Genomic DNA, 57,175 nt, shown 5'->3' with positions numbered 1-57,175 from the left:
TGGCATTCACATCCTCCTCACCTATCCCGAACACCCCCATGGTGCTGATGGTGGCGCAACCCATTTTCTGGGCGTACTTTATTATCTCTGCAGTCACAGGCAGTGTATCACCACCTGCAATCTCAACACAGACAACATCTCCCCCGAGGAGGTGGAGGTTGTCCTGGTCTATGTACTCGGGGATGCCCCTCACCGTCCTTGAGAAGCCAGGGGTTGCAAGTGATTCAATGAACTTCACCTTGTACTCGCCGGGCGTGGCACCCATGAGGCGGAATATGAGGTCATCGGCAGATACGCGCTGACCATCAATCACATTTATTCTCTCGGGGCCTCCCCTGTGTATCTGCATGAGGTTGAGGGCTGTTCGAAGCCCCAGCCTGCCGGCACCAACGAGGGTTACCTCCCCACGGGGGGCCTTTTTCCCTTCAAGTTCAGAGATCTCCAATAATATCACCGCCATTTTTTGCTCTTTCCCTTAAGTTCATGCGTTCCATGTACCTAAATGTAGGCGGCCCTGTACTCACTCCAGGGGGTGCCAGTATCCAGGAGTTCCGCCATGACCCCGAAATCCTCAATGACCTCACGGAGTCTGTGGAGACCGGGCATCTCGGTCGCATGGTGACCTGCATCTATGAGTGTCAGGTCCATGTTCCTCCCGAGGATGGCGGGTCCATGGGTGAGGTCACCTGAAAGGTACGCCGATACACCCTCACTCCAGGCCCTCATTATGAGTGATTTATCTGAGAGTCCAAAGCCAGAAACCACAGCGACCCTGTCCACGTATTCACGGGGATTAACAACCCGCAGGGTCTCAGGATTAAGAACCCCTGTTCTTTCGAGGAGCTCTTCAAGGGATAGATCAGCCCTACATATGCGGCCGACACCTGTATCAGGGTCAAGGAATGATTCAACATCCAGTCCCAGGGCATCTGCCAGGGCGTCACAGGCACCTCCATCGGCAACGTCCCAGTTGGAGTGGACTGTGAGGTAGGGGATGGGGGGTTCAACCTCAGGGGGGTGGTGGAGGACCAGGAGGTCGTAGCCATCCACAGCGACATCCTCAAGGTAATCCATGAGGACGAGGACAGCTTCAACCTCGATTTCAGGGCCATGGTATCCTATCCGGTCACCCGGGAGGGCAAGTTCAGGGGGGGCAACCCTATCCATCAATTCGATAAGGGAGTCTATTCTAATTGTTATCACCGTCCTCTTCTGTAACCTCCGACCTTATCATTCCAAGGTTCCCCTCAAGTATCTCATCGCAGCTGATATCCCCCAGGGACGATACAGTAAGGGCAGGTGATTCAAGGGCCCTGAGGAAGCCCTGAGGGTCCCTCTCTCTGAAGAGGATCCTCTCAAAGAACCTAAGGGTTGCGGTTGCATACAGTACTCCTCTACATTCAAGGGCATCGGCCATTGACCTTCGAAGAACCTCGACTGTGAGGGTCATTGTGCCCGAGGTCTTGGCACCGAGTCCAAGGGTGCGGAGTGACGCCTTCAGATCTGCTTCAACCGCCTCAAGCCGTTCAGCGGTACTGTTGTAGCCCATTATTGTTTCATCACTGCCATCAGAGGTCGGGTCCTCAACGATGAAGGCCCCTGCAGTGAAACCTGAGAGCTCCTCAGGGGTTACACCACCAATGCCGGTTGTATCAACTATGAGGTCCCAGTCACCATCCAGTCCATGAATACCCTCCCGGAAGTCCACATCTCCCCTAAGGAGGAAACGTGTCTGGGGGTTTATATCTGCAACTGTAACCCTGCAGTCAAGGGCGCCTGAGATTGCGGCGCCTGTGAAGTAGGATCCTATAATCAGGGCATTTTCAGGTTCAAATCTGGCATCATCGAGCCACCCAGTGACTGCAGAGGATTTGAGATGGGATATCCGTCTTACTATGTCACCAACTGTGAGGGATGAGAAGAAGGTCTTCACGGTTTCTGTTATGCCTGTTTCAGGGGGTTTCATTTTTGATCAGCTGTTTTTTAGTTCTTTGTGGTTCATACTGTTTATGGACCTGTTTTTCTCTGCTGTTCTTTGATGGGGCCTTTATCTTTTAAACCCTATCCTCTCAAGTGCATGGGTCATCTCTGACCTCACAGCCTCTCTCACTTCCATGCTGTGTATTACATGTGGGGGGGACATGGCTGCAGATAGCAGGCGCCCCCTGGAGTCCATTATAACGAGGAGGGACCCTGAACCAGGGACCCCGAGCCTCCCCCTGGCAATTACAAGGTCCGCACCTGAGATGTCCAGCGCCATGAGGGCCTTTGTGACTGCTGGCATCCTGGTGAGGTCTGCCCAGTTGGTGTTGAACTGAAGGTGTTTGGCTTCCCGCAGATTGAAACTTCTGAGGACATCGTTTATTGCATCAACCTTCTCAGCATTCCAGTTGGGGACCACGGTCCTGCGGGCACTCCTTATGTACTCCCTTATGGCCTCAACCTCTTCAGCTCTGTCACCGCGGCGTCTGTCCTCTGCAGATTCAAGGTAGGCTTTACCTATGAGGTCCTCAAGCATTTCAACACCCCCAATCAGAGCAGAGCCACTCCCTCGGCTGAGGGGGCAGGTTTTAACTGGGCCCTCAGTCCCATTTCCTTCACAACCTTCAGGACGTCCCTGAGGTTCCCGTAGCGGGGGGACCCCACACCCTTAACGTCATGGGGGTAGCCGTCCGGTATAACAGTTGCAAGGTTATCGGCCCCGGCCATCAGGGAAAACCTGACATTCTCGGGCCCTATTGTGGGTGTTGGAACCGTTATCCTTATGTCAGGGTAGAGGATCCTTGTAATGGCTATGGTCTTCATCTGCTCACTCAGGGGGCAGGGCGGATGTTCCTCCATTGGAGTGCCAGGGTAGGGGTTGAATCCCATTATGGGTATCTCACCAAGGGTTTCAAATTTAGATAGAAACTTAAGGTGCTCCAGGCGATCAGCGTAACTTTCACCAAGACCTATGAGGAGACCGCTTGAGAGCTCAATACCTGCCTCAGAAACCATTTCACAGACCCTGATCCTATCCTCGATTCTCTCACCGGGTTTAACCCTGCTGAAAAGTTCCCTGTTGGTGGTTTCAAGGTTGCAGCATACAGTGTCTGTCCCGTAGTCTGCAAGTTTCTCTGTGGCACTCCTGTTGAGGTCAGATCCAACGTTTATGAGGAGTTCAAGTGATGTGTTCTCCTTAACTATCCTGGCAGCCTTCACGGCATGCTCACCATTGAATCCGTGGGCACCTGAGCAGCTGACCCTGGGTATTCCTGATTCCTCTATTATGAGGGCGGCTTCAAGGATCTCATCATCAGTTTTGAAGAATGAGTTATAGTAACCATTTTTTGATGTGCCTGCAGCAAATCCACAGTAACCGCACCGTGGCCTGACCTGGCACATGTTTGTTATGTGCACCGTGGATGTCAGCTTCACAGACCCACGGTTCTCACGCATTATATTGAAGGCTGTTTTCATGAGACTGGCAAGATCCCTGGATTTTCTTATTCTGAATAACTGGATAACCTCTCCATCCTGGAGCTGGTACCCTTCTGCCGCCTTTTTCAGTATTTTATCTATCAATTTAACACCAGTTTCAGCTGCTTGGGATTGAAAAGTCAGTAAATTGAAGTGTAAAAATTACTTGGATAAAAAAATAAATAAATTTTTCTGGGATTTTCCCAGGTTTATTTTTTCCTCTTCTCGAGGATTTCGAAGACGGTTGGGAGTATGTCTGCTGATGCTCCGAAGTTCATGGAGTCAGCTGTACCCAGAAGTGCACCGGGGTCGAGGTTCTCTTCCATCTTGTCTATTCCAACCTTATCCATAAGGGCTGTTATCTGTTCAAGTGACTCCTTGGCCATCATCTGTGCGAAACCTGCGGGTGCGCCGAGTACCTGTGTAACTGAGTCCCTGTAGGACAGTATACCAGCGTAGGTTATTGCTGTGAGGGCTGAGCACATGTCACATACAGGTCCGAGGAGTTCGGCTGGTAGCCTGTATGCGTTGCCCCTTGCTTTCTGTCCGAGTTCGAAGAGGGTGTTTATGGCTTCCTCTGAGGCGTAACCCTCTGCAATGTAGACCTGGCCCTTCATTTCGGGTACGGCACCTGGGTGGTAGGATGTTACGTTGAGTGTTTCAGGTTTGGTTACAAGGTCGCCGTGTTTCTCTTCGAATATCTTGTAGAACTTGGTGGTTGGAATTGTGCAGGCGTGGGTGACGATGGCGCCTGGTTTTATATCGTCTATGAATTTGTTGATTATGTCTGGCTGCATGTCACCCTTTGGGAACCAGGTCATTATGAAGTCTGCGTCTGTCACAGCTTCCCTGTCATCTGTTGTTATTTCGAATCCAAGGTCTTCAGGGTGTGTAAAGTGTATTGCACCTTCTGGTGGTTTTGGAAGTTCCTTTGCGACTTCGTTGACCTTTTCCCTGATCTGTGGCATTATTTTTTCAGGGTCCTCCTTGTGGGCTTCTATGACGTCCTCATAGGCGAAGTCGTCTATAACGGTGAACTGGTTGTCGAATACAGGGTCTGCAACGACGACTTCATCAACACCTGCAAGTTCCTTTAGTTCTGCACCCATTGTTATTGTGGAATGGGTCATGGCTATTTCTGGCTTTCCAACCATTTCAGCGACCTCACAGGCCCTGGAAAAGTTTGTTATTCCACTGGCCGCGTGGGTCCTGTAACATCCTGCACCTAGTATTGCAAGTTTCATATCTATCACTCCATTTCTGTAATACTACTCATATTATTAGTAGTACAGATTAATCGGTTTCCACTATAAATATATTTTTTGATAATTTTCAAACCAAAAAACTTATAAAGAGAATTTATTCAGCTTTGGCAATTTCAGGGTAAGCCAATTTAAGCCATGTCTTCATTTCATCCTCCTTTGGGAAGCCGTTGCCATCCAGGACCCGCATAATAATTATATGAAAATAATCAAAATTATTAAGATATTAATATCAGGGACCTGTGGCTGGGTTGCTTCAATCCACTGATCCTAACTGGAAGGCTGCCCTTAACTCTGTAATGGCATGGTGCTGGTTGTTCTGAGAGATCAGAGTACAAACCAGGTTAAATATTAAAAACTAAGCATTTATTATGAATTATAATTTCCTGCCAGAATATTAACTGGGGATCTATTAGGGTCGCATGGCCATAATTTTAAATTATTATTGATTTAAAACGGTTAAATGATTAAAATTACGGTTTTTTGAGATTTTTATGTAATTATAATGGTTCAGATGTCTTTTAAATTTTAGGAACATTTATATATGTAATACTTGTTAGCAGATAATTATGACAAACACGATAAAACTGGAGGTTGTGGTGAAAGCATGGAGATTCAGATTCATAAAATTGGACTTTTTCGGCCTGGAAAAAATCCAAAATCGTGTACCCTGAGCCTTGACATGGACTGGAAAATTGACTACACAAATTTCGAGAAGAATTCGGTTGGATACACATTCTATGTGGAATCTCTCAATGGAATACCCTTAAATTTTAAAATAGAAGGAAAGGTTGTCCTTGAGAACTCCGAGAAACTCCCGGAAAACCTATCAGAAGTTCTCCTTGACTCTGGACTGAAGATCATGGTTGAACTCTTCAACGTAACACGTGACAGGACGATAAGTGTTCAGAATGAACTTGTCAGCATCGATGAGTTTCAGAGAAAAGTAAAGAATCTGGAGGTGTAGAAAATGATGGTGAAACACACAGTATGCCCCTCATGCAGCGCAGGATGTGGGGTGAACCTTATAGAGATTGATGGATCCCCGGTGGGGACCTACCCCTACAAGAGGCACATCATAAACGAGGGGAAGACATGCAGAAGTGGAAGGGAATGCTATGAGATTCCAGTAAAGGCTAGAATAACATCCCCTGCAGTTAAAAAATCAGGGAACCTCAAGGGTGCAGCCTGGGATGAGGTCCTTGATGGACTCACAGAGATGATCTCATCACCGGAGACAGCCATACTCACAACCGGCACCCTGACAGATGAGGAGGCAGCTAAACTCAAAAGAATCATAGAAAGAGTTGATGTAAAAAAATACGGTCTTATAACCGTGTTCCCAGAATTCGATTATCCAGAAATAGATGTGAGGAAAATAAGGAACTATGGTAATATTGCAGTAATTGGTGACGTCATGAACTGCGCACCCCTCCTCGCAAGGAGGATGTTCCAGGCGATGGATGGTGGTGCAGAGGTCCGATCGTACGATAGGAGGGAGATAACAAGGACGGCCATGAACTCCAGCTCCCACACCACCTTTTCAGATAATTCAGATCTTCTAGATAAACTCAGGGAGTTTCCAGCAGACCTCATAATGATTACAGCTGAAATCCCTGATGTAATAGGCGATGTACTTGAGACCTCAGCTGAAACAGGGGCTGCGGTTCTGCCCGTATTTGAGGACTTCAACACCAGGGGTGTGATGCAGCACATACCACCCATCCGTGACCATGAAGAAATTGAATCCCTGTGGCTCATTGACCCGGGTGCAGTTGCAGAACCCCTGGATGTTAAGGGATCATTCGCCCTCCAGTCAATAAAAACTTCAGGTGCAGTTCCTGACATCTTTCTTGCAACCGCTGCCTGGTGTGAAAAGGGGGGCTCATACACAGGTGCAACAGGACATACTGTAAAACTGGAACCTGCAATACCGGAACCTGAGGGGGTTCTCACAGACGGTGAAATATTTGACAGAATACTCGAGAGGCTGGGTGATTGAAATGAAATACATTCTTGCAAGGGCCACCGATGAGGAAATTCAGAAAAGGGGAGAGTGCGGCGGAGCAGTAACCGCCATATTCAAATACATGCTTGATGAGGAGATCGTGGACGGAGTCCTGACACTTGAAAGGGGAGATGATATCTACGATGGAATCCCGATCCTCCTGGAGGACTCAGATGAGATCGTATCAACCTGCGGTTCACTTCACTGTGCACCGACCATGTTCGGAGACCTCATATCACGGTACCTGAATGATATGAGGCTGGCAGTGGCTGTGAAACCCTGCGATGCAATGGCCATCAGGGAACTTGAAAAGAGACATCAGATTGACCCTGGTAGGGTATACAAGATAGGATTGAACTGTGGGGGCACCCTCAGCCCGGTATCCGCCAGGGAAATGATAGAGACCTTCTATGAAATAGACCCTGATGACGTTGTCAGAGAGGAGATAGATAAGGGAAAATTCATAGTCGAACTAAAGGATGGCAGTCATAAGGAAATATCAATCGATTACCTTGAGGAGGAGGGCTTCGGAAGAAGGGAAAACTGCCAGAGATGCGAGCTGATGGTGCCCAGGAATGCAGACATTGCCTGTGGAAACTGGGGTGCAGAGGAGGGATGGACCTTCATCGAGGTCAACACAGATCGGGGCGAGGAAATCATCGAGGGGGCCCGCAGGGGGGGCTACCTCGAAGTCAAAGAGCCACCGGCGAAGATGATAGAGATCAGGGAGAAAATTGAAAATACCATGATTAAGATGGCCAGGAAGTTCCAGGAGAGGCATCTGGAGGATGAGTACCCCTCCCTGGATGAATGGGAAGAATACTGGAAACGCTGCATCAACTGCTTCGCATGCAGGGATGTGTGCCCAATATGCTTCTGCAGGGAATGCGAACTTGAGAAGGATTACCTCCTGGAGTCAGATGAAAAGTCACCTGACCCCCTGACCTTCCAGGGTGTGAGACTATCCCATATGGGCTTCAGCTGCATCAACTGCGGACAGTGTGAGGATGTTTGCCCCATGGACATCCCCATCGCAAGGATCTACCACAGAATACAGAGGAAATACCGTGACAGAACAGGTTTCACAGCAGGTGTGAGTGAAGAGCTACCTCCAATGTACAGTGGAGAGAAGGATTAGAGTTTGATGGTGATTTTCGAGCCAGAGATAGTGGGATTCTGAGGTGATGGTATGAGTTTCGAGCCAAAGATAGTGGGATTCTGTTGTAACTGGTGCTCCTATGGTGGAGCCGACACTGCGGGAACAGCGAGGATGCAGTACCCTCCAAACGTCAGAATAATAAGGGTGATGTGCTCCGGTCGTGTCAATGCCTCCATGATACTGAAGGCCTTCCGTGACGGTGCAGACGGAGTCTTTGTTGGTGGATGTCACATAGGGGACTGTCACTATGATTCTGGGAACTACAAGTGGAAGAGGAGGGCCCAGTTCATTGAGGATATACTGCCGGAGTTTGGCATTGAGAAGGAGAGATTCAGGTGGGAGTGGATATCAGCATCAGAGGGCGAGAAGTTCCAGAAGACGATGAAGGAATTCTATGAAACGGTGAAGTCACTGGGGCCCCTCAGGAGGGCAGGGAAGTAAAGGGGTATTAAAATCTGAACCCATTCCCTGCATTTTTATTAACCCACCACTTTTATCAAAGCTTAAATTAGCATCCCTTCCATACTGAGTTACAGTGACTTTGAAGGTGAAACAATATGCATGAACTAATCAGGGAAGCTGTGGATAACCCGGGTACAGCCTGGGAGATCATTAAAATGGACAGGGATGTTACAGAGGTCGTGGATGCTGTTTCTGACCTATCCAGGGAGGATAAGATTAAACTTGGAGCAACCTTCAAGAGGTTTCCCCTGGGCTGTGATCTCACAGAGCTCATTGTGGGTACCTGTGCCTCTGACCTTGAAAAGATTGACCTCATGGGAAACTGTATGCTCTCTGACACCATAGGTGCAACCATACATGTATGCGCCTATGCATTTGCAGATATAGCCGAGAGCTATGGCATGAGACCCGTGGAACTCATGAGGGAGGTGAGGGAAACAACGGAGGTGCCCCTGGACCTTGACCACTTCGGAAGATACGGGCCAATGAGGTTCCCCAGATCCATAACCGGGTGCGGCGGCCAGTGCTACCTTGAAGGCCCGCCCTTCGAGGGCTGTCCAAGGGAGAGAATACATGCAAGGCTCCTTGACAGGGAAAAGGAGGGGCTACCTGACAGGGAAGAATGGGTTGAACTGTCATCCTCTGTTGCAGTTAACCTGACACCCGTACAGGGGGCTGAAACCCACGCAGCACCCCTCGAGGAGGCTGAGGAAGTTCTGGAACTTGCCAGAAAACATGGGAAGGGCGTTGAGGCCATAATGTTCGTTGGGGATGGATACGATGACCTCATATCAGGCTTCGAGGCAGGACTTGAGATGGGTGTCGATGTATTCGTCCTTGAGGGGGGCCCCTTTAACCTTGCAGGGGACCGTCTGGATGCCTTTGCAGGGGCAGTTGCAGCGGCAAGGATACTCACCCCCGGAAAGATAGTTGCAACAAACGGTGCATACGAGGATGAGTGCCGTATAGGCCTCAGGGCGGGCCTCAATGCAATCATAACAGGATTCCCGAAGAACCATCATGGTTACATGTGCGGATACACTCCAGGCACAGCCAGGAGGGGTAAATTCGGGCTTCCAAGGGTCATGAAAATAATGAGGGAGGAGGTTGAATCCGGCCTCACACCGGTACCCATACAGAAGGCCCAGCTGGAGGCTCTGGCAGCGGCTGTGAAGGTTTCAGGAACAGAAAACGTTTATCCACGGACCCTGGGTTACACCTACGTTGGCGACGCCCACTGGGCATGCCTTCCATCAACACCTCTCTATGAGAGGGTGGAGGTGAAGAGGGATGTGAATGCACTTGTGAAAATGGCTGAGGATGGTGATATCCATGGAAGGGTGGCCATATTCGGTGCAAGGTTCGTCTCATGGGTTATTGCAGATAAACTGGATGGCCTTGTGGATGAATTCGTCATTGTGGACAGGGACCCATGGGTTGAGCAGGTGACGGTTGATAATCTGAGATCAGAGCTAAGGACAGATGTTCACCCGGGAAATTCTGATGATGAGGGCGCCTACAGTTCGGCTGATTCATCGATAGTGTCCACCACCATCCCCCAGATATCTGCAAAAATTTCCGGAAAATTCAGGGACACGGTGACGCTTGTGTAGGTTTCATAGGAGCCTTCTGGTGGAAGGGGAGTGGTATTAAAAATAATAAAAATTTTAACCACACATATAAAATTTTCGAAATTGTTTCATAAGTAACCTTTATACTTACCACTCCTAAACCATATACCAAGTACAATTATAGTACGATCCAAAAGCAAGGAGGAAACTCTATGGCTGAAGATGACATAAAAATTGTGATGTTCTGTTGTAACTGGTGTTCCTACGGTGGAGCCGACACTGCGGGAACAGCAAGGATGCAGTACCCTACAAACATTAGGGTTATCCGTGTGATGTGCTCCGGAAGGATAGAACCACAGTTCGTTCTCAAGGCATTCAGGGAAGGCGCTGACGGTGTCCTTGTAACAGGATGCCACCATGGTGACTGCCACTACGACGCAGGAAACTACAAGCTTGACAGGAGAATGAGGCTGATCTACAAACTGGCAGATGAGCTTGGAATCGGCAGGGAAAGGATCCACCACGACTGGATATCAGCATCAGAGGGTGAAAAATTCGCTGAAACAGTTAAGATGATGGTTAACAGGATAAAGGACCTTGGCCCATCACCAATCAAAAAACAGCTAGCTGAAGCATAAGGAGGATTTCAAATGGCTGAAAAGATAAAAATAGGAACAATGTGGCTTGGAGGATGCTCCGGATGCCACCTGTCCATTGCAGACTTCCATGAAAAGCTCATAGACGTTATGGAACATGCGGACTTTGAATTCAGCCCCGTGTTAATGGACACAAAGTACGATGAAATTCCTGAACTCGATGTCGTCATCATCGAGGGCGGAATCGTCAACGATGAGAACAGGGAATTTGCCGAGGAGCTCAGGGAAAAGGCCAAGTTTGTCATAAGCTACGGTACCTGCGCAGTTTACGGAGGTATACCCGGTCTCAGGAACCTCTGGGACAAGGACGAAGTTATCGAGGAGGCCTACATAAACTCCATCACAACACCCAACGAGGAAGGTGTTATCCCATCTGAAGACGTACCCCACCTTGAGGGAAGGGTCAAACCACTCGGTGAAGTCATAGACGTTGACTTTGAGGTCCCTGGCTGCCCACCACGCTCAGATGTGGCTGCAGAAGCAGTTATGGCACTTCTAACAGGTGAGGAAATAGAACTCCCTGAAACAAACCTCTGTGAAGTCTGTCCAAGGGAGAAACCACCAGAAGGCCTTGCAATGGACTTCATAAAGAGGCAGTTTGAGGTTGGTAAACCAGAAGACGACCTCTGTCTCATACCACAGGGACTCATATGCATGGGCCCTGCAACAGTATCCATCTGTGGCGCCGAATGCCCGAGCATAGCCATACCCTGCCGTGGATGCTACGGCCCAACAGCACGTGTTGAGGACCAGGGCGCCAAGATGATAAGTGCTATAGCCTCTGACTACAAGGTCGAGGAGGACAAAACCGTCGACCCTGAGGAAGTGGCTGAACAGCTGGACGATATTGTTGGAACATTCTACACCTTCACACTTCCAGCAGCACTCATACCAATGAAAATACAGAAGGAGGGTAAATAGATGGTTAAACTCACAATGGAACCTGTGACCCGTATAGAAGGTCACGCCAAGATTACCGTACACCTTGATGATGCAGGTAATGTTGAAGACACAAGGCTCCATGTCATGGAGTTCCGTGGGTTTGAAAAGTTCCTCCAGGGAAGACCCATCGAGGAAGCACCAAGGATAGTTCCAAGGATCTGCGGTATCTGTGACGTGCAGCACCACCTGGCAGCAGCCAAGGCTGTTGACGCATGTTTCGGTTTTGAACCAGAGGATGTCCTTCCTGCAGCCTACAAGATGAGGGAGATCATGAACTGGGGTTCATACATGCACTCCCACGGTCTGCACTTCTACTTCCTTGCAGCCCCTGACTTCATAGCAGGTAAGGACAGAAAGACAAGGAACGTCTTCCAGATTATAAAGGATGCCCCTGATATTGCTCTTCAGGCCATAGAACTACGTAAAAACGCCCTTGAACTTGTGAGGGCCACCGGTGGAAGGCCAATCCACCCAACATCATCAACACCAGGTGGTATCTCAACAGAACTCGACGATGAAACCCAGAAGGACCTCCTCAAGAAGGCCCAGAGAAACGTTGAACTGGCAGAGGCCACCCTTGAACTGGCAATTCCCATCTTCGAGGAGAACATTGACCTCGTGAACTCACTTGGTAACATCGAAACCTACCACACAGGTCTTGTGAAGGACGGTGTATGGGACGTCTACGATGGTATAGTGAGGATAAAGGACAAGGAAGGAAACATGTTCAGGGAATTCAAAGCACCAGACTACGCCGACACAATCGCTGAACATGTCAAGCCCTACTCATGGCTCAAGTTCCCATACATAAAGGACCTGGGATACCCGGACGGTGTCTACCGTGTCGCACCCCTCTCAAGGCTAAACGTTGCAGACAAGATGCCTGATGCAGCTCCAAAGGCACAGGATTACTTCAAGGAATTCAGGAAAACCTTTGGATACGCACAGCAGACACTCCTCTTCCACTGGGCAAGGCTCATAGAACTCCTCGCATGTGCTGAATGTGCAGTCGACGCACTTGAAGGAGACCTATCAGGAGAGAAGTTCCCTGATTCACTTGAAAGACAGGCTGGAGACGGTGTGGGTATAGTTGAGGCGCCAAGGGGAACACTCACACACCACTACACCTGCGATGAAAACGGCCTCATCACCAAGGCAAACATCGTGGTTGCAACAATCCAGAACAACCCGGCCATGGAGATGGGTATCCAGAAGGTTGCCCAGGACTACATCAAACCTGGCGTTGAAGTGGATGATAAGATATTCAACCTCATGGAGATGGTTATAAGGGCATACGACCCATGTCTCTCCTGCGCAACACACACCATTGACAGTCAGATGAGACTTGCCACCTTGGAAGTATACGACAGTGAAGGCGACCTTGTAAAAAGGATCTAATTTCACCAGAAAGGTGGTAAAATGATAATCGTCAATAAAGAGGACTGCATAAGGTGTGGTGCCTGCCAGGGGACCTGCCCAACCGCAGCCATTGAGGTAACACCTGAGGATGTCATCTACTGTGACATCTGTGGCGGGGAACCAAAGTGTGTTGACATATGCCCCACAGGCGCCCTCAAACTCGAGGACCTTGTGGTTGACGAGGCAGGCAACACACAGGGCAGGATAGTCTTCAACCCTGATAAGTGTAACGAGTGCGGGGACTGTGTGGAGGTCTGCCCTCCACAGATCCTCAAACTCGACGAGGGAAAGGTCAAGAAGGTCCCGCTTCAGGGATTCTGTGTCATGTGCCAGAAGTGCGTTGACATATGCCCTGTAGGGGTTATAGGTGTTGAGGGCATCAAGGAACCTGCAAAGGTTGAACTGGAAATCGAGGGGCCAATATTCATAGCCGACTGTGTGGGTTGTGGAATGTGTGTCCCTGAATGTCCTGTGGACGCCATAACCCTTGATAAGGTCGGCGGCGTCATAGAGATCGATGAGGACACCTGTATAAAATGTGGTGTCTGCGCCCAGACCTGTCCATGGAACGCCGTCTACATATCAGGCAGGAAGCCAGAAAAGAGGGCCAAGGAGATCAAGAAATTCGAGCTGGATGAGGATGCCTGTATCGGCTGTAACACATGTGTCGAGGCATGTCCCGGTGACTTCATAGTTCCAAGGACATCCAACCTCACAGTTGAACTGCCAGCCATCTGTACGGCATGTGGACTCTGTGAACAGCTCTGTCCTGTTGACGCCATAGACCTTGAGGTGGAGCTGGGTCCTGCGAAACCTGCAAGTGAAGAGGGCCTTGTCTGGGATGAGGAGAAATGTGACTTCATAGGCGCATGCGCCAACATCTGCCCCAACGACGCCATAAGGGTGGTCACTAAGGAGGGCATGAGGGTCCCGGACAATGAGAAGGTCGATGAGGAACCATCCTTTGCCATGTGTACCCGCTGCGGTGCATGTACGGTGGCCTGTCCTAAGGGCGCACTGAGCCTTGTTGATATGGACAAGGTCGTTGATGGTGAGGTTGTCAAGAGGAAGAGGGTACAGTACAACCCTGCCCTCTGTGACCAGTGCGGTGACTGTATTGAGGCATGCCCATACGACATGCTGAAACTCACCGACGAGAAGGTTCCACTTAAAGGGTTCTGCATACTCTGTGACCAGTGCATACCTGCCTGTCCTAAGGGTGCACTGTCACTCAAATAAACCCCCTCTTTTTTTGTTTTCAGATGCAGGATTCCAGCTATCACAGACCCTGTTATTATCACTGATAATATTTTTATGAAAAATGATTTTTCATATTTAAAATTTTTCTTTTTTTCCTTTTGAAAACATTTATATTATCCTTTTTTCTTATTCAATAGAGTCATAGATGTCAAAAAACTGAAGCATAAGCGGTTATATTCAGATTAATACTGGGTAATAACGACATGTACAGTATGGCTTGTTCTATAATGAGCTGTGCTCTGGAGGTTGGAGGATGAACTTCGGTATAACCTGAAGGTCCATTTCGAGACATTGGTGATGGATAGCTCCTTCATGAGGTGACCATTTCCATGGATTATCGCTGGCAATCCCATAACCCCATCAGTTTTATTAATAAAATAGTAAATTTTATTAATAAATAAATAAAACAAGAGGTGTGAATACCATGCCAATGTATGAAGACAGAATAGATCTCTACGGGGCAGATGGTAAGCTCCTCGAGGAAGATGTTCCTCTTGAAGCCGTAAGCCCCCTTAAAAACCCGACAATAGCAAACCTGGTAAGCGACGTGAAAAGGTCAGTTGCAGTGAACCTGGCCGGGATAGAGGGAAGCCTCAAGAAGGCAGCCCTGGGTGGAAAGTCCAACTTCATCCCGGGAAGGGAAGTTGAACTGCCAATAGTTGAAAACGCAGAGGCAATAGCTGAAAAGGTCAAAAGACTTGTTCAGACCTCTGAAGACGACGACACAAACATCCGCCTCATAAACAACGGCCAGCAGATCCTCGTACAGGTCCCAACAACAAGGATGGGCGTGGCTGCAGACTACACAGTCTCAGCCCTGGTCACAGGAGCTGCAGTTGTACAGGCAATAATCGACGAATTCGACGTGGACATGTTCGATGCAAACGCAGTCAAAACCGCTGTCATGGGAAGATACCCACAGACAGTTGACTTCACAGGAGCCAACCTCTCAACACTCCTCGGACCACCAGTACTCCTAGAAGGTCTTGGATACGGTCTCAGGAACATAATGGCAAACCACGTCGTGGCCATCACAAGGAAGAACACACTCAACGCATCCGCACTATCATCCATACTCGAACAGACAGCAATGTTCGAAACAGGTGACGCAGTCGGAGCATTCGAAAGGATGCACCTGCTTGGACTCGCCTACCAGGGACTCAACGCCAACAACCTCCTCTTTGACCTTGTTAAGGAGAACAGCAAGGGAACAGTGGGTACAGTCATAGCATCCCTCGTTGAAAGGGCAATAGAGGACAGGGTCATCAAAGTGGCCAGTGAAATGAAATCAGGCTACAAGATGTACGAACCAGCCGACTGGGCTCTATGGAACGCATACGCAGCAACAGGTCTCCTTGCAGCAACAATAGTCAACGTGGGAGCAGCAAGGGCAGCCCAGGGTGTGGCATCAACAGTGCTCTACTACAACGACATACTCGAATACGAGACAGGTCTGCCAGGTGTGGACTTCGGAAGGGCAATGGGTACCGCAGTAGGATTCTCATTCTTCAGCCACTCCATCTACGGTGGAGGTGGACCAGGTATATTCCACGGAAACCACGTCGTTACAAGGCACAGTAAAGGATTCGCTCTACCATGTGTGGCTGCAGCAATGTGCCTTGACGCAGGTACACAGATGTTCTCAGTCGAGAAGACCTCAGGACTCATAGGATCTGTTTACAGCGAAATAGACTACTTCAGAGAACCAATAGCCAACGTTGCAAAAGGTGCTGCAGAGATAAAGGACCAGTTATAGGTTAACACGGGGAGTCAGGATGTCAGAAACAGGATTCATCGATGTTAAGATCTTCCCCCAGAGGCTGCTGAAACCAGAGACCGCTGAGAAGCTTCTTAACAGGATATATGAACTTGAGGGAATAGTCAGGGTACTGATCCATGGACCATCAATACCCGACAGGGTTTACTACGGCCCTGCAAGGGGGACAGAGGTTAACCACAGCGACCGGCGGAAGATAACAGTCCGCGGAGAGGAGTTTGAACTCCGGGTGAAGGTCGGAGAGATCATCGTGGGGATACTCCCTGAGACCCTGGAGGAGAAGATGGAAACAATCGAGGAAATCCTGGATGAAGTGCTCCCCTGCTCCTATAAGGTATTCATAGGTGCCTTCACAAAGAAGGACATCACCATATCAGATTACCTTAAATACGGACTTAAATTTGAGGAAAAGATTGATCCAAGGGTAATCGGCATGGTTGATCCCAGTTCAAGGATGAAGGACACCGTTGTTAACATAAAATAATTGTGAGGTTATGAAATGTCTTACAAAGCCCAGTACACTCCTGGAGAAACCCAGATAGCTGAAAACAGAAGAAAACACATGGACCCTGATTACGAATTCCGTAAATTAAGGGAAGTATCAGATGAGGACCTTGTGAAGGTCCTGGGGCACAGGAACCCCGGTGAGAGCTACAAATCCGTGCACCCACCACTCGATGAGATGGACTTCGAGGAGGACATAGTGAGGGACATGGTTGAACCCATCCAGGGTGCAAAGGAAGGTGTCAGGGTAAGGTACATCCAGTTTGCAGACTCCATGTACAACGCCCCGGCCCAGCCCTACGACAGGGCAAGGACCTACATGTGGAGGTACCGCGGTGTCGACACAGGTACACTCTCAGGAAGACAGGTCATTGAGATGAGGGAACTGGACCTCGAGGGTGTATCCAAGGAACTCGTGGAAACAGAACTCTTCGACCCTGCAACAACAGGTATAAGGGGTGCAACAGTCCACGGACACTCCCTGAGGCTCGATGAAAACGGTCTCATGTTCGACGCCCTCCAGAGGTATGTCTTCGATGAAGAGAAGGGGCACGTGGTATACGTTAAGGACCAGGTCGGAAGGCCCCTCGATGAACCTGTGGACATGGGTCAGCCCCTCGGCGAAGATGAACTAAAGAAGATCACCACAATCTACAGGAAGGACAATATCGCCATGAGGGATGATAAAGAGGCAATTGAAGTTGTTGAGAACATACACACCGGCCGTACCATGGGCGGTTTTGGTATGGACGTATTCAAGGATGACCTAAGAAAAAGGCTAGGTGATGATTAATGGATGAAAAGAAACTATTCCTTACAGCTTTAAAGAAGAAGTTTGAGGGGGAAGACCCCGACGAAAAATACACAAACTTCTACTGCTTCGGCGGATGGGAACAGTCCGCACGTAAAAAGGAATTCACAGAGTACGCCAAGAAGGCAGCAGAGAAGAGGGGAGGAATACCATTCTACAACCCTGACATCGGTGTGCCGCTGGGTCAGAGGAAACTCATGGCCTACCGTGTATCAGGCACAGACGCCTACGTTGAGGGTGACGACCTCCACTTCGTCAACAACGCAGCCATCCAGCAGATGGTGGACGACATAAAGAGGACAGTCATCGTGGGTATGGACACAGCACACGCCGTCCTTGAGAAGAGGCTCGGTGTGGAGGTGACCCCTGAGACAATAAACGAGTACATGGAGGCAATCAACCACGCCCTCCCTGGTGGTGCCGTTGTCCAGGAGCACATGGTCGAGGTACACCCTGGACTGGTTGAGGACTGTTACGCCAAGATCTTCACAGGTGACGACAACCTGGCAGATGAACTGGACAAGAGGATACTCATAGACATAAACAAGGAGTTCCCTGAGGAACAGGCTGAACAGCTCAAGAGCTACATCGGTAACAGGACCTACCAGGTCAACAGGGTCCCAACAATAGTTGTGAGGACCTGTGACGGCGGTACAGTCTCAAGATGGTCTGCAATGCAGATCGGTATGAGCTTCATATCAGCATACAAACTCTGTGCAGGTGAAGCAGCAATCGCTGACTTCTCATACGCTGCAAAACACGCTGACGTTATAGAGATGGGTACAATAATGCCTGCAAGGAGGGCAAGGGGACCAAACGAACCCGGTGGAGTTGCCTTCGGAACATTCGCAGACATAGTCCAGACATCAAGGGTTTCAGATGACCCTGCAAACATATCACTAGAGGTCATCGCAGGTGCAGCAGCACTCTACGACCAGGTCTGGCTCGGCTCATACATGTCAGGTGGTGTCGGTTTCACCCAGTACGCAACAGCATCCTACACCGACGACATCCTCGACGACTTCGTATACTACGGTATGGAGTACGTTGATGACAAGTACGGAATCTGCGGAACAAAACCTACAATGGATGTTGTGCGCGACATATCCACAGAGGTCACACTCTACTCACTTGAACAGTACGAGGAATACCCGACCCTCCTGGAGGACCACTTCGGAGGATCACAGAGGGCCGCTGTTGCAGCTGCAGCAGCTGGATGTTCCACAGCCTTCGCAACAGGAAACTCAAACGCAGGTATCAACGGATGGTACCTCAGCCAGATACTCCACAAGGAGGCTCACAGCAGGCTCGGATTCTACGGATACGACCTGCAGGACCAGTGCGGTGCATCCAACTCCCTCTCAATCAGGAGCGACGAGGGTCTCATACACGAACTCCGTGGACCTAACTATCCAAACTACGCCATGAACGTGGGTCACCAGCCAGAGTACGCCGGTATAGCCCAGGCACCACACGCTGCAAGGGGCGACGCCTTCTGTACAAACCCACTCATAAAGGTTGCATTTGCAGATAAGGACCTCTCCTTTGACTTCACATCACCAAGGAAGTCAATTGCAGCAGGTGCACTCAGGGAGTTCATGCCAGAGGGAGAAAGGGACCTCATCATACCAGCTGGAAAATAATTCCAGCAAATATTTTCTTTTTTATGGCTTCAAAGGGGATTGTGGAATCAGTTTCTCATTTTCAGGTTTCAATTCAAAAAAAGAATTTTAGAATCAGTTTATCATTCATTCAGTCTTCTGTTTCAATGTAGATCCTGTGTTTATCAAGGTCTATTCTTGTTAGTTTTCCAGGGAATTCCTTCTGGGAGTCAAGTATGTCTGTTGCCCTGATCCCATCTTCAAGGACCTCAATGAATATAACGTCCTCCATGAGGAGGTCTCCACCTTCTGAGTAGAGGTTTGATTCACACATATGTTTCACCACGCATTACATTGAGTTCAAGAATATGTTCTCATTCAATATAAATTTTTTCATTATTAATCATGTTCTTTTTGCGGTTGGAATGCATCATGGTCTCTCCTGATAGATGGTATTCAGCAGAGCAGGTGCTTCGAACACAGAGTTAAAGGCTAATCATAGAAGAGGCAGGAAGTCCATTTGAACACATGGTTAAGAGGAAGCAGGAGACGAAAGAAAGTTGAATAAATTCGCGTTTCTCCCATTTAAGATAACTCAGCCTCACTTTCCGCAGTCCCAGGTTTACCATCATGCTCTGCAGGGATGTACCTGCCATTCCCCTCAAGCACCTCCCCATCTCTCATGACGGTCCTGCCCCTGACAACGGTCATGACCGGAGCGCCGGTGTAACTGAAACCCTCAAAGGGGGTGTAGTGGGCCTTACTGTAGAATTCATCTGACCTGATTCTGCCAGTCTCTTTAGGATCGATGACGGTAAAATCAGCGTCCATGCCCTCAGCTATACGTCCCTTGGACCTCAGACCAAATATCCTTGCCGGCTCCTCTGCAAGCATCCTCCGTATGGTGGAAAGGGACATCCTCCCCTTTGAGACCAGTGTAAGTAACAGTTTAAGTACAACCTCAAGGTTGGGTATCCCTGGTGGCGCGTCCCAGATACCCTTCCTCTTTTCCTCGATACCGTGGGGGGCATGATCGGTTCCAATGATATTGATCCTATCAAGAAACTCTGGATAAACCCGGCTCTCAGGGGGCCTCAGAGGAGGATTTGTTTTCACCATTGTCCCGAATCTTCTAAAGGCCCCTGAATCAAGCAGAAGGTGGTGTGGTGTGACCTCACATGTCACGTACTCCCTGAAGGGTTCAACGAGCTGAAGGGCCTTCACTGTGCTCAGATGACAGATATGCACGGGGTGTTCATGGTGAATGGATAGTGCCAGGACCTCGGCCACAGAGACCTCCTCTGCGAGGGGAGGCCTTGCAAGGGCATAGGCTGAGGGATCACTCCTATCCTTTAATTCCTTCATGGATTCCATGACCACATCCCTGTTCTCGCAGTGCACGGTGACCGGCACCGGCGCTGATAGATCCTTAAGCTCTCTGAATAGCCCATCAACCGCACTGATCCCTGTGAGATCCATGAATACCTTGAAGGAGGCTGGCATGAACCTGAGAATACCTTTAACGTCTGAAACACTTCTGAAACCAGCGTGGAGCCCAAAATCAACAACACTCTTTCTTTCACCTATCCTGATCTTCCTTTCAAATTCCGCTGCGTTATCTGCTGGGGGGACCGTGTTTGGCATGTCAAGGACTGTGGAAAAACCCCCATGGGCAGCTGCCATTGAGCCTGTCCTGAAGTCCTCCTTGTACTCCAGCCCGGGGTCCCTGAAATGCACGTGGGCGTCGATCAGTCCTGGCAGCACGAAATAGCCCTTCAGGTCAATCTTCTCTGAAGCATCAATCCTTTCACGGGATATCTGCACTATCTTCCCATCATCCACACCTATATTCACGGTGAGGTCCCTGTCAACCCTGCAGTTTTCAAGTGAAAGATCAAACATTCTGACACCATCCACTCCATCCAGAAGTATCCTTGGAAAGATCAAACATTCTGACACCATCCAATCAGAACTAATCCTTATTTGTCTCACGGACAGATTAATAATTATGCCATCGGAATCCTTTCTGAAGAAGATTATGGGAAGGGACCTTCAGATAATGGAGAATGATGCGGATATGGGACCGGAGTATGGTGACCATGCTGATGAACCTGAAATCATTGCAGACTTCACCGAGTACTCCCCCTTCCACATCGGACACAGGCACTGCATGATGGAGGCAAAGAGGAGGGTGCCCGAAGGTATCTTCGTTGCGGTTATACCAGGCCCACTCGAGCGTAACGGGAGGGGTCTGCCCTACATAATGACCCGGGAGGCAAGGGCCGCAATAGCCATACGTGCAGGGGCAGACATAGCTGTTGAGGGCCCACCCATGGGGGTTATGGGTTCAGGCCAGTACTCACTGTGCCTTGCACGCATGTTCAGGGCACTGGATGCCGACTGGATACCCCGGGGCTACAAGCCCATCCCGGGCTTTGAAGAGGTCCTGAGAAGGATAAACATGGGCCACAGGGTTGTGCCGAGGCCCCACAGGATCGTGGACCTTGATACAGGAGAAACACTGCTGGAGGGCCCACTGGAGGAGGACAACTACGTCATCACCTCACTCGCAAGGGCCCTGGGTAAGCTTGGATTTGACTTCAGGGGGAAGTTCATCTTCGTGGAGAGGATCGGTGGTGTGAGCGGCACAGAGATACGGAGGGCGGTCTCTGATGGGGACCTTCAGAGGGTAGCCGGCATGCTACCCTCTGAGACCATGGATGTACTGAGGGAGGAGATTGAAGCTGGGAGGGCACCCCTCCATGACATGCGCCTTGAGGAGGAGATAATCAGGAACGCCAGTGAACCCGGAATGGACGAACTCATGGACCTTAACCTCTTCGATGAGGTCACGGCCTCAGCCCTTATCAGGGGAAGACCTTACATGACCCTGAGGGAGGTTGAGGAGGCCATACCCCACTCATTCAGCAGACACCACAGGCAGCGCATACTATCGGTTCTTGAGGCAAAGGTTCATAAGGGACTGGTCCATAAATATATAGAAAATTATCCATCAGTAATTCGAATTCTTGGATTTAAGGATAAACAGATCCTGAAAGAATTTAAAGATAGAATACCACACAGGAGGCTAGAGATATGGCAGTGAATAAAGGAGACTTTATAAAAATAGAATTCACAGGTAAGGTCAAGGAGACCGGTGAGGTCTTTGACACAACATACGAGGAGGTTGCCAGGGAAGCAGGGCTCGGCATAAAGAAGATCTTCGGCCCCATACCCGTTGTTGTTGGCGGCGGACACCTCATAAAGGGCCTCGATGAGGCTGTCATCGGAATGGATGAAGGCGAAGAGAAACACGTCGAGATCGAACCCGAGGACGCCTTCGGTAACAGGGACCCCAAGCTCGTCCAGCTCATACCCATGGGCGAGTTCAAAAGGCAGGGCATAAAGCCATACCCTGGAATGACACTCACCGTTGAGGGCCATGAGGGCAGGGTCCTCAATGTCTCAGGAGGTCGCGTGAGGGTTGACTTCAACCATGAACTGGCAGGAAAAACCCTTGAATACGATTTAAAGGTTAAGGAGATAATCACGGATGATGCCGAGAAGGTAAAGAGCATGATCCAGCTCCACTACCCGTCCCAGAACATGGACATAGACAAGACAGAGGTTAAAATAGAGGACGGGAAGGTTATAATACATATGGATGAGATGACCCGTTTCGATAACAGGTCCTACATGGACGTGACCCTTGCAAGGTTCAGGATAGCCCGTGACATCTGGGAGAACATCGAGGGTGTTGAGAAGGTCGAATTCGCCGATGTCTTCGAAAAGAGGGACATGGAACCTGAAGAAAAGGAGGAAGAGGTTGAGGATGCAGGGGAGGAGTAATTCCCTCATATCCTCTAAAGATCTGTTTCTGGCCTACTCAGAGGTCACCAAATTTATTATATTTCCACAACCATAACTCAATACATGGATCCAGAAAGAGATGCACTCAGGATAGCACTCTACTATGCCCTCTTCAGCATACTCTGGATCCTATCCTCTGATTACTTGGTAGCCCTCATGTTCCAGCCTCCAGTTATGGTGAGGTTATCTGTTCTCAAGGGCTCACTCTTCATAATTTTAACGTCTTTACTTCTCTATTTTCTCCTCAGGTTATACCTCAGATCCCTCACTGATAAGGAGAGGGCACTGAGGATCAGCGAGCATAAGTTCCGCTCACTCTTCATGGAACTCCCTGTGGGCGTGGTCCTCATGGACACCTCCGGCAGAATACTTGAATCCAACCCTGCCATGGGGCGGTTCCATGATGATTCCCGGGATGGCATGCTGATTGGTGATATCCACCCGGACCTTGAACCCGCCCCTGACAGGGAATTCATGGTAAGGATGGAGGGAAGGTGGCTCCGTGTGCTCATCACCAGAATAGAGGGCGGATTCCTTGGAATCTTCGAGGACCTCACAGATATAAAGAATTCAGAGGAGGCTGCAAGGAGGTCCCTTGAGGCCAACAGAACGCTCCTTGCAGAGCTCCATCACCGCGTCAAAAATAACCTGCAGGTAATATCCAGCCTGATAAACATCCAGTCCTCCAAAATGGGCCGGGAACCCGCCTGAGATCATGAGGAGTCTTCAGCTGAGGATAAAGTCCATTGCGGTGATCCATGAGATGCTTCTATCCAGCCCCGAGTCCAGCAGCATCAGCTTCGCATCCTATGTCTCGGGCCTCACAGGATACCTCCGTGACATGTATCAATCAGCCGCTGAATTCGAGCTGGATGTACCTGATGTGGAGTTCAATATTGAGACAGCCGCCCCACTGGGCCTCATAGTGGGCGAACTTGTATCCAACAGCCTCAGGCATGCATTTACTGATGGTGGAACCATCAGAATATCCCTTGAGGCACTGGATGATGGATTCATTCTGGTGGTGGCTGATAATGGGCGGGGCCTTCCCGATAACTTCAGCCTTCAGGAATCAGCCGGCATCGGCCTGGAGCTTGTTAAGAATCTGGTGGGGCAGCTTGAGGGGAGTATTGAGTGCCATTCAAATGAATGGACAACCTTCACGGTTGAGTTCAGGGAGCTGAAGTATCCTGAGAGGCTTGAGGGTATGGTTTGATTGACAATGACTCCTATTCCAGTGGTTTAGATGTTAGTTGAGAGGAATCTTATTATCCTTTCAGGGTCATTCATGAGTATCCTCATGACGTTCTCAGCACTTCCATAGTATGGTGCAAGGTACACCGTGTAGATCAGGTAGGATACCAGTGCAAGGACACCGAGGATTATGAGGAGGGCGATGAGGATTTTAGCCCCCAGACCCATCCCCTTCGCTTTCACGGTTTCTAAGGATCTTTCCTGGAAGAGCTTATCTGCGCAGCTCTGGCAGTAGTTCTTGCCGGCGAGTTTAAGCCGGCACTCCTCGCAGAGTATCCTCCCACATATTATGCATGAGGCCACACCCTCACGTTCAGGGTGTTTGTCGCAGTTCAAGGCATCACCACCATTCAGTCCTGGCGCGGCCAGGTTATGATTCTCGGGTTCTCAACTCCTTCAACACGTTCTCCTATGAAGTCTGGCCAGTTCCCGGTCTCAAAGCCCTTCTGGGCCAGGAAACCATAGATCCACCTTGAGAGCCCTATGCCGGTGCAGCCGGTCCAGATGTTCAGGTTACGGGCCTCCCTTATTGAGAAGCCCTCAATGAAGTGGGTACCATGGACATTGGCTGATACAACTGCAACCCCCTTCTCCCTTCCAGGGAGTGAGAGCCTCATCTCATACTTTGGAACATCAGGGAACTCTATACCCCTCTCCTCAACCTTCCGGCCCTCCAGGTAGAAGGGGTCATCACCCACCTCTGTGTACCATTCAAGTTCCAGTTCATCGGCGGCATCATGTGAGAGTTCAACTGTCCGGTCACGTATCTCCTCTGTCTCTCCGGGTTCGGCCAGCCATACGAGTTCCACCCTCTGGAATTCATGGACCCTGTCAAGGCCCTTGGCCCCTCCGGCCTCCCACCTGTAGGTCCAGCCGCTCCTGTCAAAGAACTTTACTGGGAGGTCCTCAGCACTCACAACCTCGTGTGAGAGGAACTGGTAGAAGGGTTCGCACTGGGCCGGGGCTATAACGTAACCGGGATCCTTTATTCCCCTCTTAAGCAGATCCATGGGAACCTCCCGGTTTATGATGAGCTCATTTTTGAACTCCTCAAAGGTCTCAGGGTCCCTGCTCGGGGCGCTGCAGTAGTACATGCCCTCAGGGAGGCCCTCAAGGTACCTCATCCTGTTCATGATGTCAAGGGGTATGAGTTTGGGGAAGAGGCACTCAACAAATCCCAGGGGTTTCACAATCCTTTCAATGAGGAACTCCTCCAGGGCCCGGTGGAGGGCGGTTATCTTTGGACCGTAGAACCACTGTCCCCTTCCAGGGAACTTCTTGACCCATCCAAGGCGCATGGCCTCCTCTGTGGGGTCACCCTCAAAGAGGAACTCCCTCTTTTTGCTTCTTGCAATTATCTCACCGGGCGTTGCCCTTGTGACCTGTACCGTCAGGTCATCTGATGATTCAACAAGGGTCCTGGCGTGCTTCACCACACGGTCGACCACGTGTTTCCTCAGGTCGGATTCCTCCAGGGGCTGGAATCTGACCATTATGGTGCCATCTGTGATGGCGGCGTCCTCCACGAAGGGCAGTTCAGCCAGGCCGGGGATACCTGATACACCCGGGGCCTTCATTTCCATGGTGTAATCGGTGACTGATATCCCCCTAACACCCACCCTGTACTTTGGCCCGAGTAACTGTCCAAGGGGTTTCTTGAGCCTTAGAAGACCATCATGGGCCCTGACCCGTCTCCCTGACTCCATCTCAATGTGGAGTGTGTCGCCTTCAAGTCTCCAGGATTTTATATGGGCTGCTTCATGTTCCTGCCCCTCGGGGACTCCCCTGCGCAGGATGTCTGATTCGGCTTCAGTGAAGAATTTTTCCAGGTCATCCTCTATCCCCGGAACCTCTTTGCTGAGTTTTATTATTCCCTTGAGTTTGAATTTCATCCGATCACCGTTTATCTATTCATTATCTAATTTCAGAGTAATTCAGTAGTATCAGCGGGTTTCATCATCTTCTCAACCACCATCTCAGAGAATATAAGGTCATCTGCGGTGTTGAGGGCGGTGCCGATGGAATCCGCCTCTGTGGTGAACCTGACCTCGGAGCCCTGAATTTCGGATTCAACAAATGATGCGTTATCTGGTTCAAGGGCCCTTTTTATGATCTCGGCCTCCTCCCTGGATTCATATTCTGCTTTTATGGTTATGGATATCATCATTCTCTTTTTCTGCCTGTTTTGGGGCTGTAGTTCAGGATTCATCTCATCCCACCTCCTCCTGGAGTGATATTATCCTCTCTGAGATGTCCCTTATGGACCTCAGTGCCTCTGAATCAGGGTACATCATGAGGGGTTCCCCCCTCATATCCGCGGCTATAACCTTTTCATCCCTTGGCACCGATCCAAGGACCTCCAGGTTAAGGGATGCGAGTCGCTCCCTCATGAATTCCTCCTCCTGGATATCTGAGACCTTGTTTATCACTGCCATTATCCTCTTCACTCCAATGTCACCTGCGAGCTTCTTTATCCTTTCAGCGGTTTCAAGTGATTTGAGGCCGGGTTCAACCACCACCACCATGAGGTCCACGGATTCAGCGGTTCTCCTTCCAAGGTGCTCTATCCCCGCCTCCATGTCCAGTATAACCATCTCATCCTTCCTGAGTATCAGGTGCCTCAGAAGGGCCTTGAGGAGCACCGAGGCCGGGCATACGCATCCCTCACCTCCATGTTCAACGGTACCCATCACCATGACCCTGAGGCCGGGGCGGAGGGGGTGTTCAATTGAGAGGGAATCCGGGAGGTCACCTATCCTGGGGTTTAGCTTGAAGACCTCACCGAAGGAGGAACCCGGCTCAGCACCGGTCCGCTCCCTTATAACATCCTTCATCCTTGATATCGGCTCCACATCCCCCTTTATCCCTATGCTGGATGCCAGGTTCATATCAGGGTCAGCGTCTATGGCAAAGACCTGGAAGTTCTCTGAGAATATGCAGGCCAGGGTCCCGGCTATGGTTGTCTTGCCGACCCCACCCTTACCTGTTATGGCTATCTTCATGATGACACCATGGAAACTTTTAAAAACCATCCCTGCTAATTATATGTATCCTTATATTTTCAGGTTATCTATTAACTCTTTGCTGTCCAAGACAATATTTATTAATGGTTACCGAGATACTCATTTCATAGTTATTCTCACAGGATCACAGGAGGATTATTTATGGTTCGTGCATACACAAGAAGAGAATATATCAAGAAGATTCCAGGTTCAAAGATCGTTCAATATGATATGGGTAACCTCTCAGCTGAATTCCCTATTTCACTGAGTGTGGCCGTCAAGGCACCCACCCAGATAACCCACAACGCCCTTGAGGCTGCCAGGATAGCCTCAAACCGTTACATGCAGAGGAGGGCCGGTAGGATGGGTTACCACCTCAAAATAAGGGTTTACCCCCACCACATTGTACGTGAAAACCCCATGGCGACCGGTGCCGGGGCTGACCGTGTACAGGACGGTATGAGGAAGGCCTTCGGTAAACCTGTAAGTACTGTGGCACTCGTTAAGAAGAACCAGAAGATAATTACAATCGAAACGAACAAGAAGAACTTCAAGGATGCCAAGGAAGCCCTCAGAAGGGCTGCAATGAAGTTCCCGGTGCCATGCAGGATCGTCATTGACAGGGGCGAGGAACTGGTTAAATAAACCTCTAATTTTTTTCAAATTCAATAATCATCACACAGCTAGTCCAGGGGATAAAATGGTTAAGTATGTGGCGTTTTTTGAGGAACTCGGTAAGGATGATGTGGGAATAGCCGGTGGAAAGGGGGCCAACCTGGGTGAACTGACACAGGCAGGCATACCCGTCCCCCCGGGTTTTGTTGTAACAGCGGCGACCTATGACAAGTTCATGACAGACACCGGACTGCAGCCGGTGGTCATGGAGATGCTTGAAAACCTTGACGTCAACGATACAAAGGAACTCCAGAGGGTTTCAGCCGAGATAAAGGACATAATAACATCAACTGAGGTACCGGAGGACATACAGACCCTCATAATAGAGTCCTATAATGCACTATGCCAGAGGATAGGAAAGGATGATGTGTACGTAGCCATACGTTCCTCAGCCACGGCAGAGGACCTCCCCGAAGCATCCTTTGCGGGTCAGCAGGACACCTTCCTGAACATCAGGGGCGCCGAGGATGTCCTGGATTATGTAAGAAGGTGCTGGGCATCCCTCTTTGAGGCCAGGGCCATATTCTACAGGGAGGAGAACAACTTCGACCACTCAAAGGTTTACATAGCAGTCGTTGTCCAGGAGATGGTGGACGCCGAGAAGGCAGGAGTCATGTTCACGGTCCACCCATCAACAGGTGAGGACAGGATACTCATAGAGGGGTCATGGGGCCTTGGTGAGGCCGTTGTATCAGGCTCAGTCACCCCTGACACCTACTGGGTTGATAAGGGAACAGGGAAGCTCCTTGAATTTACTGTTGGTGAGAAGAACATAATGTTCACCCGGGAGGATGGCAGAACCGTGAAGAAGGAGGTCCCCCCTGAACTCCGGAACAAACGTGTTCTCTCTGACGGGGAGATCGCGGCCCTTGCAGAGATGGGCAGGAGGATACAGGACCACTACGGCTCACCACAGGACACAGAATGGGCCATAATGGATGGTGACGTTTACATGCTCCAGTCAAGACCTATAACAACCCTGGGAGAGGCAACCGAGGAGACAGAGGTCAAATCCAGGGAGATACTGGTTAAGGGCCTCGGTGCAAGCCCGGGCCTTGCCTCAGGTAAGGTCAAGATAATCAGGGAGATCCATGAACTTGACAAGATACAGATGGGAGATATTCTCGTCACGGTCATGACAACCCCCGACATGGTGCCAGCCATGAAGAGGGCCAGCGGCATAATAACCGATGAGGGTGGTGTCACATGCCATGCAGCCATAGTGTCCCGTGAACTTGGAATACCCTGCGTTGTTGGTACCGGGAACGCAACTGAGGTCCTCAAGGAGAACCAGGTCGTCAGCATAGACGGTAACAGGGGACTCGTCTATGAGGGCAGTGTAATTGAGGGGGAGAAGAAGGAGGCTGAGGCCGAGACCGTCACCGTGGAGTCACCCCTTCTGACCGTCACAGAGGTCAAGGTCAACGTCAGCATGCCAGAGGCTGCAAGGAAGGCCGCCGCCACAGGGGCCGATGGGGTCGGACTTTTAAGGACAGAGCACATGATGTTAACCACGGGCGTGCACCCCAGGAAGTTCATTGAGGAGGGCAGGGAGGACGAACTCGTCAATACCCTTGCAGAGAACATCCTGAAGGTTGCAGATGAGTTCTATCCACGCCCCGTATGGTACAGGACCCTGGATGCGCCCACAGACGAATTCAAAACCCTTGAGGGCGGTGAAAATGAGCCCTACGAGCACAACCCGATGCTTGGATGGAGGGGTATACGCAGGGAACTCGATGAACCCGAGATCCTGAGGGCCGAGTTCCGGGCGATAAAGAAACTCCATGAGCAGGGTTACACTAACATCGGCATAATGATACCACTGGTCCAGCACCCTGATGAACTCAGAAAGGCCAAGATGATCGCTGAGGAGGCCGGTCTTAAACCCCACAGGGACGTCGAATTCGGTATAATGGTCGAAACACCTGCAGCGGCCCTGATAATCGAGGACTTCATAGAGGAGGGAATTGACTTCGTGAGCTTCGGAACCAATGACCTCACCCAGTACACCCTCGCCATAGACAGGAACAATGAACACGTGGCAGACCTCTACACCGAGGGCCACCCTGCCGTCCTCAAACTCATCGAGAGGGTTATAAGGAAATGCAACGAGGCAGGTGTCAGGACAAGTATCTGTGGCCAGGCAGGCAGCATTCCAAGGATAGTTGAGAAACTGGTGGAGCTTGGGATAAGCAGTGTATCCGCAAACACCGATGCGGTTGCAGAGGTGAGGAAGACCGTTGCAAGGGCCGAGCAGAGACTCCTCCTCAAGGCCGCACGGAAACTCCTCTAAAACTATTTTTTGGGCGTAAAAATGGATGAAAAGGGCCTACCCGAGGAAAAAGTACTTGAACTTCTCGCCGAATTTCAGAGGAGGGATATGACCTACACATCAGGCAGAATCCTCGGATCCATGTGCACATCATCCCACCCCCTCGCAAGGAGGGTTTACTGTGACTTCCTGGAGTCCAACCTGGGAGACCCCGGGCTCTTCAGGGGCACCCGGGAACTGGAATCCGGGGTGATAGGCATGCTCGGGGAGCTCCTCTCAGAACCCGATGCAGCAGGTCACATAATAACAGGGGGCACCGAGGCAAACCTCATGGCCATGAGGGCAGCCAGAAACATGGCCGGAGCTGAAAAACCCGAGATAATAGTCCCGAAGTCAGCCCACTTCTCCTTCAGAAAGGCCGCAGATATACTGGGACTCAGACTCAGGGAGGCTGAACTGGACCAGGACTACAGGGTGGACGTTGAATCGGTGAAGAAACTCATATCAGAAAACACCGTGGCCGTTGTTGGAGTCGCAGGGACCACAGAACTCGGGAGGATAGACCCTGTGGAGGAACTCTCAGAGATCTGTCTGGATGAGGACATACACCTGCATATAGACGCCGCCTTCGGGGGCTTCATAATACCCTTCCTCAGGGAAACCGGCGCTGAACTACCTGAATTTGATTTCAAACTTCAGGGGGTCTCATCAATAACCGTGGATCCCCACAAGATGGGCCTGGCCCCCATCCCCAGCGGCTGCATACTCTTCAGGGACGCCTCCTACCTGGATGCCATGAGTATAGAGACACCCTACCTCACAGAGAAGCAGCAGTCAACCATAGTGGGCACCAGGACCGGGGCATCAGCCGCAGCAACCTGGGCAATCATGAAACACATGGGCCGTGAGGGCTACCGCAAACTCGCCCTGAGGGTCATGGGTGTAACACGCAGACTCAGGGACGGACTGGTGGAACTGGACTACCAGCTCGTGGTAGAACCCGAACTCAACATAGTGGCCTTCAACCACCCCGCCATGGGGCCACATAAACTTGCAGACAGACTCGAGGAGCTGGGATGGGCGGTATCGGTCTCATCCTGCCCGCCAGCCATAAGGGTGGTTCTCATGCCCCATATAATGGAGGAGCACATCGAACTACTGCTGAGGGACCTCGAGGGTATCAGGTTGAGGGAGGAGTAAGCCGGGTCAGAGGTTGATACCATGATAAGGATAGAACTACCAGCCACCGGAGAGGAGATAACAAAACTCAGTGTCGGTGACAGGGTGCTCATGGATGGCACCATCTACACGGGAAGGGATGCAGCCCTCCCAAAACTGGTCAAGGCCCTGAAAGCTGGAGAGGAGCCCATCAACGTCATGAGCGCCGCCATAATGCACACAGCTGTAAGTCCAGCAGGCATAGCCCCCACAAGCAGCAACAAGGAGGACATAGAGGAAAGCATACCCTACCTCGCATCAAGGGGCGTGCTTGTCCACATAGGCAAAGGAAAACTTGGAGATGAGACTGTCAGGGCCCTCAAGGAGGCCGGCGCAGTCTTCATAGTAACACCACCCACAGCGGCCCTGCTGACAAGCAGGGTTAAATCGAGCAGGGTGGCCGCCTTTGAGGAGGAGGGCATGGAGGCCATCTTCGAACTCAGGGTTGAGGGCATACCCGGCATCGTCGCAGCTGCCAGGGGAACATCCATCTATGATTGACCTGATCCCCGCCTTCACATACCCAGTTGTGAACACAAATACCGTTTTTCTCTGATTTTACAGAGTATGGCTCAAACAGCAACCCGGACCGGACCTAATCTGATGGCCTCCCGAAGGCCAGATCCCCTGCGTCCCCGAGTCCAGGGACTATGTAGCCCATATCGTTAACCTCCTCCTCAACACCGCATGTGTAGACATCTATACCCCTCTGAAGGACCCTTTCAAGACCCATCCTGGAGGATATGATATTGAAGACCACCGTCCTCGCAGGGGAGCCATGGGCCTCAAGGGCCTCCAGGATACCCATCATGGTGTTCCCTGTTGCGAGCATGGGGTCCGCTATCACCAGTATCTTATCATCAAGATCAGGGACCCTGATGTAGTCGATTGAGACCCTGAATGGGGGGTCATCTGACCTCCTCGCACCGATAATACCGTGTTCTGCCTCAGGGAAGACCTTCATCACACCCTCTGTGAAGGGCAGTGAAGCCCTGAGGATGCTCAGAAGAACTATCCTGTCCCTGTCGGTTATCTCAACACCACTGGCCGTGCCCAGGGGAGTTTCAACCTCAACCTCACGCCATTTAAGGGTGTCTGCAAATTCGTAGGCCATGTAGCGACCTATATCAGTCACTCCCCGTCTGAAGCTGGCCGGGTCTATCCCCCTGCACCTTATGGTGGTGAGCTTCTCCCTGACTATCAGGTTATCAATCACCCTCAGCATCATCCTCCCTCCATCCACAGCTTATCATGTTAATCGCCATCATCGATCTCCCTGAGCATTTTACCCCTGGCCTGGGGGATGACCTCTATCCTGGCATCCTCAAATTTAAGGTCGAATTCAGCCCCATCAAGGAGCATGTGCATGAACACCGCCAAGGAGGAGACCTCAGAGTGGGGCTGATTGGTCACCCCCACGTTGTAGTCTGCAAGGCTGTAGACCTTCCCGGGGACCCTTGCACCCCCCACCACAATGAGCTTGTCCTTCCCGTTATCCATTATCCCGGGCACAACGTCCCGGGCAGGTAAACCGTACATGGTGAGGTGTATGACCTCCCCACCATCCTTCTTCCAGGAGTCTATGACACCCTGCCAGTTCCTCCGGTAGACCACACTGAAGGGACCACCCCATCTCCTGACAACATCCTCAACACCCTCCATGAGTTTAGGGTCCTCCTCACCACTCAGTATAACCTCCGAGGCACCGAAGGCCCTTGCAGTGAGGCATACGTGTGTCGTGATCCTCGCATCCCTTGATGGTCTGTGACCAAGCCTCAAAACCTTCACATCCATTATACTGACCTCCAATGAATCATTAAATACCATTAAACTCTCCACATGCTGGATGGGCACCCCCTTTACCTACAGCCCCGTTAATCTGATGGCCGCAAGGAGGCCAAGAAGTGACATCATCCTCCCCACCTCATTCGAAGCCCCCAGCACGTCACCCGTGCTCCAGTAGAAGTTCCTCCTGGCAACAAGACCAATGAAAACTCCCGAAATGGCGGCAACAGCAACACTAACAGCACCGGGAACCCCCGCCAGGAGGTATGCTGCAGCGGCCCAGAAGATCCAGACCATGCCGGTGAAGGGACTTCTACTCGCCATTATGAAGTGCCTCCCGGTCCCACCATCGAGGGGCCTGGATACCCGGGCGCAGCCCGTGAGGCACACCTTGGCCGAGACCTCCCCTATGAGGAGTCCCTGGAACAGGACATCCTGTGGAAGGGAATAGATGGCTGCTATGGTGGTTGATGATACGATGAGCAGAAGTCCAAGGCCACCTGTGCCTATCCTGGGATCCCTCATTATCTCTATCTTCCTCTCAAAGCTCCCATGGGACATGAGGGCGTCACCCATATCTATGAGGCCATCGAGGTGGTGGAAACCTGTGAACCAGATGGCGAATCCATAGGCAACACAGGCAACAACCGCCCCAGGGAACACTAGGGATGCAGCCACCCCGGCTGAACCCACTGCAACCCCTATGAGGGCGCCCACAAGGGGCCAGTGGAGTGTGAGTGAAGCTATATCCTCAATGCTGGCCTCTGATTTCAGGGGCACAACCGTTGAGAAGGATATGAGTCCCCTGACTTTGTCGGTGACGTTCATCAGGCACCCCCCTCGCAGGAGGATCTTTCTGTCTGTGGTGAGGGGAGTGGTGTAAACAGGGTTCTGGCGGATCTTTCTGTCCTCACAGGTCTACCCCCATCATTCGAAGAGGCGTGACATGCACCCGGCTATGAGACCCGCAACGGCATCATCCACCATGGGGCCCAGTTCCCCGAGGATGCCGGGTTTTTCCTCATCATATCTCTTGAAGTTGAATATGGCCTTCGTACCTGCCACCTGGTTGGCAACAGCCATCCCCAGGACCTCATCACTGTAGAGGAAGGCAGGGTCATCCCTCAGATCCACACCGAGGATCCTCAGGTTTTCTATGTCCCCCTCAAGGTGCAGGGCGGCTGCAAGGAGGGCCCTGACATTGAGGTCCCCCAGGGCCCTCTGTATCTCTGACCTGAGACGGTCCCGGAGCTCGGCGGTGACATCAACACCCACCACCAGCTCCATACCCGCATCGACCATGCCATCAATGGTGACGCCGCGGGCCTCAAGGAGCTCCTCAACCCCCGGGCCATCCAGGAGCACACCCTGGAGGGAGCGCCTGACAGCCCCCCTTATGTAATCTTCACAGGGCCGTCCATCACCCGGGAGTGCCACGACCCTCAACCGCTGCCCCATTATCTCAGTGAGGATCCCGGCGGTCGATGATACCTCCTCCACACTGATCCTCAGGGCTTCAGGTATCCGGTCACCGCAGGGCTCCCCGACGACCACCAGGACGTCCATCACATCCCCTGTGGAGGAGAATGCCACCGCATCACCATCCCTCACCATGCAGTGGCCCCGGGGGAGGTCATGATGGACCTCGTCCTCAATTCTTATGCTTGAATCTGCAGTAACAAGGCCTGAATCTGCACTCACAGTCACATGATCATCTTCAACCACAATATCTGCACCGTTAACATTCATTTTCTTCTTCAAGTGATTCACCTTCAACATACGCCACCGGCTGTGACAGCTCGTCATCATCCAGCAGCTCATCTGCTGGAGTTTACACCCTCATCAGATTTATTATCTACACAGCACATATCTATGTATGGTGATATTAATGAAGGTGCATCTACGGGTATTCATTGAGGTCGAGAACCTGGGCCGTGTCATGAACATACTGGCAGATGAGGGCGTCACAGGCTTCTACATAGTGGAGTACAAGGGCGTCTCCCCCACAGAGTGGAAGGGATTCTCAGTCAAGGAGGACCCTGAATCAGCCATTTCACTGATACACGACTATGCAAGGGACGCAGTCCTCGTATGCTCGGTGGTTGATGAGGAACTCGTTGAACCAATCGTAAACAGGTTCGGCGAGGAACTGGCCAGTGAGAAGTACACCATAATAGAGATACCCATAAGAAGGATAATAGTCAACTCACCCTAGTGAAGATAAGCGGTGCTCGGATGGTAACAGTCATAGACCCCCAGCTGGCAGGGGTATCAGGCAACATGATGGTGGGCGCCCTCATAGACCTCGGGGCCCACCCCGAGAGGACAGCTGAGGTCATGGAGGATGCGGCGTCCCACTTCGGCGGTGCTGATGTGAGTGTATCTGAGGTTAAAAGGGCGGGCCTCAGGGCCACATACGTTGATGTGAGGGCCGACGAATCACTCAGTGTGGGCTACCTGGAGTTCCTCAAACTCCTTGAGGGGATCAGCCACCCTGCCCTGGATGATGAGATGCTATCAATGGCAAGGGCCGTCTTCCACACCATAGCCCAGGCAGAGGCCTCTGTCCATGGAGTGAAACTGGACGAAGTTCACTTCCATGAGGTCGGCGCCGCGGATGCGGTTGCAGATGTCATGGGGGCGGTGTTCGCATACTTCGACCTCAACCTCCACCGGGATGAGGTCTACACCCTCCCGGTTGCAGTCGGAGGGGGACTGGTGAGGAGTGCCCATGGCCTCACACCGGTCCCTGCACCCGCCACAACCGAGATACTCAGAGGATTCCCTGTCACAGGGGGACCATCCGGGGTTGAACTTGCCACACCCACCGGTTCGGCCCTCCTCGTGAACATGGTGCGGGGGCACCGCAGGTTCTTCCCACCAATGGAGATCCAGGCCACAGGCTACGGGGCCGGGAGCATGGATCCTGAATTCCCCAACATACTGAGGATAGTCAGGGGCTCAGAGCCGGTACCCCATGACACTGTCACGCTCCTTGAGACCAACGTGGACCACCTGAGCGGCGAGGTCCTCGGAAACATCTTCGAGAGGCTCATGGAAGCCGGGGCGCTGGACGTGACCCTCACACCGGTCATAATGAAGAAGAACAGACCAGGACAGCTTATAAGGGTCATCTGCAGGGAAAACGAGTATGAAAGGATCCTTGAACAACTCTTCTCAGAGACAGGGACCCTGGGTGTGAGGATATTCCCCCAGGTCCACAGGGGAGTCCTTGAGAGGAGGATAATGGAGGCCGAGGTTGATATCAAGGGCCGCAGGACGGCAAGGTTCAAGGTTGGCCTCATGGGCTCAAGGGTCGTAAATGCACGGATAGAATACGAGGATGCCCGGAGGATATCACTTGAGACAGGAATACCACTCAGGGATGTTATTGAAATGTCTGAGAAACAGTTCAGAGACCTTAAATTCAAGGCAGATCAGGAGAAGGATGGTAGTGGAGGCCTGAAATGAGGGCAATAAGCATACTCTCAGGGGGTATGGACTCGGCAGTTGCAACGGCACTCATGATGGATGAATATGAGATCCATGCCATAACCTTTGATTACGGTCAGAGGAGTGCCAGGATGGAGCTGGAATATGCGAGGAGACTATCAGAGCACCTCGGCATCGAACACACCACACTGGACCTCCAGTGGCTTGGAAGACTCGGGGGCTCAGTGCTCACGGCTGGAGGGGACATACCATCCCCATCAAACCTTGATGACACCGTCGAGTGCCTTGAGACAGCCAGGAAGGTCTGGGTACCAGGGAGGAACCTGGTATTCACCTCCATAGGGGTCTCCTTCGCCGAGGCCATGGATGCCGGTGCAGTTATAGTTGGCTGGGACCTGGAGGAGGCTGAGACCTTCCCTGATAACTCAGAGGAGTTCCTTGACGCATTCAACAGGCTCCTGGAGATAGGTACCCTTGATGGTGTGAAGATCGAGGCACCGGTGATTGGCATGACCAAGAGGGAGATAGTGGAGGCAGGCCATGAAGTGGGGCTACCATTCGAGTTAACCTACTCATGCTACGCTGGAGACAGGGTCCACTGTGGCGTCTGCGAGTCCTGCATGAGGAGAAGAAGGGCCTTTGAGCTTGCAGGTATTGATGATCCCACAGAGTACCGTGAATAGTTCGACAGCAGCCCCATAACCCTAATTTCTATTTTTCTGTCTGATCCAGTAAAATCCGCAGTGAAAAAATAATGAAAACAGGCTTCTTTCAGAGGAATGTTTGAGGCCTGATGGAATCATATATTTTTTAACGGTCCCGGACTAGAGGAGGAATATAAAAGAAGGTTTTTATTTTATGACCATGATTATGTCGCCGGTCTCAACCTTTTCACCCTCAGCGGTGTATATCTTCTCAACAACACCACCGTGGGGTGTCTGGATATCGTTCTCCATCTTCATGGCCTCAACAACCGCGACAACGTCCCCAGCATTCACCTGGTCGCCCTCACTGACCTTGAGCTTCACAACCATACCCTGCATCGTGGACTTAACTGCACCCTCAACATCCACCGGTTCGGGTTCAGCTTCCTCGATGGTCATGTAGCCTGTGGGGACCACCTTGACCTCGAACTCGTCACCATCGACCTCCACGTGGAAGACGGTTGGCACCTCACCTGCCGGGGCCATCTCCTCTGCCGGGGGCTCCAGGGGCTCCTCCTCGATTTCACCCCTCAGGAATTTAGGTGCAATGGCAGGGTAGAGGGCGAGGGTCAGTATGTCCTCCTCCTTCTCTATTATGCCCATCTCCTCACCCCTCCTCCTGCACTCATCATACTGGGGTTTGAGGATGTCCGCTGGTCTGCAGTCGATGGGTTTCTCATCGCCGATGACCTTCCTTGCGACCTCCTCATTTAATGGGGCAGGGGGCCTGCCGTAGAGTCCCCGGAAGTAGTCCTTCACCTCATTGGTGACCATGCTGTACCTCTCACCGCTCAGGACGTTCATAACGGCCTGTATACCGACTATCTGGCTGGTTGGGGTTACAAGGGGAGGGTAGCCCATATCCTTCCTCACCCTGGGCATCTCCTCGAGGACCTCCTCATAGCGGTCCAGGGCGTTCTGCTCCTTGAGCTGCGCAACAAGGTTTGACAGCATACCCCCGGGTATCTGGTATATGAGGACGTCTGTGTCGATCTGCTCGGCTATGGGGTCGAGGATGCTGCTGTACTTCTTCCGGATCTCCTCGAAGTACTTCTTGATGTTCTTCAGGATTCCAAGGTCAAGGCCCGTGTCGTAGGGTGTGTCCCGGAGTGCAGCCACAATGCTCTCTGTGGGTGGCTGGGAGGCACCCCAGGATAGGGGTGATATGGCGGTATCAAGTATATCAACGCCGGCCTCACAGGCGGCATAGTAGCTCATGGGTGTCATTCCACTTGTGCAGTGGCAGTGAAGGTTCACCATGAGGTCGGTCTCTTCCTTGAGGGCCCTCACGAGTTCGTAGGCATCATGTGGAGATATTAGGCCGGCCATGTCCTTTATTGCAACGGAGTCACATTCAAGGGCCTCCAGTTCCCTTGCAAAGTCCACATAACTCTCAAGGGTGTGGTAAGGGCTGATGGTGTAGCAGATGACTCCCTGCACATGGGCTTCCTGTTCCCTGGCGACCTTTATGGCGTACTCCATGTTCCTTATATCATTGAGGGCGTCGAATATCCTGAAGACATCAACGCCGTTTTCATAGGACTTCTCAATGAACTTCCTCACTATGTCATCGGGGTAGTGCTTGTACCCCACAAGGTTCTGGCCCCTGAGGAGCATCTGTATCGGCGTCCTTTTCACGTGTTCCTTAAGTTCCCGTAGCCTCTCCCATGGATCCTCATTCAGGTAGCGTATGCAGGTATCGAAGGTTGCACCGCCCCATGCCTCCAGTGAGAAGAAACCCACCCGGTCCATTTCCTCTGCGATGGGTATCATGTCACGGGTACGGAGGCGTGTTGCAAGAAGTGACTGGTGCGCATCCCTGAATGCTGTTTCAACGACCTTTATCCCTTTCATCGTGACCCTCTCATGAGATCAATTAGATTCTTTATATACATAGTAGGAACTTCCTTAAATACACAGCAGATGTATTAATTCATCAGAACTCTGTACTACACCGTAATAATGGTTATAAGGGATGAGGTTCTAATCCTAACCATCAAATTTACATGGAATTTTAAGGGAGAATCAAAAATGGCAAAGATAATCATAGATTATGATGAATGTGATGCATGTGGAGAATGTGTTGATGTATGCCCGATGGAGGTACTCATAATAGTTGATGGTAAGCTCGAGGTCCAGCACCCTGAGGAATGCAATGAATGTGAGGTGTGCATGGACGTATGTCCAAACGAGTGCATAGAGGTTGAAGAGGACTGATTCCCTTACAGCCCCTTTATTTATTCCTTATTTCTGTATATAATAAATTCCAGTTAAGAAGATTTTCAGGGGTTTCTAAAGTTTTTTTGTATGTATAGAATCAGGTTAAGAAGATTTTCAGGGATTCTAAACTTGTATTTTTAAAAAGGAGAATTCTGTGGAAGGGATTATTTCTCCCTTTCACCGGCAATGAATTCATCCACCATACGCGCTGCCACGTCGTCAGTGTACTGGACCGGGGGATGCTTCATTGTATAGGATGATATGGAGGTCAGGGGCCCACCGATACCCCGGTCAATGGCCAGCTTGCAGCACCTTATGGCGTCAATAACACAGCCCGCAGAGTTGGGGGAATCCTCAACACTCAGCCTGAGCTCAAGGTTCATGGGGACGTCCCCGAAGAGCCTGCCCTCCATCCTAAGGAAGCAGATCTTGTTATCCTTCTGCCAGGGTATGTAGTCACTTGGCCCTATGTGGATGTTCTCATCATCCAGGCGGTCCTCACCAAGTATTGACTGGACAGCTTCGGTCTTGGACTCCTTCTTTGAGTCCAGACGGTCACGGTTCAGCATGTTGAGGAAATCAGTGTTCCCACCAGTGTTTATCTGGTAGGTGCGGTCGAGTTTAACACCCCTCCTCTTGAAGAGGTTTGTGAGGGTCCTGTGGGTTATGGTGGCCCCCAGCTGGGCCTTTATGTCATCACCGACTATGGGTATGCCCTTCTCCTGGAATCTGGCAGCCCATTCAGGGTCACTTGCAATGAATACAGGCATGTTGTTTATGTAGGCTACCCCCGCCTCAAGGGCACAGCGGGCATAGAACCTTGCGGCCTCCTCTGAACCCACCGGCAGATAGTTGAGGAGTATCTCAGCCCCGCTCTCCCGGAGGACCTCAACAACATCCACTGGTTCTTCATCCGCAACCACGAAGGTCTGTTTTTCAGGGTAGTCCTTCATGTGGGGGGCCACACCATCAAGGACATGCCCCATGGACACCTCAACGCCCATCTCCGGGACGTCATCGCAGAAGACTGCTGTACAGTTTGGTGGGGCGAATATGGCCTCACTCACATCCCGGCCAACCTTCCTTCTATCAATATCGAAGGCAGCAACGACCTCAATATCGCCGGGTTCATAGCCGCCTATATCCCAGTGCATGAGACCTATCGAGTCACCGGCACCCTTATTACGGTAATAGTATATCCCCTGAATCAGGGAGCTGGCACAGTTTCCCACACCTACTATCGCGATCTTTATCTTATCCAATTGAAACACCTTTCAGAGACTTGTGATAATCATAAAATCAAGGCTATAAATTGATCAACCTACTTTTTAAGATTTGCATATTAAACTATTAAATGTTTCGCCCTTCCCTGAAACCTCTCAATTGCATAGGAATCTGTGCACTCATTTTATACGTCCTGATGAAGGGATAATCACAGAAGCAGAGGATTAACGCTTCCAGATCAGTAGAATATGAGGCTCACCCTTATCAGGAGGAACAGGAGCCACATAAGTAGCGTGAAGGGACCCCTGAATCTCTGATAATCTGGGAGGGCTGCATTGAAGCGCCAGGTTAAAATTATGATCAATATTAGAATGAGGTTTTCAACGTTACCCAGTATGTTGAGGGGGTTTTTAATGTAGGTGAGTATCCAGGCAACGGCCGTCAGGATGACCCCGGCCCACCCAAGCTTAACAAGTGGCCTGTAAACATCCTCTGATCCGAGTTTCAGCCGTGAGAGTAGCAGGATAACTGTGAATGATCCCATACCCAGTATCATGCCCAGGAACTGTGTGAAGAGGAGAATGACCGGCACCTGGAATATCTCTGATTTAAGCACCGGGAGCAGCACCAGTGCCTTCAGGGACTCATCCGGTGGGAAGGATTCAATGCTACCCACTGCAAGGGAGAACTTTCCCCTGTTTGCGGGACTGTATACCTTCAGCAGGTATGTGCCTGCAGCAACGGTACCATTGAACTCCGGGCCCTTGAGGTAGTGGTCGCCACCGAATTCTTCAAAGTAGGGCTCCCAGGTGCTGATGTTACCTCTGAGGGTCCCTATGACCTTACCGTCACCCCTTACTATGTCCACATATACGGGCTCTGCATCTGGGGAGTAGGGGACGAGTATGTTCACGTATAACCTGAAGGGCCTGTCTGACGTTATCCTGAAGTAGACAGGTTTTCCCTTCAGCTCACCGTAGAATGCCTGTGAAACTTCAGGGTTCTGTACAATGACCTCGTCTGACCCTGTCACCAGCCTCGGCTGATGTGAGTATGCAGCTGAGGCACAGGTAATGGTTATGAGTACGATGATAAACAGAACCCAGCCTCTCATGTTAATATGTATGGAGATATGATTTAATAAATATCACGGTGCGGATTCTTTTTGTCATATATCATCCCCCCTTTCTCCGATAAGATATTTAATGAATACCGGTCCATAGCGTCAGGTGGCCTGGATGGCAACTGATGATGAGGCATGGGTCTCAGAAGAGAAAAGGTAGAGGTAAGCTAGCCCCATTCACTGTTAAAAAAATTTGAATTCCGGTCCTCAATGCACTCCATGGGGCCAGTTTGAGATTTGAAGTCACATAATCGCCGGATTCCATGCAGTCCCAGGGTATTCAGGCATATTCATCCGCTATTTTTGAGAGACTGAGATCCCATGATCTTCAAGGCTTTAGAGGTTAGAAGCCAGCTGAAACCTTAGTAATTAAATTAACTCCAGCCCCTTCAACTGAGAATCATAGGAGCCCTATCCTGGTCGGCGGAGATCAGGGTTACAGTTATGTACCTGCTGATATAAGAATGATAGATGATGAGACTATCAGACCAGAATAAGGTATCCATAGTGGCGGGACTTTGTCTGGTGGGATTAGTTATTGTACTGAAGAATCTTCTTCTCATCCCGTCAGATATCCTATCCAGGGATGTTCTCATCTATATAATCATCTACTGGGCATTCACCGTCATTCCAGGAAGGAGAGGCGAGAAGGGATCAAAATATGATCATCCTTTATACTGGAGCTTGCTCATAATTTTAATTACATTAGTTATAATTACCATGTACATGATATGAGCGCATGCTTGCAGCTACTAAGGGAGTGCTGAACCGGTCACCTGAGTTCCAGAGCTGCTTTGTTTTCAACAGGTTAAGCAGGGTAATGTTTGATGCCGACCACAGATCTTTTTAATCAACCTCGATGACGGTTCCTGTTCTGAGCGCATTTACATTACATGATCTGCCCAGAACTTTAAATGCCTCCTCTGAGGTGCAGTGGCCCGTGTAAATCTTTCCAACCTCAAATTCCTGGATCTCACTGGCCACATACACTGCATCCCCTGAGATATGGAGGCCCCCCACGACCATTCCAATCTCCCTGTCAGGGAAATGGTCCCGCACAGTGCCCAGTATGTTCAGTATGCCATTATGTGAGCAACCGGTCACAACCGTAAGCCCACCCGGACCATCAATGACAAGGACCAGTTCATCATCGAAGGTGTCGGGAACCAGACCCGGCGCTGAATCCATGAAGAGGGTCCTGTTACCCAGGGGTCTTCTGAATGGACCGCTGAAACCCTTCAGGATGGTGTAGCCATCATGGATCACAGTATCCTCATCAACGAGCCTTATCCTGGGATCTGTTATCTTCTCAATTCCTATGAACCTGTCAGCACCATCCTCAACGGCCCATCGCCCCCTGAACGCTCCTTCACCGGCTAATACCTCAGCGTTTTCATTTATCTCCATGAACTGGGTCAGGCCGCCGCCATGGTCATAGTGTCCATGGGAAAGGATGGCCAGGTCCACATCCCCCAGGTCAACACCAAGCAGCTCAGCATTCTCCATGAAGAGTCCGCTCTGACCGGTATCAAAGAGTATGTTCACATCACCCTCAATGTGGAGTGACAGTCCATGCTCGGCCCGGAGGGGTGGTCTTGCTCTATCCTCAACAAGGCACGTTATCTTCATATACATCACCGTCAAGTCTGTCCAGGATCTCATCAATCCTCCTCTGCACGTCCTCGATGGGGTCCTCGGTGTTTATGATGTACCATCCATCTGCAAGTCTGAGGGCCTTCTCCCGGGTGCTGGTGAGGTCATCGAGGTTTTCAAACATTTCATGTTCATCCCTCTCCATCAGCCGCCTCAGGGACTCCTCAGGGGAAACGTCCAGGAAGAACATGTACTCTGTTGTGGGCAGAACCCTTGATAGCAGACGGTAAAGTACTGATGAGAGGGGCCCCGGTAGGTAGGCGACACCCATGAGGTACCTTGAGAATATAAGTGTATCCGGTCCAGGATTGGAGCGCCAGTGGTAGAGCCACAGGGACCTTATGACGTCCAGGGCGTAGAATATGGCTGCCCTGATGTGGTTAACCTTACCACCCCTGAGGAGGGCCTCCCTGGCCCTCTTACCGTAGGGGTTGTCATCCTCAGGGTGGGACCTGAAGACGACATGCTCACCCCTCTCAAGGTACCTCCTCCTTATCAGCTCCGCGTGGGTGTCCTTCCCTGCTCCGTCGAGGCCGTCAATCACTATGAACCTCAAATCCCCATTCCCCCAAGGAGGATGTATGCTGCAACAGCCCCGAAGCAGGCAGTCAGGTTGTCGAGTCCCCGGGGGGTGAGGGCCTCCAGTACAGTTGATACAAGGGCCACCCCCAGGATAAGGTACGGGGTGAAGCCCTGGGAGTAGTAGGTGAGGACCACGGGGAGCATCACCAGGAGGATGATGAACATCCCAAGTGAACCCTCAAGGCTCTTCTTATCCCCCAGGACACTGAAGGTTGTCCTCCCCAACCTCTCACCTGTCAGGCTTGCGAACCCGTCACCATAGGACATGGCGGCTATCCCTATACCGGTAATCCAGGGGGCCTCAAAGAAGAGGTATGCCAGGATGGTCCAGGATATGGAATAATATACGAGTCCAAGGCCGTGTCCGTAGGATGAGGCACGGTGCTTCACCTTGAGGGGTGAGTAGGGACTTAGGAGGAAGGTTATGAGGATGAAGGGGGCTGCTGCCAGGAATGTTATGACGAGGCGGCTCTCAAAGAGTGGTAATATAAATAGGATGTTCCCAACCATTATATGCACAAACTTTCTGCTCAGATTTGGCCTGTCACCGAGGAGCCTCTCAGATACAAGTAATAAAACTGCAACATATACATATACCATCAGGAGCCCAAGAATGTCACTGCCAGTCATAGGATTTATGAAGTAATTCACGGTATAAGTGGGTTTTGATTTGGGTTTCCGTGTGCATGATGAGATCATGGTTTTATTCACTGATGATTGAAAGATTCTACACTGGATATTCAGGAGGAGTTCATATGAATCCATACATAGAGATACTCAGACCGGTAAATGCCGTCATGGCGGTAATAACAGTTATACTGATGGCCCTCATCACGGGCAGATTCGATTCCGCAGTGCTCCTAGCATCAGCAGTTGTCTTCATGGCTACAGGTGCAGGGAATGTGATAAATGACTACTTTGACCATGAGATAGACGCCATAAACAGGCCCAAGCGTCCCATACCATCCGGGAGGATCAGCAGAGCCACCGCCGGGATTTACTCAGCTGTCCTCTTCGCAGCGGCTTCCATCACAGGATTCTACCTTGGCCTGCTCCCAGGCCTCGTGGTGGTTTCAAGTTCACTCCTCATGGTCTACTATGCATGGAGCCTCAAGAGGAGGTGCCTGGTGGGTAACATCACAATATCATTCCTCACGGGCCTCAGCTTCGTCTTCGGTGGCATAGTCCTGGGGGAGGTGAGGGTTTCAATCATCCTGGGTCTCTACGCATTCCTCATGACCATGGCGAGGGAGGTGGTCAAGGACATGGAGGATGTGGAGGGGGACCGGGCTGAGGGTGCAACAACACTCCCCATAACCCACGGGATGAGGGTTTCGGGTTTGCTGGCAGCGGCTTTCATGCTGATAGCAAGCCTCACAAGCCCCAGCCTCTACATTCTCGGCGTATTCTCGGTTCTATACATCCCGGTGCTTCTCTTTGCAGTGGCAGTTTTCCTCCGGGCCGCCATCATGATCCTCAGGAGTCAGGATAGAGCTACGGCATCCAGGACCTCAAAGCTCATAAAGGTGGGCATGGCTGTGACCTTCATTGCCTTTGCAGCTGGCAGCAGGACCATAACAGCACTCCTCGGTCTTCAGTGACTTCACAGAAAAAATGCACTGCAGCATCACATGTCCATGAGGATCACAAAGGAACCGCCAGCAGTGATTCCATTCACAAAAAAGGTTTAGGGTATGTGAATTGTATGAATCATTAGGGTAGGTGAAGGAGGTAGATGTTCATCCCCCCAACCTTCATTTAAACTCCTTCAAAACCACCCTAACCCTTTTTCTAACATTCATCCCCCTAACCTTTTCCGGGTGGTTATCCACCCGGACAATTAGATTCACTCACCACTCTTTATCCCGACTATATCAACCACTTCAACAAGTTTCCAGAGGTAGGACCGGTCCATCTCCACAAGACAGGTGAGGGGGTCCTCCGGTGAATGTCCAAGGGCCTTCAGGATGTTCCTGGAGAGGCCGCGCTTATCTATGAGGTCAGCGAACATCTCCTTCACGCGCCTCTTTGTTGAGGGGTCCTTCTCCTCCACTATCTGGCCCTGCAGTGTAACGAAGCGGTACTCTGAGAGGTCATCGCTGTAGTGCTCAATTTCAACGGCGACGTAGGGGTTCCTCCTGAGAAGCTCTATCTTCCTGCCGTACCTTGTTGAGAGGAAGTAGAGGTGTTCCCCGTCAAATACGTAGAGGAATGGGGCTATGTATGGATAGTCCCCGTTGAAGGCTATCCTGCTTATGAAGTTCTCTGCTATGAACTCATCATACTCTTCCTTTGTCATGAGTGGTATCTTAACAATGCTCATACTTTCACCTCCCTTATTTAGAAATCACCGACCACAGGGTATCCGGCCCTCAGCCAGGCCCCAATACCTCCAAGGACGGTACTCACCCTGAACCCATGGCTTTCGAGTATGCTCGCAGCTATGGTTGACTTGTAACCGGAGTCACAGTAGATGACAACATCCTTCTCTGGAATCAAATCAATGTTATCTGGCAGGTCACCGACCCAGACGTGTTCTGAGCCCTCAATGTGGAACCGATCCCTGTCTGTGATCTTCCGGACGTCCAGGAGGAAGAAGTCACCCTCCATTTCCCTTAACTCATGGACACTGATGGCATCCAGTTTCTGAATCTCAAGTCCCGCCATGTACCATGGGGGGAATCCACCTGCAAGGTAGCCTGCCATGTTGTCATATCCCAGCCGTATCAGGGACCTCCTCACGGAGTCCACACCCCTCCCATCATCCACTAAAAGTATGGGGTCCTCGTAGTTGAGGAAGTACCCTGCAAAGGCAGCGAATCCGTCCTGCCAGATGTTCAGGCTGCCGGGTATGTGGCCACCGCAGAAACTGGTGGGGTTACGGACATCAACAACCTGTGCGCCCTCCCCCATGAGCTCCCTGAAGTCCTGTAGGGGGAGGGCTTCGAGGTGAGATTTATTAACCTTCACTCCCCTGAGGTTGTTCTCCTCCATCCTCCTGAAGTAGGGGGGAGTGTAGAGCCTCTCCGACTTCTTGTATTCAATGAACTCATCCCTCCCCATCTGGAGATAAGGGTTTGTGAGCCTCTCATAGCCTGCTGTGGTTGTGTCCATATCCCTTATCTCGGCCCCGCACACTGAACCCGCTCCGTGGGCCGGGCAGACCACCACATGGTCCCCCAGGGGGAGTATCTTTTCATGTATGCTATCATAGAGCAATCCAGCGGTTTCAGGGATCTTTTCAGGTCCAAAGAAGTCAACACGCCCTGTTTCACCAGCGAAGAGCACATCCCCCACAAAGACCATCAGACATTCATCAGATATGCTGGTATCACGCACAGCAATGGATATGCTCTCATAGGTGTGACCCGGTGTTTCAAGAACCTCCAGTTCAAGGCTTCCCAGACTGAAGGTGTCACCCTCCTTCACAGGGGTTCCATACCTGAAGTCGAGGGCTGAACCGTGGAGTATCTCAGCATCCACGTGGCGTGCAAGCTCCGCTGACCCGATGGTGTAGTCCTCATTGCGGTGGGTCTCAAAGATGTACCTTATGCTGACACCGTGCATCTCTGCAAGCTCCAGGTAGACCTCAACATCCCTTCTCGGATCCACAACCGCGGCCTCAGAACCAGAACCAAGAAAATAGGAGTTATGGGATATCCCCTCAGATTTTATTATCTCAAATATCATGCACCTCACCCATAATAATTATGGCGCTGATATTATTTAATTTTTTAATGTAACAGAGGGGCTGTGCTGCTGATGGAGGATTAAAAGGTGGATTAATTCATGAGGGTTCCTCAACCGGTTCCAGGGGGAACCTGAGGGCCACCCTGACACCGTCCGAGCCATCAATGGTGACTTCACCCTCAAGCTGTGCGGCCAGGTTCAGCATGAGATCCATTCCAAGACCACCATCCACTGAGGGGTCAAAGGATTCCGGGAGCCCCACACCGTCATCGGCGATGGTGACCTCCATTGAATCACCAACCCGTCTCATGGATATCCGGACCTCACCTGAACCACCAGGGAATGCATGCTTCAGGGCGTTGGTCACGGCCTCATTAACTATCAGTCCGCAGGGTATGGCCTGGTTTATGCTGAGGTCAACGTCCTCCAGTTTGAACTGGAACCTGATGTCCATGGAGGGGTAGTTTGATCGCAGTTCAGAGAGAAGGTCCTCCATGTATTCCCTGAAGTTCACATGTGCCATGTTCTCGGTCTGGTAGATCTTCTCATGGATCATGGCCATGGACTTTATGCGGGTTACGCTGTCCCTCAGGGCCTCGGCAGCCCTGCCATCCTCCAGGTGATACCTCTGGAGGTTCAGGAGGCTTGAGATAATCTGGAGGTTGTTCTTGACGCGGTGGTGTATCTCCCTGAGCATCACGTCCTTTTCATCCAGGGACCTCCGCAGGGATTCCTCGTATTCACGAAGCCTTGTGATGTCGTGGAGCCGTATGAGGAGGGATTCCCTGCCCTCCCAGACGGTATCTGTGATCATCATCTCAGCCACACGGACCTCACTGTCCGCTGTCAGGACCTTAACCTCCTGCAGTTCCCTACTGAGGGGTATGCCTATGTGCTTACCTCTATATCCAGGGGGCCAGTCAAAGAACTTCCTGGCAGCGGGGTTTGAGTAGAGCAGCACGCCCTCCAGGTCAACTATCATCATGGGCTCCGGGCTGTTCTCGACGATACCCAGGAAATTGTTCCTTGAGGTCTCGACCTCCATCTCATGGATCTTCTTATCGGTTATATCCAGGGCAAATCCTCCGACACCCAGTTCACCGCCAGGGAGTTCGACCCTGAATTTATAGACCCCGTAGACTCTCCCATGGACCTCCTCCTCAGTGTAGGATTCACCATCCCTGAGGGCGGCCATGTCAGACCTCCGGCATGCCTCAGCAGCCCTCCTATTCATCAGTTCAGGGTCCGTCTTTCCTGTGACATCATCAACTCCAAAGACCTCTGAGAAACTGCTGTTTGCAAGTATGTACCTTCCCCCTGAATCCTTGAGGAACACAATCCCCGGGTTGTGATCTATGAATGCCTCATAGAGGTACATGAGGTTCTCAAGGGAGCACAGGAGTTCATTCTCCCTGCGGATGTTCTCAAGCCACATGTCAACTTCCATCTCACTCCTCACACCCCTGAGGAGGATTTCCGGTCTGACATAGTAGGGGTTCCTGTACACCATGGAGTTCCAGACCACAAGTGGGTGGGTGAGGAGCACACCCCTGATTATCTCGGGGCTGAAGAGACTCCTCCGGTACTGACAGATGGCCAGGCAGTCTGAGCCGGGGAAGAAGTTGTTCAGCATGTTCTCATATTCAATGAGCCTTTCACTCCCGGGGAGGCCTTTGAGGACCCAGTCCATCTCACCGGTAACCCTCAGGGCGCTGAATCCCTCGGAGACAGCCTTCCGGGTTTCAGATTCAAGGAGGGCTACCATCCTTTCAGGGTCAAAGACCCCGCCATCAGTGTAGGCGTCACTGTCATCCATTATCCTGAGTCGACCATCCGCTTCGAATTCATCCACAGGGACTTCCCTGCCAAGTTCCTCCCGTACCGTGTCAGCGGTCCTTTCACTGCATATGTACAGGCACCTCTCACCCCGCCGGAGGCCATCAACCATGAAGGGGATTAGGGTGTTCCTCCATTCCGCATCGTCATCATAGATGATGCAGATATGGTCCCCGGCCTTCATGTCCCTGATGAGGGATTCCATGTCCCTCTGCCCGGACATCTCAACGATATCACGTATCCTCCTCAGAAACATCTTCATGGCATCCACCTCAGATTCCAAGGAACCTCCTCAGTTCACCTGCATCGGAGAGGTCCCCTATAACCCTCCTCCTGGGGCCCGGGCTGAGCCTTTCAAGGGTGGGGATGGCTATGACTCCGTTCTCCCTTGCAATCCAGGGGCTCTCCAGGACGTTCACAACCTCCAGTTCCACCCTATCATCAATGACCCCCCTGAGGTTTTCAAGTGCCCTCTCTGAGAGGCTATCGCAGGTTACATAGAGGCGCAGCTGGATCATCAGGGAACACCCCCATGCTTCACCAGGAACCCCCCTTGAGGAGTATGCCCCTGTCGGTGAACCTGAGCTCCGCTATACTGCTTGAATGGTTCATGCCCCTGCTTTTGAGTATCCGGAGGAGCCTCCGGTACTCCCCGTTTGTCCTCACATGTTCAAGGACTATCCAGGTGTCTATGAGTGAGGACAGTTTGAGTTCGGTGGTTGTTGCAGTGAAGGGTGAACTTATAAGGTACGTGAATATTGAGGTGATGCCCCTGCTTTTAAGGAAATCAGTGAACCTTATGAACAGGTTCTTTGAATTCTCGGCCCGGTTTTCAGGGCTACCAGCACCTGCCAGTGCCGTGACAGGGTCAACCAGCACAGCATCGGGTCTGAAGTCCATGACAAGGTCCTGCATTGATGTGAGGTGGGCTTCAAGTCCAAGGGATGTTGGACGATCAGAGTGTATGAGGAGGTTCTCACCCAGGAACTCACCAAGATCGATGCCGATGGACTTCATGTTGCGGACTATCTGGTCAGCGGGCTCCTCGTTGGCAAAGAAGAGGCACCTCTCACCCCTCCTGCAGGATTCAAAGGCAAACTTTGAGAGGAGGCTGGTCTTACCGGCCCCTGTGGTCCCGGATATGAGCACAGACGATCCCCTGTACACGCCCCCGCCCAGCATATCATCCAGGTCCGGTATCCCTGTGGATACAAGTTCCCTGCTCACACTGTAATCAAGGGCCAGGGACGTGATCGGGAATATTGAGACCCCCCTCCTGTTTATGAGGAAGGGGTACCGGTTGAGGCCGTGACCGGAGCCACGGTACTTCACCACCCGGAGGTGTCTTGTCCCCACCTGCCCCTCAAAGGTGTGGGTGAGGTGTATGACACAGTCAGAGATGTACTCCTCAAGCCCATGGCTGGGGGAACCCCCTGAATCCCCTGAGGTGAATACGCTGGTAACCCCCATACCGTTCAGCCACCCTATGAGTTCATGGAGTTCAGACCTTATCAGACCGGGTCTTTCGGTGTCATCAAAGAGGTTATCAACCTTATCAAGGACCACCCTCCTGGCACCGGTCCTCCTTATGGCGTCCTCGATCCTCAGCTTCAGGGCCTCCAGGCTGTAGGATCCAATCTCAGGGTCCATGCCACAGGAAACATCCTCAATGAAGAGTGAACCATCATTGAGGAGCCTCTCAAGGAGCCTGTCTGATGATCTGAAGTTTTCAATAAGGTTTGCTGCGGGTTCATCGAAGCTAACCATGACACCGGGCTCTCCATAGACCGAGGCACCATTCAGGAGAAACTCCATTGCAATGAAGGTCTTACCGGTCCCGGGGCCCCCGTATATCAGCGTGTTACGGCCCCTTGGAAAACCCCCCTCAGTAATCATATCAAGGCCCCTTACACCGGTGGGGGCCTTCTCAATATTCTCAAAGACCAGAAAAAACACCCCCTAACATATGAGAGTTCAGTGCAGCGCAGGTTATACTCCCATGATAATATTATTATACCAGCCACCATAAAAAATAAGCGAATAATACTGAAGGGCCGGGAGTGTTTAAATGGATCACATAATCGAGACAGAGGATATAAGGAAGAGGTATGATGACTTCCTGGCGGTTAAGGGAGTGAACCTGAGGGTCCCTGAGGAATCCATATACGGCGTCCTGGGACCAAACGGGGCCGGTAAAACGACACTGATATCCATGCTCTGCACCATACTCCGCCCCACCGGGGGCAGGGGCACTGTCAACGGGTATGACATAGTGAAGGATGCAAGGAAGGTCCGGGAATCCATTGGGATAGTTTTCCAGTCAAGGGCCCTGGATGATATACTCACAGGCAGGGAGCACCTGGAGATGCACGCCGCCCTCTACGGTGTACCCAGGGATATAAGGGATAAGAGGATAGAGGAGGTCCTGGATCTCATAGCCCTCGGAGACAAGGCAGACGAGTACGTGAAGACCTACTCCGGGGGGATGAAGAGGAGGCTGGAAATAGGCCGTGGACTCATACACCATCCAAGGGTCCTCTTCCTCGACGAACCAACCCTTGGACTCGACCCACAGACAAGGGAGAGCATATGGAGGTACATAGAGAAACTCAACCGGGAGGAGGACGTCACAGTGCTGCTGACAACCCATTACATGGAGGAGGCCGATAAGCTCTGCGATGAGGTTGCCATAATGAGCCACGGCGAGATCATAAAGGCCGACAGTCCAGGGAACCTCAAAAGGGAGCTTGGAGCAGACACCATAACGGTCAGGGTTGACCGGGCACCTGACTTCTATGAACTCCTCCAGAGGCAGGACTATGTCAAGGAGGCCTACCTCATGGATGATGAGGTTAAAATACTGGTTGAACGGGGAGAGAACCTGGTCCCGGAGATAGTTAACCTTGCAGCAAGGAACAGCTACTATGTGAGGGCCGTGGAACTCGAACACCCCACACTTGAGGATGTATTCATAAAGTACACAGGCAGGGGTATAACTGAGGCGTGACCGGTTCCTGATGGTTTCCTGTGTTTCTGCTTGGAGGCGTGATTGAAATGGCTGAAATCGAGGGTATATACACGATATGGCTCCGTGAAATGAAGAGATTCTTCCGGTACAGATCCAGGATAGTCACATCAATAGTCACCCCCCTCCTCTGGCTCATAATATTCGGGACAGGGCTGGGGGCCGCGGTCAGATTCGGCGGTGTCCCGGGGGGATACAAGGCATTCATCTATCCGGGGATCATAGGCCAGACAGTGCTCTTCACCAGCATATTCTCAGGGGTCTCGGTGATAATCGACAGACAGTACGGTTTCCTGAAGGAGATCCTGGTGGCGCCCATATCCAGGGAGTCAATGGTGGTTGGTAAGGCACTGGGGATAAGCACTGCCTCAATGATACAGGCAGCCATACTCCTGGCACTATCCTTCATAGTCGGGATCACCATGTCACCCCAGTGTTTCATTGTGAGCATGTTGATAGCCCTCATAATCTCCATGGGCCTCGGGGGCCTCGGACTGGTTATAGCCGCATTCACCGACAGCATGGAGGGATTCAACCTCATAATGAGCTTCATAGTGCTCCCCATATTCCTCCTCAGCGGGGCCCTGTTCCCCATAACCGGGCTCCCGGCCTGGCTTCAGGGTGCGGTGTACATTAACCCCCTCACATATGCAGTTGACGCCCTTCGATTCACGATACTCAGGGAATCAGTTCTACCCCTGGGCGTTAACATGGTGGTTATAACCATCTTTGCTGTGGTAACGGTGCTCATCGCAGCCTTCCTCTTCAACCGGAAGGAACAGAACATCATGTAGGCCCTCATTGAGTCTGAAGGAATGAAGGAGAATATGGGTTCCCCTGCAAACTCACCTGGATACCCTCTGAGGTCGATGGTTTCAATCGGGACAGCTCCGTATATGTGCTGCAGTGGGGAACCATCACATCAAAATCCTACACCATGCCCTCACTTTAAGGGGGGACTCGGGCATTGAGGACACTTACATAGTAAAGCATGCATATCATCCAGCAGGTCCAGGTTAATCATGAAGAGGAATGGAGGAGATAGACAGCAGTAGCCATCTTCATAGGATATAATGCAGAAATCTGTTACAGATATTACCTAAACAAAAATAGATAAATTTATATACCCTTATGTCAATTTAAATTATTGACATGTAGCGTATTCCATACAATTAGTAGATCTTCCAGAATATATCTAGAAAAATTCAAGGGATTAAAGATGAGGCTTCTTATCAAATTTAAGCCAAAAGAAGATTTTGAATACTATTCAATCAATAATTATACTATTCAGGGCTTTATTTACTCTTTTTTAAAGAGAAGTCCTGAATTTGAAAGTTACCACGACATAAAAGGCTTCAAATATTTCTGTTTTTCGAATATATTTCCTGTTCGTGATTTTGAAAAGGATGAAACCAAGAATCTAATAATTTCTTCACCGGCAATCAGGCTCCTGAAGACGATTGAAAAGGAGATTAAGAAAAGGGACTCCTATTACCTGGGAAAGATTCCCATTCATCTGGAATCAGTGAGCCTTTTCAAACCAAAGATGGGAAGGCAATTTATAACAAGCACGCCCGTAGTCCTATATGAAAAAAATAGAAAAAACGTATATTTTTCAATGAAAAATTCACATGATTTGTCTTTTTTCATGGAGAGAGTGAAAGAAAATGCTTTGAAGAAATACAATGCATTTTATGATGATGACTATCACTTTGATGGAAACATTTTTGACCGGCTACAATACTCTCGAGAGGTTGCTGTAAGGCTTAAAAGGGCAGATAAAATGTTTATTGTCATAGGGACTCTCTGGAAGAATCTTGAAAAGTTTAATATGGATAACAAAAGGTTTTACAAGTTTTTATTGGATTGTGGCATTGGTGAGAAAAATTCACTGGGTTTTGGAATGCTAAATACTTTGGAGGGTGTAAGATGATTACAATAAGCTTTGGTAAGAGGGATTTCCTTTATGATAATGGCCTTGTGAATATCTTTTTTGATCTTAGGAGAGATGAGAGATTTGAAAATATTGATGATTACACTGTGAAATATGGGGATTCTAAATTTGAGCTCTCGGATAATAAGATCACATTTCATGGATCATTCACAGAATTGAAAGAGGTCTATTTCATCTTAAGGAGTATTTATTATTCCAAGGCGTTTGAGGAAACCAACAATAACAGACCTTACTACGATCCAGTAAATGATAGAGTCATTATAGCACCAAAACTTAATGTTAAACCATATTTACAGAGGTCTGAACGCACAAAAGATCTTTTACCCAGGATGCAGGTAACCGAAAAAAAACTTGAAGCTCTAAAAAAGGAGGAAGCTGAGGCTAAAAACAGCTTTGATGGAAAGGTAAGTGGTGACCTTCAGTATGGTAAAAAAGGTAGTAATGTAATGATATACCTTAAACCAGAAAAACTTGGAGAATCAATTTCATCAAAAATAAAAAAAATCCAAGCAGGGGATAAATGCTTCTTCTGTGGAAGTAAGTATTCAAAGTACATAGATGATAAGAACAAAAAAGGATCTTTTTCAATAAAATCTACCAATCTGATATTTGATTTTGGTACGGGGGATCCAAAGCCATCATTTAGAGATTTAAGATTAAAAAAGGATATAACGGCCTGTTTCATGTGTGACCTCATTTATAGATATGGTTTGTTAAATAATTATTTCGTGGACAATAACGTGTTCATCATATCAGCACCCTCACTCACATTCTTGTATGATATAAAGAAGATGCTGATGATTCCAGAGGATTACCTTGAGGAATCTTCAAGAAAGACTAATTTTTTAAAAAAAGGGGATTTTGTTACAAGTGGTCCTTATTCAAGATTGCTCCTCTTAATCCAAAAAATTAAGAGAAAAATAATTGACAGAGATGAACTTGCTTATCTGTCCATAGACTACTTTGTTGTCACATCCCGTGGAGTGGATGATTTAAAGATTTACAACAAGTTTTCGTATATATCAGAATTCTTTGACAGGATTAAAAATTTAAGAAACAAATCAGACACTCCTTTTTTAAATCTACTGATGAATTATTCCTATTATAAGAATATAAGCAAACCTCAAATCAAGAACTTACCAAGAGAAGAGATCTCGAGAAGAATACTACTGGGTCTCCCCATAGACCCTGTTATTACCGACCTTTCTTTTTATAATCTCTCACAGGATAATCCTTCTGGCATTAACCCTCTCCTTATCTATAAATTTCTTACAGAATATCTGGAGGTAACTGGAATGTCTGACATGAAAGAATTGCATAATAAGTGCCAACTCGTTGGAGACAGAATCGGGTATTTTGCAGCCCAATACGATAAAAAGGATATTTTATATTCCATTAGAGAAATAGGAAACTTTGAAAGACTCACGGAGTTCTTTAAAAACCTTGAATACGAAATACTGAAAGAAGATGCTGGAGCTCTCTGGAATTCTTCAACAGAAGATGAAAAAAGGTACGGCGATTTGATTCAGGAAATTCTGATGGATTCCAAAGAAAGCAGGGTAGTTCTAATAAGGAATTATCTGGCTATTTATGCTATACAGAAATACCTATCCACTAGATACGCCAAAAACAAAGGAGGAAATTAGAATGAGCAGGACATTTGCAAATATAGGATACATAACAAAGGTTAATATAGATAACCTCAACAGCAGTGAAAACCCTGGAAATATGGTGGTTCTAAAAAAGGTACAGGATAACAAGGGTGACTATTACCCCTATGTTTCAGGACAGGCCCTGAGATACTACCTTAAGGAGACAATGAATCAGCTCGGGATGAAACTCACCAAGCTGGATAATAAGGGAGAATACATAATAAAAGTTAAAGGGAAAGATAAGGCCAGATACAAAGGAATACTGGACAAACACCCAGACCTGGACCTATTTGGCTTCATGGAAGCAGTTAAAGGGTCTGGCTCAATGGCTCTTAGAAGGTGGTCACCGGTAAAGGTCTCCCCTCTCGTGAGTATATTCCCATGGAATGGAGATAGCGATCTACTAACCCGGAAAAAAGAAGGTCAGGAAGGCGGAGATCTTGTCAAAGTTGAAATAAACACCTTCAACTTCATGAAGGGGACAATTGTAATAGATATGGATGTAATTGGATCCATTGTCGATGAACTTAGTTATGATATCGAGCCTGTCATTGACCCAGAAGAAAGGAGAAGAAGGGTGGAATATCTGGTAAATGCACTTAAAAGTATTGATGGAGGAGCAAAAAAGGCAAGGCTCCTGGATGACCTAACCCCGAAATTTGTAGTTGTCACAAAACAGAAAGCAGGTACACCCATCTTCCTGAATTCTCTCAGAGTAAACGAAGAAGGCGGTATTGACATTGACCCCGTTAAAGAGATCCTTGATGAATTTGATGACATAATAGAGGAATACAGTATAGGCATAAGATCAGGCATATTCACTAATGAAGAGGAGATCAGATCCGAGTTTAAGGAAACTGTGACATCCGTTAACAAAGCTCTGGATAATATAAAAGGTTGGTTGTAACTGGTGTTAAAATGGATGCAGTGAGATTCATTGTTGAGGGTCTTATTAATTCTTTCAGGATACCTCAGACATCGGTTCATCAGCTTACATACCTTGCCCCGACGAAGACCCAGGTCGTAGGCATGCTCACAAACATCATGGGTAAAAATGAGAGGGACTATTACGCCTTTCTTGATAAATTA

Annotated in this window: 60 protein-coding genes (2 of these 60 cut by a window edge); 33 read left to right on the top strand and 27 right to left on the bottom strand. The window is 50.2% G+C overall.

What is annotated here, in order from left to right; all coding sequences use genetic code 11:
* The 6 genes from tca_RS05450 to hmd form a co-directional block, all read right to left on the bottom strand.
* Positions 1-460, bottom strand: partial view of a hypothetical protein gene (locus tca_RS05450; RefSeq protein WP_286708665.1) — the 5' portion only. It extends 194 nt beyond the left edge of the window; 460 of the gene's 654 nt are visible here — the first part of the coding sequence; its start codon is at positions 458-460; its stop codon lies off the left edge, out of view.
* 38 nt (positions 461-498) lie between these two features.
* On the bottom strand, positions 499-1,203 hold the full coding sequence (locus tag tca_RS05445; protein ID WP_269889638.1) for a Nif3-like dinuclear metal center hexameric protein: 705 nt from the start codon (positions 1,201-1,203) through the stop codon (positions 499-501).
* Positions 1,190-1,966, bottom strand: coding sequence for an SAM-dependent methyltransferase HcgC family protein (locus tag tca_RS05440; RefSeq protein WP_286708664.1), 777 nt, complete (start codon positions 1,964-1,966; stop codon positions 1,190-1,192). Before tca_RS05440 ends, tca_RS05445 begins: the two co-directional genes overlap by 14 nt.
* An 81-nt stretch (positions 1,967-2,047) precedes the next feature.
* Complete coding sequence (locus tag tca_RS05435; protein WP_286708663.1) at positions 2,048-2,518, bottom strand: DUF3236 domain-containing protein; 471 nt, start codon at positions 2,516-2,518, stop codon at positions 2,048-2,050.
* A 14-nt stretch (positions 2,519-2,532) separates the two neighbouring features.
* Positions 2,533-3,564, bottom strand: a complete 1,032-nt coding sequence (gene hmdB / locus tca_RS05430) for a 5,10-methenyltetrahydromethanopterin hydrogenase cofactor biosynthesis protein HmdB (RefSeq protein ID WP_286708662.1) — start codon at positions 3,562-3,564, stop codon at positions 2,533-2,535.
* A gap of 104 nt (positions 3,565-3,668) precedes the next feature.
* A complete protein-coding gene (gene hmd, locus tca_RS05425; RefSeq protein ID WP_286708661.1) occupies positions 3,669-4,703 on the bottom strand; it encodes a 5,10-methenyltetrahydromethanopterin hydrogenase in 1,035 nt (344 codons plus the stop codon).
* 625 nt (positions 4,704-5,328) lie between these two features.
* Between hmd and tca_RS05420 the strand changes: the two genes are divergently transcribed.
* The 13 genes from tca_RS05420 to mcrA all read left to right on the top strand — a co-directional run bounded on the left by tca_RS05420 (position 5,329) and on the right by mcrA (position 18,933).
* Positions 5,329-5,688 carry a hypothetical protein gene (locus tca_RS05420; protein ID WP_286708660.1) on the top strand — a complete coding sequence of 120 codons (360 nt, stop codon included), beginning with the start codon at positions 5,329-5,331 and terminating at the stop codon, positions 5,686-5,688.
* Positions 5,689-5,691: 3 nt separating this feature from the next.
* Complete coding sequence (locus tca_RS05415) at positions 5,692-6,723, top strand: formate dehydrogenase (protein ID WP_286708659.1); 1,032 nt, start codon at positions 5,692-5,694, stop codon at positions 6,721-6,723.
* Complete coding sequence (locus tca_RS05410; protein ID WP_286709236.1) at positions 6,719-7,867, top strand: Coenzyme F420 hydrogenase/dehydrogenase, beta subunit C-terminal domain; 1,149 nt, start codon at positions 6,719-6,721, stop codon at positions 7,865-7,867. Before tca_RS05415 ends, tca_RS05410 begins: the two co-directional genes overlap by 5 nt.
* Positions 7,868-7,918: 51 nt before the next feature.
* Positions 7,919-8,329, top strand: coding sequence for a hydrogenase iron-sulfur subunit (locus tca_RS05405; protein WP_010876762.1), 411 nt, complete (start codon positions 7,919-7,921; stop codon positions 8,327-8,329).
* Positions 8,330-8,445: 116 nt separating this feature from the next.
* On the top strand, positions 8,446-9,963 hold the full coding sequence (gene hmdC / locus tca_RS05400; RefSeq protein WP_286708658.1) for a 5,10-methenyltetrahydromethanopterin hydrogenase cofactor biosynthesis protein HmdC: 1,518 nt from the start codon (positions 8,446-8,448) through the stop codon (positions 9,961-9,963).
* Between the two features lie 170 nt (positions 9,964-10,133).
* On the top strand, positions 10,134-10,559 hold the full coding sequence (locus tca_RS05395) for a hydrogenase iron-sulfur subunit (protein ID WP_010876760.1): 426 nt from the start codon (positions 10,134-10,136) through the stop codon (positions 10,557-10,559).
* 12 nt (positions 10,560-10,571) lie between these two features.
* Complete coding sequence (gene mvhG / locus tca_RS05390; RefSeq protein ID WP_286708657.1) at positions 10,572-11,498, top strand: F420-non-reducing hydrogenase subunit MvhG; 927 nt, start codon at positions 10,572-10,574, stop codon at positions 11,496-11,498.
* Positions 11,499-12,917, top strand: a complete 1,419-nt coding sequence (mvhA, locus tag tca_RS05385) for a F420-non-reducing hydrogenase subunit MvhA (protein ID WP_286708656.1) — start codon at positions 11,499-11,501, stop codon at positions 12,915-12,917.
* Between the two features lie 21 nt (positions 12,918-12,938).
* Entirely contained in the window at positions 12,939-14,177 is a 1,239-nt protein-coding gene (gene mvhB, locus tca_RS05380; protein ID WP_286708655.1) for a polyferredoxin protein MvhB, read from the top strand.
* Positions 14,178-14,622: 445 nt separating this feature from the next.
* Complete coding sequence (gene mcrB / locus tca_RS05375; RefSeq protein ID WP_269899190.1) at positions 14,623-15,954, top strand: coenzyme-B sulfoethylthiotransferase subunit beta; 1,332 nt, start codon at positions 14,623-14,625, stop codon at positions 15,952-15,954.
* Between the two features lie 19 nt (positions 15,955-15,973).
* Positions 15,974-16,459: a methyl-coenzyme M reductase operon protein D gene (gene mcrD / locus tca_RS05370; RefSeq protein ID WP_286708654.1), complete on the top strand. Its 486-nt coding sequence runs from the start codon at positions 15,974-15,976 to the stop codon at positions 16,457-16,459.
* Positions 16,460-16,474: 15 nt separating this feature from the next.
* Positions 16,475-17,272, top strand: coding sequence for a coenzyme-B sulfoethylthiotransferase subunit gamma (gene mcrG, locus tca_RS05365; protein WP_010876754.1), 798 nt, complete (start codon positions 16,475-16,477; stop codon positions 17,270-17,272).
* Positions 17,272-18,933, top strand: coding sequence for a coenzyme-B sulfoethylthiotransferase subunit alpha (gene mcrA, locus tca_RS05360; RefSeq protein WP_269899187.1), 1,662 nt, complete (start codon positions 17,272-17,274; stop codon positions 18,931-18,933). Before mcrG ends, mcrA begins: the two co-directional genes overlap by 1 nt.
* Before the next feature lie 109 nt (positions 18,934-19,042).
* Here mcrA and tca_RS05355 read toward each other — a convergent pair whose 3' ends face one another.
* Positions 19,043-19,225: a CooT family nickel-binding protein gene (locus tca_RS05355; RefSeq protein ID WP_048060973.1), complete on the bottom strand. Its 183-nt coding sequence runs from the start codon at positions 19,223-19,225 to the stop codon at positions 19,043-19,045.
* 251 nt (positions 19,226-19,476) lie between these two features.
* Entirely contained in the window at positions 19,477-20,793 is a 1,317-nt protein-coding gene (gene pyrC / locus tca_RS05350) for a dihydroorotase (protein ID WP_286708653.1), read from the bottom strand.
* 106 nt (positions 20,794-20,899) lie between these two features.
* Here pyrC and tca_RS05345 point away from each other — a divergent pair, with 106 nt between their 5' ends.
* The 4 genes from tca_RS05345 to tca_RS05330 all read left to right on the top strand — a co-directional run bounded on the left by tca_RS05345 (position 20,900) and on the right by tca_RS05330 (position 23,977).
* Entirely contained in the window at positions 20,900-21,997 is a 1,098-nt protein-coding gene (locus tca_RS05345) for a nucleotidyltransferase family protein (protein ID WP_286708652.1), read from the top strand.
* Positions 21,988-22,740 (top strand): peptidylprolyl isomerase, encoded by a 753-nt coding sequence (locus tag tca_RS05340; RefSeq protein WP_286708651.1) that lies wholly within the window; start codon positions 21,988-21,990, stop codon positions 22,738-22,740. Before tca_RS05345 ends, tca_RS05340 begins: the two co-directional genes overlap by 10 nt.
* A gap of 84 nt (positions 22,741-22,824) precedes the next feature.
* Positions 22,825-23,472, top strand: a complete 648-nt coding sequence (locus tca_RS05335; RefSeq protein WP_286708650.1) for a histidine kinase dimerization/phosphoacceptor domain -containing protein — start codon at positions 22,825-22,827, stop codon at positions 23,470-23,472.
* A gap of 4 nt (positions 23,473-23,476) precedes the next feature.
* On the top strand, positions 23,477-23,977 hold the full coding sequence (locus tca_RS05330; protein WP_286708649.1) for a sensor histidine kinase: 501 nt from the start codon (positions 23,477-23,479) through the stop codon (positions 23,975-23,977).
* Positions 23,978-24,003: 26 nt separating this feature from the next.
* Here tca_RS05330 and tca_RS05325 read toward each other — a convergent pair whose 3' ends face one another.
* The 4 genes from tca_RS05325 to tca_RS05310 are packed head-to-tail and all read right to left on the bottom strand — an operon-like array spanning position 24,004 to position 27,017.
* Positions 24,004-24,351 (bottom strand): hypothetical protein, encoded by a 348-nt coding sequence (locus tca_RS05325; RefSeq protein ID WP_286708648.1) that lies wholly within the window; start codon positions 24,349-24,351, stop codon positions 24,004-24,006.
* Positions 24,352-24,365: 14 nt separating this feature from the next.
* On the bottom strand, positions 24,366-25,907 hold the full coding sequence (serS, locus tag tca_RS05320) for a serine--tRNA ligase (RefSeq protein ID WP_286708647.1): 1,542 nt from the start codon (positions 25,905-25,907) through the stop codon (positions 24,366-24,368).
* Between the two features lie 32 nt (positions 25,908-25,939).
* Positions 25,940-26,224, bottom strand: coding sequence for a KEOPS complex subunit Pcc1 (locus tca_RS05315; protein ID WP_286708646.1), 285 nt, complete (start codon positions 26,222-26,224; stop codon positions 25,940-25,942).
* Between the two features lies 1 nt (position 26,225).
* The gene (locus tag tca_RS05310; protein ID WP_286708645.1) at positions 26,226-27,017 is read right to left on the bottom strand and encodes an AAA family ATPase; all 792 of its coding nucleotides are present in this window, start codon (positions 27,015-27,017) and stop codon (positions 26,226-26,228) included.
* Between the two features lie 162 nt (positions 27,018-27,179).
* Between tca_RS05310 and rplJ the strand changes: the two genes are divergently transcribed.
* From rplJ to tca_RS05290, 4 genes are read left to right on the top strand one after another with little or no spacing between them, the layout of a single operon-like run.
* Positions 27,180-27,662 (top strand): 50S ribosomal protein L16, encoded by a 483-nt coding sequence (gene rplJ / locus tca_RS05305; RefSeq protein WP_010876743.1) that lies wholly within the window; start codon positions 27,180-27,182, stop codon positions 27,660-27,662.
* A 55-nt stretch (positions 27,663-27,717) separates the two neighbouring features.
* Positions 27,718-29,988 carry a phosphoenolpyruvate synthase gene (gene ppsA / locus tca_RS05300; protein ID WP_286708644.1) on the top strand — a complete coding sequence of 757 codons (2,271 nt, stop codon included), beginning with the start codon at positions 27,718-27,720 and terminating at the stop codon, positions 29,986-29,988.
* A 21-nt stretch (positions 29,989-30,009) separates the two neighbouring features.
* Entirely contained in the window at positions 30,010-31,167 is a 1,158-nt protein-coding gene (gene mfnA, locus tca_RS05295) for a tyrosine decarboxylase MfnA (RefSeq protein WP_286708643.1), read from the top strand.
* A 21-nt stretch (positions 31,168-31,188) separates the two neighbouring features.
* Positions 31,189-31,686: a fumarate hydratase C-terminal domain-containing protein gene (locus tca_RS05290; RefSeq protein WP_286708642.1), complete on the top strand. Its 498-nt coding sequence runs from the start codon at positions 31,189-31,191 to the stop codon at positions 31,684-31,686.
* 94 nt (positions 31,687-31,780) lie between these two features.
* Here tca_RS05290 and upp read toward each other — a convergent pair whose 3' ends face one another.
* From upp to cobZ, 4 genes are all read right to left on the bottom strand, one after another.
* Positions 31,781-32,413: a uracil phosphoribosyltransferase gene (gene upp / locus tca_RS05285; RefSeq protein ID WP_286708641.1), complete on the bottom strand. Its 633-nt coding sequence runs from the start codon at positions 32,411-32,413 to the stop codon at positions 31,781-31,783.
* A 26-nt stretch (positions 32,414-32,439) separates the two neighbouring features.
* Positions 32,440-32,982: a tRNA (cytidine(56)-2'-O)-methyltransferase gene (locus tca_RS05280; protein WP_048061280.1), complete on the bottom strand. Its 543-nt coding sequence runs from the start codon at positions 32,980-32,982 to the stop codon at positions 32,440-32,442.
* Positions 32,983-33,048: 66 nt separating this feature from the next.
* Complete coding sequence (gene cobS / locus tca_RS05275) at positions 33,049-33,798, bottom strand: adenosylcobinamide-GDP ribazoletransferase (RefSeq protein WP_286708640.1); 750 nt, start codon at positions 33,796-33,798, stop codon at positions 33,049-33,051.
* Between the two features lie 99 nt (positions 33,799-33,897).
* Complete coding sequence (gene cobZ / locus tca_RS05270) at positions 33,898-34,731, bottom strand: alpha-ribazole phosphatase CobZ (protein ID WP_394339331.1); 834 nt, start codon at positions 34,729-34,731, stop codon at positions 33,898-33,900.
* Between the two features lie 127 nt (positions 34,732-34,858).
* Here cobZ and tca_RS05265 point away from each other — a divergent pair, with 127 nt between their 5' ends.
* From tca_RS05265 to queC, 3 genes are read left to right on the top strand one after another with little or no spacing between them, the layout of a single operon-like run.
* Entirely contained in the window at positions 34,859-35,185 is a 327-nt protein-coding gene (locus tag tca_RS05265; protein ID WP_048175692.1) for an MJ1244 family protein, read from the top strand.
* A 20-nt stretch (positions 35,186-35,205) separates the two neighbouring features.
* Positions 35,206-36,441, top strand: coding sequence for a nickel pincer cofactor biosynthesis protein LarC (larC, locus tag tca_RS05260; protein ID WP_286708639.1), 1,236 nt, complete (start codon positions 35,206-35,208; stop codon positions 36,439-36,441).
* A complete protein-coding gene (gene queC, locus tca_RS05255) occupies positions 36,438-37,106 on the top strand; it encodes a 7-cyano-7-deazaguanine synthase QueC (protein ID WP_286708638.1) in 669 nt (222 codons plus the stop codon). The genes larC and queC overlap by 4 nt, the downstream gene beginning before the upstream one ends.
* Positions 37,107-37,274: 168 nt before the next feature.
* On the opposite strand, the gene oadA is transcribed toward queC, so the two are convergent.
* Positions 37,275-38,981 carry a sodium-extruding oxaloacetate decarboxylase subunit alpha gene (gene oadA / locus tca_RS05250; RefSeq protein ID WP_286708637.1) on the bottom strand — a complete coding sequence of 569 codons (1,707 nt, stop codon included), beginning with the start codon at positions 38,979-38,981 and terminating at the stop codon, positions 37,275-37,277.
* A gap of 177 nt (positions 38,982-39,158) precedes the next feature.
* Here oadA and tca_RS05245 point away from each other — a divergent pair, with 177 nt between their 5' ends.
* Complete coding sequence (locus tca_RS05245; protein ID WP_048061279.1) at positions 39,159-39,344, top strand: ATP-binding protein; 186 nt, start codon at positions 39,159-39,161, stop codon at positions 39,342-39,344.
* Positions 39,345-39,511: 167 nt separating this feature from the next.
* Here tca_RS05245 and tca_RS05240 read toward each other — a convergent pair whose 3' ends face one another.
* Complete coding sequence (locus tag tca_RS05240; protein ID WP_286708636.1) at positions 39,512-40,609, bottom strand: inositol-3-phosphate synthase; 1,098 nt, start codon at positions 40,607-40,609, stop codon at positions 39,512-39,514.
* Positions 40,610-40,809: 200 nt separating this feature from the next.
* The gene (locus tag tca_RS05235; RefSeq protein WP_286708635.1) at positions 40,810-41,685 is read right to left on the bottom strand and encodes a hypothetical protein; all 876 of its coding nucleotides are present in this window, start codon (positions 41,683-41,685) and stop codon (positions 40,810-40,812) included.
* Between the two features lie 480 nt (positions 41,686-42,165).
* On the opposite strand from tca_RS05235, the gene tca_RS05230 reads away from it, so the two are divergent.
* Entirely contained in the window at positions 42,166-42,429 is a 264-nt protein-coding gene (locus tag tca_RS05230; RefSeq protein ID WP_286708634.1) for a hypothetical protein, read from the top strand.
* Between the two features lie 111 nt (positions 42,430-42,540).
* Here tca_RS05230 and tca_RS05225 read toward each other — a convergent pair whose 3' ends face one another.
* The 3 genes from tca_RS05225 to tca_RS05215 are packed head-to-tail and all read right to left on the bottom strand — an operon-like array spanning position 42,541 to position 44,559.
* Positions 42,541-43,323, bottom strand: coding sequence for an MBL fold metallo-hydrolase (locus tca_RS05225; RefSeq protein WP_286708633.1), 783 nt, complete (start codon positions 43,321-43,323; stop codon positions 42,541-42,543).
* Positions 43,301-43,903, bottom strand: a complete 603-nt coding sequence (locus tag tca_RS05220; protein WP_048175689.1) for a thymidylate kinase — start codon at positions 43,901-43,903, stop codon at positions 43,301-43,303. Before tca_RS05220 ends, tca_RS05225 begins: the two co-directional genes overlap by 23 nt.
* Positions 43,900-44,559, bottom strand: coding sequence for a diacylglycerol/polyprenol kinase family protein (locus tca_RS05215; protein WP_286708632.1), 660 nt, complete (start codon positions 44,557-44,559; stop codon positions 43,900-43,902). The genes tca_RS05220 and tca_RS05215 overlap by 4 nt, the downstream gene beginning before the upstream one ends.
* 125 nt (positions 44,560-44,684) lie before the next feature.
* Here tca_RS05215 and tca_RS05210 point away from each other — a divergent pair, with 125 nt between their 5' ends.
* Positions 44,685-45,530 (top strand): UbiA family prenyltransferase, encoded by an 846-nt coding sequence (locus tca_RS05210; protein WP_286708631.1) that lies wholly within the window; start codon positions 44,685-44,687, stop codon positions 45,528-45,530.
* A 245-nt stretch (positions 45,531-45,775) separates the two neighbouring features.
* Here the strand turns inward: tca_RS05210 and tca_RS05205 are convergent, their stop codons facing one another.
* From tca_RS05205 to kaiC, 5 genes are all read right to left on the bottom strand, one after another.
* Positions 45,776-46,252 (bottom strand): pyridoxamine 5'-phosphate oxidase family protein, encoded by a 477-nt coding sequence (locus tca_RS05205; protein ID WP_286708630.1) that lies wholly within the window; start codon positions 46,250-46,252, stop codon positions 45,776-45,778.
* A gap of 17 nt (positions 46,253-46,269) precedes the next feature.
* A complete protein-coding gene (locus tag tca_RS05200) occupies positions 46,270-47,619 on the bottom strand; it encodes a rhodanese-like domain-containing protein (protein ID WP_115891981.1) in 1,350 nt (449 codons plus the stop codon).
* 97 nt (positions 47,620-47,716) lie between these two features.
* On the bottom strand, positions 47,717-49,717 hold the full coding sequence (locus tag tca_RS05195) for an MEDS domain-containing protein (RefSeq protein WP_286708629.1): 2,001 nt from the start codon (positions 49,715-49,717) through the stop codon (positions 47,717-47,719).
* A gap of 10 nt (positions 49,718-49,727) precedes the next feature.
* Positions 49,728-49,973, bottom strand: coding sequence for a circadian clock KaiB family protein (locus tca_RS05190; RefSeq protein WP_115891983.1), 246 nt, complete (start codon positions 49,971-49,973; stop codon positions 49,728-49,730).
* Positions 49,974-49,992: 19 nt separating this feature from the next.
* On the bottom strand, positions 49,993-51,411 hold the full coding sequence (gene kaiC / locus tca_RS05185) for a circadian clock protein KaiC (RefSeq protein ID WP_245942748.1): 1,419 nt from the start codon (positions 51,409-51,411) through the stop codon (positions 49,993-49,995).
* A 112-nt stretch (positions 51,412-51,523) separates the two neighbouring features.
* Between kaiC and tca_RS05180 the strand changes: the two genes are divergently transcribed.
* The 6 genes from tca_RS05180 to cas5 all read left to right on the top strand — a co-directional run.
* Positions 51,524-52,462: an ATP-binding cassette domain-containing protein gene (locus tca_RS05180; RefSeq protein WP_115891984.1), complete on the top strand. Its 939-nt coding sequence runs from the start codon at positions 51,524-51,526 to the stop codon at positions 52,460-52,462.
* A gap of 47 nt (positions 52,463-52,509) precedes the next feature.
* Positions 52,510-53,274, top strand: a complete 765-nt coding sequence (locus tag tca_RS05175; protein ID WP_286709234.1) for an ABC transporter permease — start codon at positions 52,510-52,512, stop codon at positions 53,272-53,274.
* 425 nt (positions 53,275-53,699) lie between these two features.
* Complete coding sequence (cas6, locus tag tca_RS05170) at positions 53,700-54,413, top strand: CRISPR-associated endoribonuclease Cas6 (RefSeq protein ID WP_286708628.1); 714 nt, start codon at positions 53,700-53,702, stop codon at positions 54,411-54,413.
* Positions 54,410-56,080, top strand: a complete 1,671-nt coding sequence (locus tca_RS05165) for a hypothetical protein (protein WP_286708627.1) — start codon at positions 54,410-54,412, stop codon at positions 56,078-56,080. Before cas6 ends, tca_RS05165 begins: the two co-directional genes overlap by 4 nt.
* Position 56,081: 1 nt before the next feature.
* Positions 56,082-56,993, top strand: a complete 912-nt coding sequence (cas7i, locus tag tca_RS05160; protein ID WP_286708626.1) for a type I-B CRISPR-associated protein Cas7/Cst2/DevR — start codon at positions 56,082-56,084, stop codon at positions 56,991-56,993.
* A gap of 11 nt (positions 56,994-57,004) precedes the next feature.
* Positions 57,005-57,175: the start of a CRISPR-associated protein Cas5 gene (cas5, locus tag tca_RS05155; RefSeq protein WP_286708625.1), read on the top strand. The gene runs 528 nt beyond the window's last position; 171 of the gene's 699 nt are visible here — the first part of the coding sequence; the start codon lies at positions 57,005-57,007; its stop codon lies off the right edge, out of view.

It is taken from the genome of Methanothermobacter sp. EMTCatA1 (genome assembly GCF_002356395.1).
Lineage (GTDB): Archaea > Methanobacteriota > Methanobacteria > Methanobacteriales > Methanothermobacteraceae > Methanothermobacter > Methanothermobacter thermautotrophicus.
The sequence above is the reverse complement of the archived record's forward strand: the minus strand, read 5'-3'. Positions and strand labels throughout refer to the sequence as shown.

Excerpts from the sequence above, each read along its gene's own strand:
- tca_RS05180 (WP_115891984.1), top strand. The coding sequence starts at position 51,524 with ATGGATCACATAATCGAGACAGAGGATATAAGGAAGAGGTATGATGAC.
- mcrG (WP_010876754.1), top strand. The coding sequence starts at position 16,475 with ATGTCTTACAAAGCCCAGTACACTCCTGGAGAAACCCAGATAGCTGAA.
- tca_RS05290 (WP_286708642.1), top strand. The coding sequence starts at position 31,189 with ATGATAAGGATAGAACTACCAGCCACCGGAGAGGAGATAACAAAACTC.
- cobS (WP_286708640.1), bottom strand. The coding sequence starts at position 33,798 with ATGAACGTCACCGACAAAGTCAGGGGACTCATATCCTTCTCAACGGTT.
- tca_RS05245 (WP_048061279.1), top strand. The coding sequence starts at position 39,159 with ATGGCAAAGATAATCATAGATTATGATGAATGTGATGCATGTGGAGAA.
- tca_RS05335 (WP_286708650.1), top strand. The coding sequence starts at position 22,825 with ATGGATCCAGAAAGAGATGCACTCAGGATAGCACTCTACTATGCCCTC.
- tca_RS05420 (WP_286708660.1), top strand. The coding sequence starts at position 5,329 with ATGGAGATTCAGATTCATAAAATTGGACTTTTTCGGCCTGGAAAAAAT.
- tca_RS05345 (WP_286708652.1), top strand. The coding sequence starts at position 20,900 with ATGCCATCGGAATCCTTTCTGAAGAAGATTATGGGAAGGGACCTTCAG.
- tca_RS05440 (WP_286708664.1), bottom strand. The coding sequence starts at position 1,966 with ATGAAACCCCCTGAAACAGGCATAACAGAAACCGTGAAGACCTTCTTC.
- tca_RS05315 (WP_286708646.1), bottom strand. The coding sequence starts at position 26,224 with ATGAATCCTGAACTACAGCCCCAAAACAGGCAGAAAAAGAGAATGATG.
- larC (WP_286708639.1), top strand. The coding sequence starts at position 35,206 with ATGGTAACAGTCATAGACCCCCAGCTGGCAGGGGTATCAGGCAACATG.
- mcrD (WP_286708654.1), top strand. The coding sequence starts at position 15,974 with ATGTCAGAAACAGGATTCATCGATGTTAAGATCTTCCCCCAGAGGCTG.
- tca_RS05190 (WP_115891983.1), bottom strand. The coding sequence starts at position 49,973 with ATGATCCAGCTGCGCCTCTATGTAACCTGCGATAGCCTCTCAGAGAGG.
- tca_RS05165 (WP_286708627.1), top strand. The coding sequence starts at position 54,410 with ATGATTACAATAAGCTTTGGTAAGAGGGATTTCCTTTATGATAATGGC.
- tca_RS05175 (WP_286709234.1), top strand. The coding sequence starts at position 52,510 with ATGGCTGAAATCGAGGGTATATACACGATATGGCTCCGTGAAATGAAG.
- cas6 (WP_286708628.1), top strand. The coding sequence starts at position 53,700 with ATGAGGCTTCTTATCAAATTTAAGCCAAAAGAAGATTTTGAATACTAT.
- rplJ (WP_010876743.1), top strand. The coding sequence starts at position 27,180 with ATGGTTCGTGCATACACAAGAAGAGAATATATCAAGAAGATTCCAGGT.
- tca_RS05405 (WP_010876762.1), top strand. The coding sequence starts at position 7,919 with ATGAGTTTCGAGCCAAAGATAGTGGGATTCTGTTGTAACTGGTGCTCC.
- oadA (WP_286708637.1), bottom strand. The coding sequence starts at position 38,981 with ATGAAAGGGATAAAGGTCGTTGAAACAGCATTCAGGGATGCGCACCAG.
- tca_RS05330 (WP_286708649.1), top strand. The coding sequence starts at position 23,477 with ATGAGGAGTCTTCAGCTGAGGATAAAGTCCATTGCGGTGATCCATGAG.
- tca_RS05435 (WP_286708663.1), bottom strand. The coding sequence starts at position 2,518 with ATGCTTGAGGACCTCATAGGTAAAGCCTACCTTGAATCTGCAGAGGAC.
- tca_RS05235 (WP_286708635.1), bottom strand. The coding sequence starts at position 41,685 with ATGAGAGGCTGGGTTCTGTTTATCATCGTACTCATAACCATTACCTGT.
- mvhG (WP_286708657.1), top strand. The coding sequence starts at position 10,572 with ATGGCTGAAAAGATAAAAATAGGAACAATGTGGCTTGGAGGATGCTCC.
- tca_RS05225 (WP_286708633.1), bottom strand. The coding sequence starts at position 43,323 with ATGAAGATAACGTGCCTTGTTGAGGATAGAGCAAGACCACCCCTCCGG.
- tca_RS05210 (WP_286708631.1), top strand. The coding sequence starts at position 44,685 with ATGAATCCATACATAGAGATACTCAGACCGGTAAATGCCGTCATGGCG.
- serS (WP_286708647.1), bottom strand. The coding sequence starts at position 25,907 with ATGAAATTCAAACTCAAGGGAATAATAAAACTCAGCAAAGAGGTTCCG.
- cas7i (WP_286708626.1), top strand. The coding sequence starts at position 56,082 with ATGAGCAGGACATTTGCAAATATAGGATACATAACAAAGGTTAATATA.
- tca_RS05200 (WP_115891981.1), bottom strand. The coding sequence starts at position 47,619 with ATGATATTTGAGATAATAAAATCTGAGGGGATATCCCATAACTCCTAT.
- mcrA (WP_269899187.1), top strand. The coding sequence starts at position 17,272 with ATGGATGAAAAGAAACTATTCCTTACAGCTTTAAAGAAGAAGTTTGAG.
- pyrC (WP_286708653.1), bottom strand. The coding sequence starts at position 20,793 with ATGTTTGATCTTTCACTTGAAAACTGCAGGGTTGACAGGGACCTCACC.
- queC (WP_286708638.1), top strand. The coding sequence starts at position 36,438 with ATGAGGGCAATAAGCATACTCTCAGGGGGTATGGACTCGGCAGTTGCA.
- mvhA (WP_286708656.1), top strand. The coding sequence starts at position 11,499 with ATGGTTAAACTCACAATGGAACCTGTGACCCGTATAGAAGGTCACGCC.
- tca_RS05205 (WP_286708630.1), bottom strand. The coding sequence starts at position 46,252 with ATGAGCATTGTTAAGATACCACTCATGACAAAGGAAGAGTATGATGAG.
- mfnA (WP_286708643.1), top strand. The coding sequence starts at position 30,010 with ATGGATGAAAAGGGCCTACCCGAGGAAAAAGTACTTGAACTTCTCGCC.
- tca_RS05415 (WP_286708659.1), top strand. The coding sequence starts at position 5,692 with ATGATGGTGAAACACACAGTATGCCCCTCATGCAGCGCAGGATGTGGG.
- tca_RS05265 (WP_048175692.1), top strand. The coding sequence starts at position 34,859 with ATGAAGGTGCATCTACGGGTATTCATTGAGGTCGAGAACCTGGGCCGT.
- tca_RS05195 (WP_286708629.1), bottom strand. The coding sequence starts at position 49,717 with ATGAAGATGTTTCTGAGGAGGATACGTGATATCGTTGAGATGTCCGGG.
- hmdC (WP_286708658.1), top strand. The coding sequence starts at position 8,446 with ATGCATGAACTAATCAGGGAAGCTGTGGATAACCCGGGTACAGCCTGG.
- mcrB (WP_269899190.1), top strand. The coding sequence starts at position 14,623 with ATGCCAATGTATGAAGACAGAATAGATCTCTACGGGGCAGATGGTAAG.
- hmd (WP_286708661.1), bottom strand. The coding sequence starts at position 4,703 with ATGAAACTTGCAATACTAGGTGCAGGATGTTACAGGACCCACGCGGCC.
- tca_RS05230 (WP_286708634.1), top strand. The coding sequence starts at position 42,166 with ATGATGAGACTATCAGACCAGAATAAGGTATCCATAGTGGCGGGACTT.
- tca_RS05395 (WP_010876760.1), top strand. The coding sequence starts at position 10,134 with ATGGCTGAAGATGACATAAAAATTGTGATGTTCTGTTGTAACTGGTGT.
- tca_RS05340 (WP_286708651.1), top strand. The coding sequence starts at position 21,988 with ATGGCAGTGAATAAAGGAGACTTTATAAAAATAGAATTCACAGGTAAG.
- mvhB (WP_286708655.1), top strand. The coding sequence starts at position 12,939 with ATGATAATCGTCAATAAAGAGGACTGCATAAGGTGTGGTGCCTGCCAG.
- tca_RS05355 (WP_048060973.1), bottom strand. The coding sequence starts at position 19,225 with ATGTGTGAATCAAACCTCTACTCAGAAGGTGGAGACCTCCTCATGGAG.
- upp (WP_286708641.1), bottom strand. The coding sequence starts at position 32,413 with ATGATGCTGAGGGTGATTGATAACCTGATAGTCAGGGAGAAGCTCACC.
- tca_RS05215 (WP_286708632.1), bottom strand. The coding sequence starts at position 44,559 with ATGACTGGCAGTGACATTCTTGGGCTCCTGATGGTATATGTATATGTT.
- tca_RS05310 (WP_286708645.1), bottom strand. The coding sequence starts at position 27,017 with ATGAAGATAGCCATAACAGGTAAGGGTGGGGTCGGCAAGACAACCATA.
- ppsA (WP_286708644.1), top strand. The coding sequence starts at position 27,718 with ATGGTTAAGTATGTGGCGTTTTTTGAGGAACTCGGTAAGGATGATGTG.